The organism is Polyangium sorediatum (assembly GCF_029946465.1).
Classification (GTDB): domain Bacteria; phylum Myxococcota_A; class Polyangia; order Polyangiales; family Polyangiaceae; genus Polyangium; species Polyangium fumosum.
The window spans coordinates 57672-105895 of sequence record NZ_JARZHI010000036.1 but is presented as its reverse complement, the minus strand read 5'-3'; the positions used below and the strand labels follow the sequence as shown (position 1 = coordinate 105895).

Sequence of the window (48224 nt, the reverse complement as noted above, 5' to 3'; positions counted from 1 at the left end):
GGCCGCAGCGGGGACGGGCTTCGGCCCGGCGGCGGCGGCCGGCGCCACGGCGGGCGACGCGGCCGGCGCCACGGCGGGCGCGGCCCCCGGCTTCGAGGCGAGCTTCTCCACGAATGCGCCCACCTCTTCGGGCTTGGCGAGTTTGTCGGCCGGGACGCTCCGGAGCGCCTGGAGCAGGCTGTCGAGCGACGCGCGTTTCGCGGGATCTCGCTCCAGCGCCTTCGGGAGCGCTTCCTCCAGCGCGGCCGGAAGGCCCTCGATCATCACGGACGAGAGCTCCTGGATCGGCCCGGAGAGGACCTTCTGCACGACGGCCGCTTCCATCTTGGAGGCGAAGAGCCGCTGCTTGGCGATGATCTCCCACAGGATCACGGCGGCGGCGAACACGTCGCCCTTGGGATCGATCGTGCCCGTCGGCCCGCCGGGCGTCGCGGCGCTCATGGCCTTCACGCGCTCGGGCGGCGCGTACGCGAGCCGATCCTGCTTCATGATCCCGTGCGGACCGAGCTTCGCGAGGGCCCGCGCCCAGCCGAATCCTCCGACGCGCGTCACGCCGTCCTTGCCCACTTGCACGTGGAACGGGCTCAGCTCGCCGTGCGCGACAGGCTCGCTTTGCGCGTGTGCCGCCGCCAGACCTTCGAGCAATTCGAGCCCGATGCGCAGCGCGATCGGGAGCGGGATCCCGGCCGTCTTCGCGTTCGTGACCAGCGACGAGAGCGTCTCGCCTTCGAAGTGCTCGGCGACGACGAAGATCTCTCCGTCCCCGACGCCCGTCTCCACCATCGGCACCACGTTCGCGTGCGTGAGGAGCTTGCCGTTCTTCGCGTCACGCAGGAACGCCTCTGCGACTTCCGGCTTCTTCGTCACGTGCTTGTGAAGGCGCAACACGACGTAGCTCTTCGTGCTTCCTTCGGTTTGGGCGAGCCAGGTGGACGCCACGCCACTGCCGGACATCTCCCGCGTCAACTCGTATTTCCCGAGCTTCGAAGCCGATCCAGTGGCAGTCTGAGGTTCGAGCGCCATTGCGGTCGCATGCTATCAGGTTCGTAGAAGTCGGATCCAGCAAGCTTTTCAGGTTGCACGGCCGACGCCCCTCGCGCGCCACGCAGCTCGAAACGCGCTGATCGCAGTAGCGAGGCACACGTTCAGCACTGGGCTCGCAAGTGACCATGTCGCCGGAGACGTTCCCCTCGCGTCCGCGCCTCGCCGATCACGCTGTCGTCAGGCGACATCGCGTGGGCGAGGAAGACTTCTGGGTGCTGCACGACCAGCGCTCGGGCCTCGCGTATCGCCTCGGCGCGCGCGAGTGGGGATTGCTCGCGCAGGCCGACGGATCTCGTGATCTCGAAGGCATCGTGGCCGCAGCGTCGCGCGCGTCCGCGTTCGCGAAGGTCGAGACGCTACGCGCGTTCCTCGGCGCTCTTCACGCGGCCGGCCTGCTCGCCGAAGGCGTCGCGCCGCTGCCCGAGCCGAAGGCCCGCGGCGCTTCTCGACCGCTCGATCCGCTGCCTGCTTTCTCCCTCGCGTGCGACGGCCGTGGGAGTTGCTGCCGTCTCTACGCCTCCGTGATCTTCCGGCCTGTCGAGGAGGCCTACGCCCGCGCGCTCTTGCCGCGCGTGCTCGACGCCGGGGATCATCCCGAACGCGCGTTCACGCCCCTGCACGGCTCCTCCGCCTGCGGCGCGACCTCCGTGCCGATCGTCGACGGCCGTTGCGCCTACCTCGACGGCGGCGGCCTCTGCCGCCTGCACGCGGCGCAAGGCGCGCACGTAAAGCCGCTCGGGTGCCAGATGTTCCCCGCGCTCTTCGTCGACGATGGCGAGGCCGTACGTGTCGCGCCCGCCGTCGAGTGCGCCTGCGTGCTGGCGAGCGCGCTCGATCCCCGTCCGGAGGGCGCCTCGCTCGTGCCCGAGGGCGCGCGTAGCTCCGCGGAACTCGACGAGGGCATCCTGATCGTCGAGCTCCCGGAGACGGTGCTCCTCACGCCGGGCAAGCACGCCACCCGCGCCGATCTCGTTCGTTTCATGCGCGCCGTCGCCGAGGCTCCTGCGCCGGTCGACACGGCATGCGCGCTTGCGTCCCTCGCGACCTCCGTCGAGATATCGAGCCTCGATCCCGCCGCCGCGACGCGCGCCCTCGCCGCGCCCGCGCCCCTCGATGCCGAGCGCTTCCGCCCCTTCTTCGCCGCGCTCGCCCATCGCGCCTCCCGCCGCGCCCGTATCGACGCGACCTTCCGCGCCGAGCGAGATCTCGCGCGCCATGCCGTTCGCTGGATCGAATCCACGTCCCGCGCGCTCGCCGAGGACCCGACCCTCGCCGCGCCGGCCACGCCCACGCGCGCCCACGCCGAGGCCTTTTATCTGCGCGCGGGCGCGCATGCCTACCAGCTCGTCTCCAGCGATCTTCCCCTCGCGCACGCGCTCCGCGATCGCGCCGCGCGGCTCCTCCTCGCGCGCGCCTTGCCGCTCGTGATCACGCCGGACGAAGCGCGCGACGAGCCTGCGCTCGCGCATCCGCTCGCCCTCGTCGAGGCGACGCTCCGGGGCCACGGCCTCGATGCGTACGCCCACGACGTGCCGGGCGCGGTGGAACGCGGCGATCGCGTGCACGCAGACGCTTCGACGTCATAACGATTCGAGGAGGATCGAGCCCATGACGATCGCGAGGGGGGACCGCGGTGTGCTCGTCGAGCGCCTGCTTTCCATCATGGATCAGAAGAACCACTGGGCCTGGCCGAAGCTCACGAAGCCGGGCCTCTCGCGCGCCGCGCTTGCCGCGCACTTCCGCCACGAATACCGGACCTACGTGCGCGACTTTCCGGTGCTGCTCGCGCGTGTCCTCGGCCAGGGACCGCCCGACGACGTGCGCATCGCGCTCGCCGAAAACCTCTACGAAGAGCAGACCGGAAAGCAGAGCCTCGGCGTCCCGCACCCGGCCTTGTTCCTGGAGATGATCGATGGGCTCGGCATCGAGCGCGCCTCGATCGAAGATCCCTCGATCCCCCTCGAACCCGAGGCCCTCACCTACCGCGCGATGCTCGACCGTGTCAGCGCGAGCGCGCCCTGGCAGATCGGCGCCGCGGTCCTCACCGTCTTCGTCGAGGGCAGCGTGAACGAGCGCGCCGAGCTCGAAGGTACACGGAAACTCCCGCCGATCGACGAGGTCATCCGGTCGCACCCGATGGTCCTGCACTACGGCTGTCCCCCCGAGCGCATGCGCCTCACCCGCGCCCACCGCGCCGTCGAGGGAGGCCATCGCCGCGACGCGTGGAACATGCTCCTCGCGCACGTCCCGCCGCAGAGCGACCTCGCCTCCTCGATCGTCGACGCGATGAACGAGGCCCTCACGCTCTGGCGCGCGTATCGCTCGGCCGTCGCGCGGCACCTCGTCTGACCCTCACCGCCCGGTCCCTGGCCTCGCCTCGTGCTGCGCCGCCTCGCGCGCGCGTCCCGCGGCGACCTTCACCGCATCCCCGACGGTCGCGCGGAGCAGGAGCGCCGCCCTGAGCCGCGCCGCTTCCAGCGACGGGAGCGACGCCACGGCGAAGAGCACGAGCGTCGCCGCGATCGTGATCCCCGCGATGCGCCCGTGCACGCCGCGCGCAGGCGGCCGCATCGACGAGCCTCGGGTCCGCGTGAACCCTGTCGAGGACGGGTGCGCGCCCATGAAGTCGGCGAACGCCTCCTCCAGCGCGAGTCGCAGCGATCGCGCGTCCGGATACCGCCGCCGCCGATCCTTCTCCAGGCACTTCGCCACGAGCCGCCGCGCACCCTCCGGGACCCAGCCCGGCAGCGGGCCCGGCTCTTCCGTGAGCACCGCGTCGATCACCACGTCCACGTCCGTCCCTTCGAACGGCGCCCGCCCCGCGAGCGCCTCGTACAGGACCGCCCCGAGCGCCCACAGATCCGCGCGCCCGTCCACGTCCTCCTCGCCGCGCGCCTGCTCCGGGCTCATGTACTGCGGCGTCCCGAGGCCCGGCGGCGTCCCCTCGTGCGCCGGCTCGTTCGGCTCGCTCGACCGGGGGAGCGTCGGGACGAACGGGGAGGGCAGGGCATGCGCGCTCGTGGCCCGCGAGCTGCACCCGAAGTCGAGGAGCTTCGGCACGCGCCCTTCGCCTGGTACGTCCGCGAGGAAGATGTTTTCCGGCTTCACGTCCCGATGCACGATCCCCTGCGCGTGGATCGCCTCGAGCCCGCGACAAACCTCGATCGTGATCGACAGCGCCTCGGCGACGGGCAGCGGCTCGCGCGGGCGCAACCGCTCGGCGAGCGTCTGGCCGCGGAGCAGCTCCATCACCAGGAAGCGCCGCCGCGGCTCCACCTCCCCGGCGTCGAGGACACCCACGACGTTCGGATGGGAGACCTGCGCGGCGATGTGCGCCTCGCGCACGAAGCAGGGAGCGCTGGTGCCGTTGCTCTCGGGGGGTGAGAGCTTGAGCGCCACGTCTCGCCCGATCCGTTCGTCGCGCGCCCACCACACGGTCCCCATCCCGCCCGCTCCGATCGCCCGGATCAGCCGGTACCGGTCCCCCAACAGCTCGCCCGCTCGGGCCATGCTCCCCCTCCGAAGAGAGTGCACGGTTGCAGGAAACGCGCCTCCCCGTTTTCCCGGGGAGAAGCGCGGGTTCTAGGGGGGCAAACCGCGGAGGACGTGCGTCGCGAGCGACGCGCCGAGCTCCCGGTAGCCCCGTTGCGTCAGGTGCACGCCGTCGCCTGCCGCGCGCGCGGGCGACTCTGCGGCCCACGCCCGGATCGAGCCGTCGCCGCCCATGACGGCGTACGTGTCCCAGAAGCTGCACCCCGCTTGCCGCGCGCCCTCGCGGATCGCGTCACGAACGAGCGGCGTGCGTGCGCGCGCGTCGGCGCGATCCGTCGGCGCGAGCGCGAGGCAGTCCGTGTCGGGCGCGAAGCGGCGGATCCGCTCCACGAGCCGCACGAGCCGCTGCGTGTACTTCACCGGATCCACGGCTACGTCGCCCGCCTCGTTCGTCCCGTACTCCAGCACCACGAGCGAAGGCTTGCGCCGGGCGAGCTCGGCCCCGAAGCTCGCTTCATCCCAGGCGAGCGGCGTCCCGAAGCGCGCCCCGTTGATCCCCAGCGTATCGAGCACCACGCCCGGTCGATCGGCCGGATCCGTCTCGATCACCACCCCGCAGAGCTCGGGGTTCCCGCGCGTGGGCACCACCTGCAACGTCTCGCGCCCTTCGCTCACGAGCGTCAGGTGCCGGAGCTCGCCCGGCGGCTCGGTCGCGGTCGTGCGGATCTTCTGCTTCGGCCCGGCGCCGAGCGAGACCTCGAACTCGTCGCCGGGCGAGCGCAGCCGGTAACACACGTCCCACGACAGCCGGCTCGACAGCCCTTCGTCCGTCACGTTCACCCGCGCCCAGCCGCTGCCGGCTGCGCCCGTCGTCATGACACCCCCGAGCCCGAACACGCCGTCGCCCGTTCGTGACGATGCGGCCGGCACCTTCGGCCGGATCGTCCACTTGTCCTCGGTCGAGAGTTTCACGCCGTCGTGCCTGTATTGCTTCCAGCCGACGTGCACGAACCCCGGCCCGGCCTTGCCGAACCGCTTCTGCAGCGCGTCGCGCAGCGCCCCGGTCCAGAAGTCCGCCTGCCCGTGCGAATCGCCGAGCCAGACGATCCGCACGTGCGCCTTGCGACCGCCCCGCGCGAGCTCCCGCAAAGCCGCCTGGAACCGCGCAAGCTCGGGCTCACCCGCCGGGAGCGCGGGCGCCGGGGCTGCCGACGTGACCGCTTCCGGCATCGCCGTCTCGATCGGCGCGGCCGCGCTCGCCGACGCGGGAGGCGCGGGAGCTTCGACCGACGCGGACGCGGACGCGACGGGACGCGACGGGACCGGCCCGGCGTCGGCCGGCTGCCGATGTTCCCCGCCGCAGGCCGCGGCGACGAGCGTGAACAGAGCTCCTGCCCAGAGACCTTCAGGAGAACGGATCGTACACCTCCGCTTCGCCCCCCGGCGACGACGACGGCGGCCGCGGCGCCCGTCGCGCGCTGACGTGCTCGGCCACCTCGCGCACGAGCTCCTCGGCGTACCCTTCGAACGGCGCGCACGTGATCCCCGTCCCCGCGAGCGCGCTCGTCGCGGCGCGCGCGTCGTACCGCACGCTCCGCGCGATCTGCTCCAGGAACGCCTTCGGGCTGCGCACGAAGCGCTCGATCCCCGGCGTGCGCAGGAGCATCGCCGCCGCGCTCGCCGGCACCTGCCGCAGCGAGCTGCCCCGCGCCGCGCGTGCGAGCACTTCGAAAAACCGCCGCGCCGAGATCGGATGCGGATCCACGAGGTGGAACGTCTTGCCGCGCGCGCGCGGCATCCGCCCGAGCGCGCACGCCGCGCGAACCACGTACTCCATCGACACCACGTGCACCGGCGCGTCGCCTCGTTGCGGCAGCGGCAGCGGGATCTCGGCCGGCGTCGTCAGCGCGAGCAGCGCCGCGAGGTGCAGCGCGTCGAGCCGATCGCCCGGCGCCGACGCCCCGACCACCGCGCCGGGCCGCACGATCACCGTCGGCACGCCCTTCGCGCGCCGGACCAGCGCCTCGGCCCGCATCCGTGCTCGCGCGGCCTCGTCGTGGAACTCCTGCCCCGCTTCCAGATCCTCCTCGTACACGACGCCCGTCCGGTCCCCCGACACGGCCGCCGTCGAGTGCACGACCAACGCTTCGAGCGCGCTCGCGGCCCGCGCGAGCTCCAGGATCTCCGCCGTCGTCGCCACGTTCGCCCGCGCGGCCGTGGCCTCGTCCATCCCGACCCACGCCGCGTGCGCCGCGTGGTGGATCCGATCGACCTCCGACGCGAGCTGCCGGTACTCCGCGCCCGAGAGCCCGAGGTCCATCGCCGCCGGATCGCCTTCGAGCACGCTCGTCCGCGCCGCGGCCTCCTCGCCGAGCGCGACGAGCGCCCGATCGGCCTCGGCCTTCTCCGCGGCGTGCACGACCACGTACACGAACGCGCGTGGGTTCGTGGAGAGCACGTGCTCGGTGATCCGCTGCGCGTAGAGCGAAGGGAACCCGTTGATCAGCACGACCTCGTCGTGACCGGGGCGGGGCACGCACCGAGCTTACCGCATGCGAACCACGTCGACCGGGGTGAAACGGGAGGGCGATTCGTACTAGCCTGGCGACGTACGATGAGCGCCTACGCCTCGCCCCTCCGCGGACGTCCTCGACGTGCCGTGACTCGTTTCGCCCGCGGGCTCCTCTTCGCCGTCGCCCTGGCGCTCCCCGTGACCCTCGCGGGTTGCAAGGGGGAGCAGCCTCCGCCGCCGCAGAAGGTCGCGCCCCTCGAGCCGATCCCTGCGCCGGCCGGCCACCTCGCCGACGTCTTCGTCCCGAACCCCGACGAAGCCTGGGCCAAGGCCCGCGCGGCCGTGGGCGGACCTGCGCTCTTTCTCCCCTCGAACGCGAGCAACCTCGCGGTCACGTTCCTCGGCCTGCCGCTCGCCGTCTCGGCCGAGATCGACGGCAACCTCCCGCTCGTCGGCGCCCTCGTCGAGCGCCCCGGCGGAGGCCGCCCGCGCACGGCGATGGGCATCCACGTGCGCGACGCGGGCAAGGTCGAGGGCTTGCTCGTGAAGGGCGAGAACGCGCGCTTCCAGATCCGCGTCGACGAGAAGACCTCCATCACCCTCCTCGAACCCAAGGACGGCGGCGCGCGCGCAGTCGCGATCGGCCTGCTCGGCAACTACCTCCTCTTCGCGCAGGACGTGGCGGATCTGCTCGAGGTCGGCCCGTACGTCGTGCGCACCTTGCCCACGGCGAAGATGCCGAAGGCCGACGTCGCCTTCGAGCTGCCGCGCGAGGCGCTCGGCGGCCCGATCGAAAAGGGCCTGCGATCGAGCTGGGAGAGCCTTCGTCCCCGCCCGCGCCCCAGCACCCCCACCGCGGACGGCGCCAAAGCGCCCACGCCGGTCCCGAGCCCTCTGAATGGGCTCATGGACGCGCTCCTCGGCATCCTCGTCGAGCTCGACCACGCGCGCGTCACCCTCGATTTCGACGACCACGCGGCGCACCTGCGCCTCCTCGGCACGCCGCGCGAGGGCTCCACGGGCGCCGCGAACCTCGCCGCGATGAGCGTCGGGGATCCGCGCCGCCTGCTCGAATTGCCCGCCGACACCGACATCGCGATCTACCTGCAAGACAGCGCGAGTTCGCGCACGGCCGACGCCAAGAAGTATGCGGACGCCCTCGCGGGCGCGATCGGCAAAGACATCCCGGAGGACGACCGCGCCGCGCTCTCCGCCGCGCTCGTCGCCCTCGCCGAGGGCCGCGGCGATTCATTCACGGCCGGCGCCTCGCTCCTCTCCACCGGCCCTGCCATCTACGCGCGCAGCGACGTCGCCGACGAAGGCAAGCTCGACGAGGCCCTCAATAACCTCCTCGGCCTCGCCAAACGAAAGAGCTTTGCCACGTGGCTCGGCCAGAACGAGATGGAGGTCAGCACGGGCAAGACCGTCCTCGAAAACCTCCCGGGCGACATTCGCCGCATCCGCCTGACGCGCGCCCCGGGCAAGGACGACAAGGGGAAGAACGACGAGAAGGCGAACAAGGACCGGAAAGACAAACCCGGCAAGGACGGCGACAAGCCTGGCGCCTCCCTGGAGGGCGTGCCGAACCACATCGACGTTCTCTACACGCTCGGCAAGGACGGCCTCGTCCTCGCGGCCGGCTACGACGCGAAAGCCTCGTTCCGGGCCATCCTCGACGCGCCGGGCAAGGAAAACCTCACCGGCCGCGCCGAGGCGAAGACCGCCGTCGTAGCCGTCGGCGACAAGACGGCATTCGTCGCCTTCGTGGATCCCTTGCGCCTCCTGAACCGCCGCGCGGGCAAGGCAGACCTCGGCCCGAGCGCGCCCGTCGTCTTCGCCCTCGGCAAGGGCGGGGAAGGGGTCGGGGCAAACGATCCGTGGATGCGCCTCGACATCGCGAACCTCGCCATTCAAGAACTCGTCAAGCGCCGCGGCGCGCTCTAGCCCCGAGGGGGACGCCTCGCGCTGGGGCTTTGCCCCAGGCCCCACCCGGGGCTGTCCGCCCCGGGACCCGGACCAGCCAGGGGCTGGACCCAGGCTCGATGAACTGCGCTCCGCGCAGTTCATCGAACAGGCCCGGTCAAGACCGGCAACGACCCTGCCAACCGAGACAGCCGCGCTGCTGGTTCGGCTGGCAACCTGGGTTCTTCGTCGGCCTGTTTGAAAAACTGCGCGGAGCGCAGTTTTTCAACCCTGGGTCCAGCGCCTCGCTGGTCCGGGGTCGAGGGGGCGGACAGCCCCCCGCGGGGTCCGGGGCAGCGCCCCGGCGCAACGGCCCAAGGAGAGACCGCGGCGTCAGCGCGGCGTCAGCGCGGCGTCCCGCTCCTTCGCGTTCCGCACGCAGCGAAACCCGAGCCCTGGCACCTTGTACGAGACGATCGCCCCGCCACGGAACGCCGCGAGGATTCCGCGTCCGCTCCGGTTCCAGCCGCCGCCGCGCACCACGTAGTTCCCGATGTTCGACCGCACGTGCACGGGATCGACCTCGTCCTTGCCCGAATAGGGCACGTAACTGTCGATCACCCATTCCCACACGTTCCCGGCGAGGTCGTGGATCGGCCCGTCGGGCCAGATTTTATCCCCTTTGGGGTGCGCTCCTACCTTCGAGGGCCCGCCGCCGTGGCAGCCGCTGTCGCCGCCTGGCGAGATCAGGATCGCCTGCGTGAAATCGGTGTGCTCGCACGTCGGTTCCTCCTCGCCCCAGGGCCACGAGCGGCCGTCGCCCCCCGTCGCCGCCCACTCCCATTGCGCCTCGGTCGGCAGCCGCTTGTCGTACTGCTCGCAATAGTATTTCGACATCGGATAATCGACCAGGTTCACCGGGTAGTCCGGCTTGTCGGGGTACGTGATCCACCGATCCGTCCGCTGCGGCGCCTTGCAGCCCTTCTCCTCGACGCATTTCTTCATGGCGCCTGCCGTCACCTCGGTCTGGTCCATGCAGAACGGCTTCGTCAGGACCACCTTGTGTGGCAGGTCCGCGCGCCCCTTGCCGTGATAGCCCGATTTGCGGTTGCCGAATCCGTAGGCCGACAGGTTCTTGCCCATCGTGAACCCCGCGGGCCCCGTCGCGGGCACGTACACCTCGCCCTTGGGACACGCCGGCGCGCATGCGCCTGCCTCGCAACGCTCGATGTCGAGGCACGTCTTCACGGCCTCCGGCGCGCGCCCCGTCCCGGCGCAACGCACCACGCTTTCGCCCTCGCAGGCGAGCGCCCCCTCCGCCTTCCCCGCGCAGGGCCCCTTCTCCTCGGGCGTGGCTGCTGCCGTCGCCGTCGTGGACGCGTCTGGTACATCGCCGCCGTCGATCGCTGGGGGCCCCGCGCCCGCGTCGTCCTTTCCGTTCCCGTCGCTCGGCTGCTGGGCGCAACCGGCGAGGGCGGCGAGGGCAGGGAGCCAAAGGCGCATGCGGGGACGAATCACGCGGCGGAAGGTACCCCCTCGCCCCGCGCGATCGCAAACGTTCCGCGCCCGCAGTCACTCCCCTGCTCCCCGAGGTGATTCCCCCCCTCCGGAACGTCGATCCCCGTATCCGACTTCACATTCCCCCCCTCCCCGGAGGTGATCCCCCTGCTCCCGGAAGTGATCCCCCTGCTCCGGAACGTGATCCCCCGTGTCCGGTCTTACACCCCCCTGCTCCCGGGACGTGATCCCCCGGGGGGATCGTTCTCCGGAGCGGGGGGAGCCCTTGTTCGAGCGGGGGAATCCTGGTTTCCGCGCCCTGGGACCTCGGTCGTGGCGCCGGCGACCCTCGATCTTGGGTCCTGGCACACATCACGGGCCCGGGCAATCGTCGGGGCAGGAGGCGGGCGTCTCGGTTCCGATGCAGGCGCCGTCGCCGCAGACGCTGCTGCCGAAGCACGACCCTTCGTGGCAGACCAGGATCGCGAGCGTGCAATCGAACGTCATCCACGACCCTCCGTCGGCCGCGCAGACCATCGCCACGTTCCCCTTGCACATCTTCGTGTTCGGCTCGCAGACGGGCTCGCAATCCTCGGGGCAGGACGCAAACGTCTCGCCGTCGCTGCACGCCCCGTCGCCGCACGGCTCGCTCGGCAAACACGCCCCGTCGCCGCACGGCTCGCTCGGCAAACACGCCCCCTCGGCGCAGACGAGGCCCTCGGTCGCGCAATCGACGCTCTCCCGCGATTGCCCGTCGGCCGCGCACGTCTCCGCGACCGTGCCCTTGCAGGTCTTGCTGCTCGGCGTGCAGAGCGTCGGGCAGCTCGGCGCACACCCGTCCAGATCGCCGCGCGCGTCGTTGCCGCAGCCCACCCCGAGGACCACCAGCGCCGCCAAGACGACCGCCCCGAGACGGCCCACCCCGCCCCGTCCGCGTGGCCCCCGGCTCACACGTCGTTTCTCGGACACACGTCGGAGAACATGCAATCGCCGCATTGGGGAGCCTTGGCCGTGCATGTGTACCTCCCGTGCAGCACCATCGCCGGGCCGAACTTCGTCCAGCGCGCCTCGGGCACCATGTTCATGAGATCCCGCTCGATCGCCTCGGGTTTTGCCTGCGTCGTGAGCCCCATCCGCTGGCTCACGCGCGCCACGTGCGTGTCCACGATGATGCCCGAGGGAATGTCCCACGCATTGTTCAGCACCACGTTCGCCGTCTTCCGCGCGACCCCGCGCAGCGCCGTGAGCTCTGCCATCGTCTGTGGCACTTCGCCCCCATGCCGCTCGCAGAGCGCGCGGCACGTCTCCTGAACGGCCTTCGCCTTTTGCCGATAAGCGCCCGTCGGCTGCAAGATTTGCTCGAGCTCCTCCGTGTTCGCCTCGGCATAGTCCTTCGCCGTGCGGTATTTCGGGAAGAGCGTCTTCGTCACCTTGTTCACGCGCACGTCGGTGCATTGCGCGGCGAGGATCGTGGCGATGAGCAGCTCCAGCGGCGTCGTCCAATCAAGCTCGTAACGAGCGTCCGGGAACTTCGTCTGCAGCCGCTCGATCACCGTCGACATCGAGACCATGCGAATGCCCTCCTCCCGTCCTCCGTGAGGACGAACCCGAGCCTACCCCAATCGAACGACCCTGGCGAGACCCGAGTCTCACGGCTCGGTCATTGCTTGTCCGACAATCGCGCGAGCGCCAGGAACACCGGCACCGTGAGCACGCGGATCCCATAGGCCCGCGCCTTCTGGCTCTTCGCCGTGAGCGAATGCGGATCGTCGATCACCAGCACGTCGAGCTTTTTCGTGACGGACCCCTGCACGCGGAGCCCCGCCGCCACCGCCCGCGCTTCGAGCGCGGCCTTCGACGGCTCGCCGTCCCCGGAAAAACAGATCGACGTCCCCGGCCGGAGCGGCCGCGTCGAGCCCGGCGAAGGCGCCGCCGCTCCGCTCCGCGCCGCCACGAGCGCCTGATCGGCCGAATCCGCGGGCAAACCGAGGAGCCGCGCGACCCGCGCGAGATCCGAGGCCCCGAGCCCCCCGCCGAGGTCCCCCGCGAGCGCCGCCCGCGCGACGCCCGTCAAATAAGCCCGATGCGCCGCGACGATATCCCCACGCAAGAGCCCCGCGCCCTCCACGTGCCGCCGCGCGACGTCCGCCTTTTCCTCGGTGACGCGCCGATCTTCGAGGATCTCGTCGAGCACCGCAAAGTATCCCTCGACGCTCCCGTTTGAGGTCCCCTCGGGCAAACCCGCCGCCATCAACCCGAGCGGCGACGGCTCCGCCGAGGCCTGCGCCTCGCCCCGCGCGGCGATCCGTGACGGACCTTCGATCACCGGCCACACCACACCCGCCGCGATCGCGAGCTCCCTCTCGTACGACGTGCGCCAGAAGCCCGTTTTGTTCAGCCCCGCGAACACCCCCGCGGCCGCGCGCGCGTCGTCGAGCGCTCGGTGCTCGTGCCCGCCGTCGACGCCGAGCGCCTTGCAGCACGACGAGAGCCGATACTCCCCGAGGCCCGGCAAGACCCGCATCGAGAGCTCGCGCGTGCACAGCCGCGGCGCGTCGGGTAACACGAGCCCGAGCCGACCAAGCTCCTCGGCGAGGAACGCGAGATCGAATCTCACGTTGTGCCCCACGAGCACCGCGCCTTCGAGGTACCGCACGACCTCGGAGAGCACCTCCGAAAACCGCGGCGCGCCCGCAAGATCCTCCACGCCGAGCCCGTGAATGTGCGTCGCGCCCGGATTCCGCTCGGGGTTCACCAGCGTCGACAGCTCCCCGAGCACCCGGCCTTCCGCGTCCGTGCGCACGACGGCGACCTCGACGATCCGATCCGTCTTCCATCGCAGCCCGGTCGTCTCGACGTCCACCACTGCGAATCCATGGGGAAATGAGGCTCGTCGTTCGGCACTATCCATCGCGATCCGGGCGACCCTAGCACCTCCGCGCGGGCGAGGATAGCGCCAGGAATGGCTCACCTTTCCGGGTTCCGCCCCGCGGACCTCCATGATATTCGCTGTCCAATCAGGGACATGCGGACCTCGCCCCTCCTCGCTGCCGCGCTCCTCGCCGCGCCCCTCGCCGCCGTGGGGTGCTCTTCCTGCGGGAAAAGCACCTCGGGCCCCGCGCCTGAGGCGACGTCCTCCGCGGCGCCCGGTCCGGCCGATTCCGCCGCCGCGCCGCCCCCGAAGGCGAAGACGCCCGCGGCGAGCCGGCAAGGCAACGTCGTCGCGCGGAGCCCCGCGGAAGACATCCTCTACGTCGCCGACGAGGACGGCAGCGCCCTCCACCTCGTCGAGCTTCCGTTTGACAAGGAAAAACCCGCGCGGACCGTGCCGCTCCCGGGCCGGCCCGCGCAGATCGTGGCGCGGGACGGCGAGGTGCTCGTCACGATCCGCGATCCGGGCCTGCTCCTCGTGATGCGGCCCGATCCCGCGGCGGGCCTCGTGGAATCGGCGCGGATCGCCTTGCCCGCCGACGCCTGGGGCCTCGCGATCACGAAAGACGAAAAGACCGCGCTCGTCTCGTCCGCGTGGACGCGCAAGGTCTCCGGCGTCGACCTCACCACGAAAAAGGTCCGCTTCACCGTCGACGTCGCCCGCGAGCCGCGCGGCATCGCCATTCTCGGCGACGGCGCGCGCGCCTACGTAAGCCACCTCGTCGGCGCCCGCCTCACGCGGATCGACGGAATCGGCAGCGACAAACCCACCGTCAAACGCGTCAGCCTCCCCGCCGCGCCGCTCCGCCTTCCGTACGAAACCACACGCGCCGAGGACGCCTCCCTCGGATATGCCCTCACGTTCTCCCCCGACGAACGCAGGCTTTACGTCGCGCGCCACGCCTTCGGCGCCACGGGCGTCGAGGCCTGGTATGGCATGCCCACGGTGGACGTCTTGCTCCCGCGCGACGATGCGCCGCTCGCGCCCCGACGCAAGCAGCCCCCGGTCTTCGGGGCGCACATCAACGCGATCCCGGTCGAGGACCCGACCCTCGACCTCCCGCCCGGCGACATCGTCCAGCCACGCGCCATGGTGGTTCGCGCGACGACGCGCACCCTGCTCGTCCTCGGCGAGGGCAGCCTCACGGTGTCCGAGCTCGACGCGACGTCGATCGACCCCGCGGCGATGGTCCGGAAAAAACACCCCCTGCACGACGGGGAGGCGACCGGCGGCGGCCCCGCGTGCGCCGCGCCGAGTGGCCTCGCGCTCTCCTCCGACGAGCGCAAAGCCTACGTCTTTTGCCGCTCCACGAATGTGCTCGCCGTCCTCACGTTCCCCGACCCCAAGGCCGACGTGAAATTCAGCGTCGTCCGCATCCCGCTCGGCAAGGGTCCCGGCGACACCCTCGTCGCCGAGGGACGCCGTCTCTTTTACGACGCCCAGGACCCCCTCGTGAGCGGCGGGCTCGGTTGCGCGGGTTGCCACCCCGAGGGCCGCGACGACGGGTTTACGTGGAGTGAGTTCGCCCCCGTGGAGGAAGGGGGGAACGCTACGTTCGCCGCGACGGGCGGCACCATCACCCTGAGTGCGGCCCGCCAAACGCCCATGCTCGCCGGCCGTGTCGCCGCGCAGGGCCCGTACGGCTGGCACGGCGAGAGCGAGACCCTCGTCGATCGCATCTTCGCGGGGTTCGCCCTGCACCGCTGGGACGAGCGGCACGTCGTCGACAAGCAGACCGCGCGCCCGCGGGCGCTCGCGATCGCCGCCTTCCTCCGCAGCGGCCTCGTCCCTCCGCCGCGCGAAAAGACCGAGCCTTCGGACGTGGAGAAGCGCGGCAAGGCCGTCTTCGAGAGCGCCGAGACTGGCTGCAAATCGTGCCATGCCGGGGCCGAGTTCACCGACCGGGTCCCCATGCCGCTGCCCCGCATGACGGTCCGCACGGGCTACAACGACGAAAAGGACAACAACAAGTACAAGACGCCTTCGCTCCTTTTCGTCGGCGGCACGGCCCCGTATTTCCACGACGGCAGCTTCGCCACGCTCGAAGAGCTCATCGACAAGAACGACGACCGCATGGGCAAGACGAACCAGCTCTCCGCCGAGGACAAGGCCGCCCTCGTGGCCTATTTGAGGACGTTATGAAGCGCCGCTCGCTCCTCTCTGCCTTCGCCGCGATCACGCTCCTTTCGAGCGTCGCCTCGCCCGAGGACGTGCCTGACGCTGCGTTGCCCGAGGCCGGCGCCGCCACCGCCACGGACGACGCGGGCGCGGACGCGGCCGCGACGCCGCCCGCGGAGTCGCTCCCGTTCCTCGGCCCCGTACCGACCGAAAAATCGAAGCCGCCCACGGTCGCCGAGTGGAGCGCCGCCAAGAACCTCGAAGCGCCCATCAGCTCGACCGCCTGCACCCTGCGCCGGGTGCGGGAATGGCTCCGCTTCCGCTGCGAGGTCCTGAACTCGAACAGCATCGACCTCGTCACGGGCAATTCGAACGACGTCTTTTTCTCCGTAAAACAAGGCGGCGGCGAATGCACCCATGTTCCCGACGAGGGCGAGGTCTGCTGGGACGCCCTCGAGACCGTCTTCCCGCTCCGCCGCGGCGATCGGCGCTTCTTCCAGATCACGCAGCGGACCGGCGGGGGGTATTACATGCCGGGCAGCGGGCCGATGGTTCGGACCTACGTCGTTCTCTCCGAAATGTGGGTCGAGGACGAACCCGGCCCGATCGTCACGGTCTCTACCTGGTGAGCACGTTCATGCGCTCGTTTTGCGCCACGCTCTTCGTCGGGCTTCTCGCCCTCGCGGGCTGCTCGTCCTCGGGCGCCGGGGATTCCACGCCCGTCGTCCTGGAGGGCCCGCCCCCGTTCCCCGTCAAACCTCGGACCGAATGGCCCACGCGGGCCTGGCCCACAGCGGATCCCGCGTCCGTGGGCATCGACCCGACCGCGCTGAAGAAGCTCGACGACTACCTCTTCGCGCGCCACGGCGACGACGTCGATCGCAAAGGACAACGCACGAATGCGTTCGTCCTGGTGAAAGACGGCAAGCTCGTCTTCGAGCATTACGCCCGCGGCACCACGGCCGAGACATCGCTGCTCACGTGGTCGGTGTCGAAGAGCTTCGTGAACACGCTGATCGGCATCGCTGCCTTGGAAGGGCGCTTCAAGGTCGACGACCCCGCGAGCAAATATTATTCGGCGCTCGGTCCGGACAAACAGAACGTCCGGCTCACCGATCTGCTCCGCATGAGCTCGGGGATCGACTGGAACGAGACCTACGAGGCGTCGCCGATCTTCTCCTCGGTCATGGCCATGCTCTACACGCGCGGCCAGGACGACATGCCTCGTTTCGTCGCCGGGCACGGCCTCGCCCATGCCCCGGGCACGCACTGGAGTTATTCGAGCGGCGACACGAACCTCCTGCTCGCGGCCTTGCGCGCCACGATGTCGGATGCGGAGTACGCCTCGTACCCGTGGAAGGCGCTCTTCGAGCCCCTCGGCATGACGAGCGCCCGCTTCGAGCGTGACGGCGCTGGCAACTTCGTCGGCTCCTCGTACCTCTACGCGAACGCCCGCGACCTCGCGAAATGGGGACTGCTCTACCTCGCCGACGGCGTATGGGACGGCAAGCGCCTCCTGCCGGAGGGCTGGGTCGCCTACACGCTCACGATGGCCCCCGCGTACTCCACGACCGACGTCCCTCCGCCGTTATGGGAGGACAACCCCGGCGCCCAGGTCTACCTGAACGTCGGGGATCCCAAGCGGAACATCCCGCGCCCCTGGCCCGCCGCGCCGCCCGACACCTTCGCGGCCCTCGGCCACTGGGGCAAATCGATCTTCGTGATCCCCTCGCTCGACCTCATCGCCGTGCGCATGGGCGACGATCGCGAGTACGGCTGCTCCGCCCACGTGCAAAAGAACTGCGTGCCCGATCGCGAAAAAGCCTTCACGAAGGGGTATTACCTCGAGCTGCTCTCCGGGCTGGTGAAGCGATGAAGCGGGGGAAGCGCATCCTGAAGATCGTGGGCCTGGGCCTCGGCGTGATCCTCGGCCTCGTCGCGCTTTTCGTCGCCTGGAACTGGAAGGCCCTCTCCGCGTTCCCGTCGCTGCCGGCGGGGTACGAGGCGAAAGAGCTCTGCTCCTGCCTCTTCGTCGAAGGCCGCCCGCAGCCGGATTGCGAGGGGTTCATCCGCCAGACCGTCGTTCCGATCGACGGCCGCGCCTTCGACATGGAGGGCAAGGCGGTCACCGTCACGGCGCTCTGGAACACGCGCCGCGCGCATTACGTCTCGGAGCGGTTCGGCTGCGTGATCGACGGGGCAGGCCGCTGAGGAAGACCTGACGTCAGGGGCCGCCCGGCTTCATTTGCCCTTGGGCGTGGCCGGCGGCGTCGCCTTCGCCCCGCACCCGAGCCGCATGGCGAACGATTTCGTCCCCGCCGTGTACACAACCCAGATCGTATTCGCGTCCGCCGCCGCTGCGTGCAATTCGAGCACCTGCCCCGGATAGGCCGCCACCTCTTGCGCTTCGATCGCCCCGCTCCCGCCGAGCGTCGCGATCTCCAGCACCTGCGGCGAGCCAGGCTCCTTCGCCTCGGGCCGCGCGTACACCACGATGGTCTCCCCGCACGCCGGCGCCGCCGCCACGGGCGCGACATCCATCCCGTTCGGGTACTCGAGCGTCTTGATCTTCGCCTTCCCGTTCCAGTCGACGAGAATGTCATGGAGGGCGAACCCTTTGTCCGTGGCGAGCGGCAAGAGCCCCGCCGCGGAGTTGCCCGCGCGGGCCCCCACGAGCTCCGGGTACCCCTCGGGCGGGCCGCCCACGAACGCCACGTCGTCGGCCGCGAGCGCCGTCGTCTTTTCGCGAACCTCGAAGCGCCGCGCGTGCACCGGCGTCATCGCCGACCGCGCGTCGAGCCACATCGCGATCACCTGCCCCTCGCCGACCGGCACGAGCGAAATCGACGTCGCCCCCGATCCCTCGGGCGACAGATCCAGCACGCCGCCCCCTTCGACCCACAAGCGCCCGTGCCGCTCCGTATTCCGTGCATTCGGCGCCGCCAGGTACGCCACGGCGTCACGCCCGCCCGTGCGCAGCGCCGAAGGACTCGTCCCCGGCACCGCGTCGTTCGCCACGACCTCCGGCGCGCCGAGTTTTCCCTCGGCGTCGAGCGCGCTCCGCACGAGCCCCGATCCTTCGACCCAGTACGTGTGCATCACGCCCGAGGCATCTTCGGCAACGGCTACCTTCCCGCGTGGCCATTTCCGCGCGCGCTCCGGCTCGCTCGGCCCGGGCGCGGGGCCGTCGGGCCCGAACAGGGTCACCTGCGCCGCATTGCCCGAGAGCCGCCAAACGATGCCCTTCGAGAAGACCGTCGCCGCTCCGCCCACCGCGATCGGCTTCTCCGGCCCGTCGATGAGGAACCGCGCGCCGGTCCTCGGCTTGCGCTTGTCCGTCGTGCCTCCGCCCGCGAGCGCGGCGGATCCCGCGGGCCCCGCGGATCCCGCGGGCGCGGCCGACCCCGCGGGCGCGTCGTCCGCGTCCGGATTCGCGCTCGGCGTCGCGAGCGGCTCGGCGCTCGCCGAAGGCGGCGCCTGCGACAACGGTTTGTCCTTCTTCGGGGGAGGGCGCCGGCATCCCGCGCCCGCGAGCACGAGGGCCACGGACGTGAATCCCACGAGCGCCCTCTGCGCCAAACCCATTCTTGCCCTCCGGGGTGCGCGCTCGCGCTTCAAGGACAGACCTGCTCCGACGGCACCATCTCGCTGCGGAGCCAGGCCGTCGCGCAGGCCGTGGGGTCATACCCGCCCACCGATTTGATGATGTCGAGCAGGTCCTGGAAATGCGCCGCCTTCCCCTTGTGTTTCAGGAAAAACGCCTTGAGCGACGGGTCGAGCTTCGCCTTGCCGATCTTCGCCTCCAGCGCGCGGAAGAAAAACGCGCCTTTCATGTAGGCGATGTCCCCGAAGAGCTGATCCTTCAGGAGATCGACCACGCCGCAGCCCTCGGGCCAGGCGATCTTCGGCGCGGATCCGGCCATCGCCGTGTTCAGGCGTGTCGTGTAATGGGACCAGACCTTCGTGCCCTCGTCCGCGCCCATCACCTCCGTGATCGCCCGCGCTTCGAGGTAACTCACCGTGCCCTCGGAGAGCACGAAATCCTCCCAGCACGCCGGCCGCACGCCGTCGCCGAACCACCCGTGCGCCGCCTCGTGCGCCTGGATCCACGGGTCGCCCATGGCGATCGTCGAGACGTGCCAGAGCGGGTGGTGCTCCATGCCCCCGTAGGCGCCCGGCCCCCAGTCCACCGCAATGGCGCCCGCCTCGCCGCCGAACGGATATCCGCCGAGCATCGTCTCGTAAAAGTTCATCACGTCGACCAGCACGGCCGTTCCTTTTTGCGCGTCCGTCCCGCCGCCTGGCAGGTAATAGGCCACGAGGTTCGTCCCCTGGAACGTCTTGCCCACGTCGAGCTTCGTGTAGCTCCCCGTCGCCCAGGCGATCTGGTAGGACGGCGCGTCGATGCCGATCGCGGGCGGATGCAACGTGGTCATGCCTTGGGGCGTGCCCGTGACCGTGAGTTCGAACGTCGTCCCGTCCGCCGGGTCCGAATGGCACGGGAAGAGATTGCCGCAGAAGTAAGGCCAGACGAGCGTCGAGCCTTTCGCCATGAGCCCCTCGAACTGCGCTTGCTCCTTGAACGTGTAATCGACCGTGATCTGCGCGGAGCCCAGGGACTTGGGCACGCCGACGTCGAGCTGGCCCTGCGCGAACGTCCATTTCAGCGGACCTTCGGCGCGCGACACGCTCTGGATTTCGAGCCCCGCCGCCTCGAACGACGCGCCCGTGTCCTCCAGCGAGCCCGCGAGATCGAGCACCGCGGTCCCGGTCATCGTCGACAGATCCACGGTGAGCGCCGTCCTCTGGATGTTCCGGTCAAGGTTGGCCGACGGCTCGGGGGGCGGCTCGATCGGCGTCCCCGTGCTGTTCGACGTGTTCCCTTCGCCTTCGTCCTTGGCGCAGCCGAGGGCCGCGAGGGCCACAAACCCGATCCCGACGAGCCTCGCGTGTCGACCGATCCGCATGTGTTGCCTCCGTGCGAGCATGGGATGATCCACGCCACGAGGAGAGCGGTCAAGGCCGCGAGCATCAGGAATTTTCCGCTGCCTCTGCGAGCGTTCTTTCCGGGCGGTGCCCCTTTACGACCGGCACGGGCCCATGCTCTACTCTCGCACCACGTGCCGGAGCGTGAGCGATGAGCGAGATCTTCACCTTCTTGTCCACCGCCTTCCCCCCGACGGCGCAGGTCACGGCTTTCAAGGGGCGGGAGGCCATTTCGCGGACCTATGAATTCGACATCGCGTTGAAGCTCACGGGGCTCGACGTCGACGTCGCCGCCGCGGTCGGAGCCCGCGGCACGCTGAACATCGATCGGGGCCTCGGCGCGCCGCCGTTCGTCTTCCACGGCATCCTCGCGTCCGTCGAGCTCGTGAACGATTACGGCGCGTACGGACTTTATCTCGCGCGGCTCGTCCCGACGTACTGGCAGCTCACGTTGACGCGCCACAGCCGCATCTTCACGGACGCGAGCATCCCCGACATCATCGAGGCCCTCCTGAAAGAGGGCGGGCTTGGCGCGAACGATTACCGAATCTCGCTCTGGAACGACTACACGAAGCTCGAGCACGTCTGCCAGTATCGCGAGAGCAACTACGATTTCATTGCTCGGCTCGCCGAGCGCGAGGGCATCTACTTCTACTTCGAGCAGGGCGAGGATCGCGAGGTCCTGGTCTTCACGGACACGCGCGCGGCGCACAAAAAACTCGCGCCGAAGCCGGTGAAGTATTTCCCGGCGCCGCCCGGCGACGTCTCGGCGGGCGAGTCGATCCGCTCGTTCCGGTGTCGCTCGAACGCGCTGCCCGGCCGCGTGAAGGTGACGGACTACAACTACCTGAAGCCGAGCCTGGAGGTCAAAGGCAGCGCCGAGCTCTCGGGCAAGGGCGATATCGTGCTTTACGGCGAGAACGTGAGGACGCCGGGGGAGGGCACGCGGTACGCCTCGATTCGCGCCGAGGAGATCGCGGCGCGGCAGACGGTGTACACGGGCACAGGCCCGCAGTTTTATCTGCGGCCGGGGTACGTGTTCCTGCTCGAAGAGCACCCGCGGATCGCGTTCAATAGCGAGTACCTCACGATCGAGATCGAGCATCTCGGCAATCAATCGGCGAGCGGCGAGGACATGAAGATGCTCTTCGGCGAGGAGGCGCCCACGAAGGAGACGTACCTCGCCACGGTGCACGCGATTCCGCACGCGACGCAGTTCCGCGCCGAGCGCAAGACGCCCTGGCCGCGCATCGACGGCGTCGTCGACGGCGTCGTCGACGGCACGGCGGCGAGCCCGTATGCGCAGATCGACGGGCACGGCCGTTACAAGGTGAACATCTTCTTCGACGAGGGCGACGCGATCGACGGCTCGCGCTCGACGTGGGTGCGTATGCTCCAGCCGCACGGCGGTACCGTCGAAGGGCAGCATTTTCCGCTGCGCAAGGGCACCGAGGTCCACCTCGTCTTCCTCGGCGGCGATCCGGATCGACCCGTGATCGCGGGCGCCGCGCACAACGCCGAGACGCCGAGCGTGGTGACGCAGAACAATTACACGAAGAACCTGATCCGGACGGGGTCGAACAACTACATCGAGATGGAGGATCTCCTCGGCTCGACGCACGTGCACATCTATGCGCCGAAGCTCAACTCCTCGCTCCACCTCGGCGCCGGCGCCTACAACTTCGATCTACGCACCGACGGCAGCGGCCATATCTACACGGGGGTGAACCTCGACGTCGACGTGATGGCGAACAAGACCGAGGACGTCCACGGCACCATCACCGAGACGTACGAAGGTCCGTTCACGACGACGGTCACGAACCCCGTCACGCAGACCTACCATGCGACGCTCGACGAGACGGTCGAGGGCGCGGTCACGGTCCGTTACAACGACATCCTCGACCTTCAGGTCACGAGCGCGACGACGCAGGTCTACAAGGCCCTCGTCGATTTGAACGTGCACGGGACGAACACCGAGCGCTTCCACAGCACCTACGACGAGACGGTGCACGGGAAGATGACGGGGATCTACCTCGGCACGCGGTTCCAGGGCGTGACGGGCGAGGACAAGCTCTTCGTCGACGGCAACCAGGACATCCACGTCACCGGGTCTTCGGTGGAGAAGATCGACGGCACCTACGACCTCACGGTCAAGGGCGACATGACCACGTCGATCAACGGCAATCAGAAGATTTCGACGCAGGGCCCGGTCGAGTGGTTCAAGGCGGCCGAGTTCTCGGGCTTCACGCATGGGGCCACGTTCTCGGGCCACCTCGGGTTCTCGCTCGGCTGGTTTGCCGGCGGGCAGGTTTCGCTCTTCGGCGGCATCAAAGTCGACATCACGGCGGCCGTCGCGCTCGCGCTCACGCTCGGGCCCTCGATCTCGATCACGCCGCTCGCGATGGACATGAAGGCGACGAACTTGAATGCGCTCGGCCTCAAGCTCCAGGCGATCGGCAACAAGCTGGAGGCCAAGGGCCTCAGCCTCGGCGTCGCTGGCTTGCACGTCAACACCTGAGCAGAGCGTTTTCTAGCGAGATCCTCGCGCGTGAAGATCCTGAAGCCTCTCCGGCTCTCCTTCGTGCACCGCACCTTCGAGCACAAGCGGCGGTGCCTCTTCGTGCCCACGGTCATGGCGCTCTTCCCGTTCGATTCGCCGAAATCGATCGGGACCGAGGTCGACCTCTGGAAGATGGCGGGCAAGGAGCTTGGCCGGTTTGGCGTGCTCGACCATTGCATGTGGAAGCCCCGGGGCGAGCTGCTCGTCACGGGGCATTGTTACCCGCCGGGCAAAAAAGAGGCGCCCTACGCGCACGTAAAAGTCTCGCTCGGGCCGATCGACAAGACGCTGTACATCATCGGCGACCGCACCTGGGGCCTCATGGGCCCGAGTGATCCGGCCCCGTTCACGAAGATGCCCATCGACTGGGCACACGCGTTCGGCGGCGAGAAATACCCGCAGAACCCGGTCGGCAAGGGCCTCGCGCCGATCAAGACCGAATCCGGCTCCACGACCCACCCGCTGCCGAACGTCGAGGATCCGCGGCACGTCGTGAAATCGAAGGGAGACCGCCCCGAGCCTGCGGGCCTCGGGCCCTTCGATCTCACCTGGCCCCATCATTTCGCGAAGATGGGGACGTACGACAAGAAATGGCTGGAGGAGCAGTTCCCCGGCTTCGCGCTCGACATCGATTTCGGGGTCTTCAACGTCGCGCCGCAGGATCAACGCCTCGAAGGGTACTTCCGGGGCGACGAGGCATTCCGGATCGAGAACATGCACCCGGACGAGAGCGTGATCACGTCGCAGCTCCCCGGCGTGGTGGCGCGTTGTTTCTTGCAGCTCTCGCCGGAGAAGGGCGACGATCTCGTCGAGGTCCCGTTGCACCTCGAAACGGTGCAGCTCTTCCCGCACCTCGGGCGTGGCATCGTGATGTTCCGGGGCCTGCACGAGATCGAGGAGCCCGACGCCTCCGACGTGCGGGTCGCCATGGCGGCGCTCGAAGACCTCGGCGACGAGCCCAAGCCGCGCGCCCATTACGAGCAAGTCTTCGCGCAGCGGATGGATCGCAAGAACGCGCACCTGCACATCCTGCGCGACCCCGACCTCATGCCGCGCAGCCTCGCCACGGCCCCGAAAGCCGCGCCGATCCTCGCGGACGAGTATGACCAGGCCATCGAGCAGGAGATGCTCGTCCTGAAGAACGCGCGGCGTAAGGCGCAGGCCGAGCTCGACCGCGGGCGCGAGCGCGCGATTGCGATGGGCGCGGACCCGGAGACGCTGCCGCGACAAACCATCCCGCCCGAGGAAGAGGTGCCGAGCCTCGACGACCTGCCGGCCTACGTCGATCGGATGAACACCGAGGCGGACAAGCAAAAGGCCGAGGCCGAGAAGAAGCAGGCGGAGGCCGAGCAGAAGGTCCGCGCGATGTGCGCGGCGCAGGGCCTCGATTACGACGAGATCATCAAGAAGGCGCGGCGCGAGAAGACGGGCCCGCCCAAGTTCAGCGCCGAGAAGGAAATCGAGAAGCTGCGCGACATGGCGGAGCTTTCGAAGAACGCGGGCGTCGAGCTCCCGGGCGTGGCCGAGAAGCTCGCGGATCCCGGGCTTCTCGATCAATTGCGCAAGGCCGAGGAGCAGGTCCACACGGCCTACCGGATCGCGGCGCATCACGCCGAGGCGCCGGCGCCGATGGAGCCGGAGGAGAGCGAGCGGGCGCGGGCCGACATCCGGCGCGCTTATGCGACGGGCGACAAGCTCGCGCGGCGTGATTTTTCGGGCGCGGATCTTTCGGACATCGATCTCTCGGGCGCGGATCTCGAAGAGGTGTACCTCGAAGGCGCAAACCTGACGGGCGCGAACCTGACGGGCGCGAAGCTCGATCGCGCGGTGCTCGCGCGGGCAAACCTCACGAATGCGCGCCTCGCGCTCTCCTCGCTGCGCGAGGCGAACCTCGGGCGCGCGAGGCTCGAAGGCGCCGATTTCGAGGGCGCGGATCTCTCGGGGGCGACGCTGCACGAGACCGACGCGGCGGGCGCGAAGCTCCACGGCGTCCTGCTCGACGGCGCGCTCCTGATCGAGCTGCGGCTCGAAGGCGCGGATCTCTCGGGCGCGCACGGCGAAAAGCTCTTTTTCGTCAAGTGTCACCTCCAGGGCGTCCGCTGGGCGGGCGCGAAGCTCGGGAAATCGAGCTTCATCGAGTCGAATCTGGTAGATGCCGATTTCACGGGCGCGGATCTCACGTCGTGCACGTTCGTCGGCGTCACGGCCGATGGGGCGCGGTTCGACGGCGCGACGCTCGAAAACGTGCGCGTCGTGCACGGCTCGACGATGGAGCGGACGAGCTTCAAGGGCGCGAAGCTCCCGGGCTCGAACCTGCGCGGGGCGAGGCTGCAATCGTCCGATTTCACGGAGGCGACGATCTCGAAGAGCGACCTCTCCGAGGCGGATCTGCGCGGGGCGAGCCTCGCGCGCGTGATCGCGGTGGATTCACGGTTCGTCGGGACGGACCTCCGCAACGCGCAGTGCGTCTCGGCGAACCTCATGCTCGGCATCCTGCACAAAGCGCGCCTCGCGGGCGCCGATTTCACGGGCGCGAACCTCTTCGCGGCGGATCTGCTCCGCGCCGTCGGAGATGACGAGACGCGGTTCGATCAGGCGAACCTGAAGCGCGTCGTGCACCAGAGGTCGGCCCGATGAACCGCGAAGAGCTCGTCACGCTCGTGAAGAATGGCGAGATCGTCAGCGAGATCGATCTCTCCGGCCTCGATCTCGCAGGCGCCGATCTCTCGGGCGGCATTTTCGAGAAGGTCGCACTCAAGGGCGCGAACCTCGCGGGCGCGCGGCTCAAGGAGAGCGTGCTTTGCGGCTGTGATCTCTCCGAGGCGAACCTCGAAGGGGCAAACCTGCACCACGCTTCCGTCCTCGAATCGAAGCTCACCGGCGCGAATTTGAAGAAGCTCTATGCGCCGATCGCACGGTTCGTCGATTCGAACCTTGCGGGCGCGGATCTCTCGGGGTCGAACCTGCTCACGGTGTTTTTCGTGGAGTGTGATCTCTCGGGCGCCTCGCTCGCCGAGGTCACCTTCGATCGCGGCGCGCTCGTCGACGCGAAGGTCGACGGCATCGATCTGCGGGGGAGCCTCGTCAAGCAATCGGTCATCGCAAAGACGGATTTGCGAAAGGCCCTGATCACGAAGACCCGATTCGAGATCGCGGTGCTGCACGAATCGGTGCTCGCGGGGATGGATCTCTCGGGGATGGATCTCGGCTGCACGCAGTTCGTGGACGCGGACCTTTCGGGCGCGGATCTCTCGGGGGCGAACCTCGAACAGTGCAATTTCAAGGGCGCGGATCTGCGCGGCGCGAAGCTCGAAAAGGCGCGGGCGCCGAAGGCCATGTTCGCGGCGGCGAAGCTCGAAGGGGCGATTCTCTCGGGCGCGATGCTCCGCGAGACGCTCTTCGTGGAGGCGCTGGCGACGGGCGCGAATTTCGAGAAGGCGGACCTCGAGCTTTCGGTGTTCGTCCGCGCCACGTGCGTGGGCGCGCGCTTCGGCGGGGCCACGCTCTCGTATGCGGATTTCTCGAATGCGGACATCTCGCGTGCCGATTTCGCGGGCGCGAACATGCTGCGGACGCGGCTCCATCGCGTGAAGGACGACGACGCGACGTTCGGGCTCGCCCGGAAGATCGCGCTCGGCGACGACGCGGAGCTCGCCGAGGCGGAAGGGTTCTTGCCGGCCTCGTGATCGAGGCGGGTGTTCGAGGCGTGGAGCTTATGGAGACGGCACGGAGGACGACATGAACGGCAATCTCGCGAGAAAGCTCGATGAGCTCGAGGCATACCAGGTCATGGGCACGGTCGTGCACGCCGAGCCCGGGCTCTTCATCGTCCGCACGGGCCGCGGCGACATGCGGGCGCGGCGCGCGACGAGTTGCCTCGTCGAGCCGCGCATCGACGATTTCGTCCTCGTGGCCGGCGCCCCGAGCGGCGCGGCGTGGGTCCTCGCCGTGCTTACGCGTGAGGAGGGCGCGGGCGCGTCGCTCGTTTGTGACGGCGACCTCGAAATCAAGGTGCCGGAGGGCCGCGTGCGCGTGGCCTCGAAGGAGGGCATCGACCTCGTCTCGCAAAAGGATGTCTCGGTCCTCGCCGACGGCGTGCGCGTGCACGCGGCGACCGGCAGCGTGGTGATGGACAGCCTCTCGTACCTCGGCGGGCTCGTGCGGAGCGAGATTGGCAAACTGCGCCACGAGGGCGGCATCGTCGAGCGCGTCGTCGAGCGCGTGAGTGAGCGCGTGAAGCGCTCGTTCCGCAAGGTGGAAGAGGTCGACCAGGTCAAGGCCGAGCGAATCGATTATTCTGCGAAGCAGGTCATGAGCCTTCGCGCGGAGAACGCCATCGTCACCGCCGAGGAGCTCGTGAAGATGGACGGCGAGCAGATTCATCTCGGGTAAGCGAACACCGGGGCAGGGAGGAGGCGCGACATGTTCGGGAATTCGCAATTGGGCGGTGTGAACCTCGGGTTTCCGGACGTGTGCCTCACGCCCATGCCGGTTCCGGTGCCGATCCCGTATCCGAACGTGTCCTTCGGCCCGCTCGGCTTCCCGCCTTCGTTCAATGTCCTCTGGATGTGCACGCCGGCGCATCACCTCCTGACGACGCCGCTCATTTCGATCGGTGATACGCCGGGCATCGCGATGGGCGTGGCCTCGGGCATGATCATGTCGCCGACGCGTCCCATCACCGGGGCCTTCACCGTGCTCGTCAATGGCATCCCGGCGACGCGCATGACGAGCTTCAACATCCAGAACAACACGAACTGTCCCGGCCTCGCGATCGTGCCCGCGCAGGTCAAGGTGCTCCTGCTCGCGCCCTAGGGCCGCTGGCTTTTCATCACCTGGTTCGTCTTGGAGATCCGCTCGTTTTGCCCATTCCCTGCAGCGGCCTTCGTCTGGGAGGCCGCGCCGGGGGTGCATTCGCTCACGATCCTCGTCAAAGCCACGTTCCTGCTCGTGCACGGGGCCGAGGCGACGGTCGCGCCGGCGCAGGACGAGCCGTCGGGGGATGTGACCTGGGACAACGAGCCGGGCGCGTCCTTGCGCTTCGCCACTGATTTCGCGCCGCTCAAGCCACGCACGGACGTGCTCGTCGTCGGGCATGCGTTCGCGCCGAAAGGCGCGCCCGTCACGGAGCTGTCCTGTCGCATCGAAATGGGCGATTTCGCGAAGGGACTGCGCCTCGTCGGGGATCGGCGATTCACGCCCGGGCCCGAGGGCCTCGCAGCGGGGCCCGCGGCCGCGTTCACGCGAATGCCGCTGCGGTATGAGCGCGCGGCGCGCGGGGAGGGGAACCCGGTCGGGATCGATCTCGCGGCGACGCCGGCGCGCGACGCGATGGCCGTGGCGAACGTGGTCGCATCCACGGGACAAACCCCGGGGCTCGGTCCGCTCGCGCCGGGATGGCCGCAGCGGCGGCGGCTCGTGACCGACGAGGGACATCGGTGGGCGACGGCCGCGCGCGGCGAGGAGCCAGGCCCGGCGCCCGAGGGGTTCGATTTCGGGGTTTTCCAGGCCGCGCCGCCGGAGCAGCAGATCCCGCTTTTGCGGCCCGGCGCGACGCTCGTGCTCGAACATCTGCATCCGACGCTGGAGCGCGTTGAAACACGTTTGCCCGCGGCGCGGCCGCAGGCCTTCCGGATCGATCCCAAGACGGGCCGGGTCAGCGAGATCGCGCTGCGTTGTGATACGCTCACGATCGACACGGATCGGGGGCGTTTGTCGCTCGTGTTCCGCGGCCTGACGGACGTGCCTGCGAAGGCGCCGATCGCCGTGGGGACGCTCGTCGTCGCGAGCCATCCGCAAGGCTTGCGGGTCCGACCTGCCGATATCGAGAAGGTCGTGCGGCAAGGCGGATCGCTCGAAGACGTCGCGGGCGCGCCGGAGAAACATCCGCTCGAAATGAGGCACGATACGCGGCCGATCGGGCAGGTGCGATCGGGCGGCACCACGAGCGGCTCCGCGTCGGCGAAGGCCCCGGCCTTGCCCTTCCGACCCGCGGCGCCCGGCGCGTCTGCGCCTGCTGCGCCGGCCGCGCCCGCTGCGCCTCCGCGCCCCGCGCTGCCTTTCGGCAGCAGCACGGTGCACGTGGGGGCGCCCGCGGTGGTCATTCGTCCCGCCACACCGTTCGAGCGGACGAGCGTGCCGCCCCCGCCGCCGGCGCCTGTCCCTGCCAAACCCGAGGAAGAGCTCGACATCGAGCCAGATCCGCCGACGCCGGCGCGGCCGTCGGCGCCGCCGCCGTCCGGGCGGGTCCTCCCGTTTGGCAGTGTGACGCTCGGGCCTTCGACCGCGCCCCCGAAGGTTTCTCCGGCCACACCCTTTCCCGCGGCGTCGCCGCGCCCGCAGACCGAGGAGGCGCCGCGGGTGTTGCCGAGCGCGGGATTGCCCTTCGTGAAGGCGGAGGCCGCGCCGCCGTCCTCGCGTGCGCCTGCGTCCGTGCCGCCGCCCGCGCGCATTCCTGCGCCTGCGTCCGTGCCGCCGCCCGCGCCTGCGTCCGTGCCCGCGAGCGCCGTGCCCGTTCCTTTTTCGCCGAAGGACGCCGTCAAACCCGCGCTCGTCACGCTGCCGACGATTCCCCTCGAACCCAAGCCGCCCGAGCCCGAGCAAGGCGAGCCCGCATTGCCGGGCTCTGCGCTGCTCTTGCCACTCCCGCTCGAGAAGTATGCGTCGGTCGCGGCGGAAATCGCCGGGCCCACCGTGGACGTGGGCGTGACGCTCCGCCGGCACGGGCTCGACGAGGAGAAATGGGCGCGCATCCAGGCCGAGAGCACGGCCATCATCGCGGAAGACGCCGGGCGCGCGGATGGCGCGCTGCTCGAAGCCTTCGATCGGATCTATGTCGCGCGCATGGAAGCGCTCGGCCGGAAGGTCGACGTGCGGGGGCACGCGCGCCTCTCGGTCGCGGTGGCGCACGGGAAGCTGTCGCGGTGCCTGGAAGAGCTTGCCCTCGGGCGGGCCGATCTCCTGCCGCTGCGGCGCTCGCTCGGGCGGAGGGCGGCGAAGGATCCGGCATTTGCGGCGGAGCTGCGCGCTGCCACGGAGGCCGAGCGCGCGACGTCGCCGCCGCCCGAGGTGGGGCTCTTCAAGCCTCCGCGGCGGAAGCGGGGTTCGTGAGCGGCGACGGTCCGCGGACCGCGGCGCCGCTCTTCTGGTGCGAGGCCGGCCTCGTCGCGCGGGTCGCGCTGGATCGCGTGCTCGTGCGCGAGCCGGGCGGGCAGATTCACGTGCACGGCATTGCGCCGTCGTGGATCGCGGCGGCGCTGGATCCGACGGGGGATCTCGTGCTCGCGGACGGCGAGCGGGTGCTCCACGCCGACGGGCGTGTGGCCTTGCTCGATGAGCGCGCGCATCTCGGGGCGCCGGATGTGCTCGTGTTCGACCGTCGCGCGATGCGCCTCGCGGCGGCCTTCGACGACGTGATCGCCTTTGCAGCGTGGGAGACGCTCCGGGGCCGCAGAATGCGCGACGATCTTTGGTTGCCGGAGGAGCACCTCTGCCATACGGTCGCGCTCGCCGACGCGGCGTATGCCGTCGCGTATCGCACGCGGCCTTATGCGTCGGAGTATGGCTCCGCGGGGTGGCATCAGCGCGGATTCGAGATTCGACCGTTTGACGAGGCGAACAAGCAGCTTGGCCGAGGTGAGTGCTGGCCGACCGATTTCGATGATCGGGGGACCGTGTCGATTGCGATCGACAGTACGGCCGCGTGGTACGTCTCCGTCCGGCCGGACGGCGAGGGAGATTGCGTGGAGCTGGCCACGGACACGTCTCGCAGCTTCAGCGGCGCCCTGTGCCTCGGACCCGGGAGCGTGGACGTGGCGCGGGACGGGACTTTCGCCTGGATCACGGGCGAGGCCGTCCTGGTGCGCTGGGACGAGGAGGAGCAGGCGGAGTTCGCCGTGACGAACCCGCAATCCGTCGCGTTATCGCCGGACGGGGCGGAGGTCGCGTGGCTCGACGCGGCGGACGAGCTTCATGTGAGGCGGGTGCGGTAGGCGCGGATCGGGGCGCGAAGGCGCGCGCGGCGGGCCTCAGGGCTTCGCCGGCGTGGTTTTCATGTCGACGCGGCTCCGGACGATCCGCGGCGGCGTGCTGTCGACGTCGAGCCGCGAGAGGACGAGGTACTGCAACGACGGCCGCTCCGCGCGCGCGAGGAGGAGTTTGCCGAGGAAGTCCCGCAGGGCGGGCTTCGCGCCGAGATCCAGGGCCTCGACCGACTTCCACGCGGCAACCGCGCCCTTCACGCACGGCTCCTTCGCGCCTGCGGGGATCGGCTCGCAGACGAGCACGACACAGTTCATCCCGAGCCCGAGGCACGTCCGGTGGATCGTGGCGTCGTCGGTCGTGTCGCCGGCGGAGGAGACGAGCGGAATCGTGGTCTTCGTGTCGACCTTGCCGCGCGATGGGTAGAGCAACCCGACGGGGTTGTGCGCGCCGTGGCTCTCCAGCCAGGCGAATGGCTCCGTCGCGCTCGCGATCGTGTTCGGGGCCCCGGAGGCGAGGCCGAGCAGCATCGGGCTCGACACGACATTCCGCGCTCGTAGCAAATCGGCTGGATGGCTCTTCCTGTTGGTCGCGCTCGGCGGGGGCGGAATGTGGATGCCACCGACGACGGGCGCTTCCCCTGCGTGATCGTCGTCCTCGTCCCCGTCGCTCGGGCCCACGTTCGACAGGATCTCCATCGAGACGTCGACGCCGATCTCCGCGAGGTCGCCCGCGTGGCTTTCGGCCTTGGCGCCTGCGCTCATCGCCTCTTCGACGAGGCCGCCGCCCTCGGGGCCGTGCATGGGGGGCAGCGGCCCTCTCGCGCCCGCGCGCATGCCGTCATCGGCGAGCGAGCCGAGCTTTCCGCCGCCGCGAAGGCCGTCATCGGCGAGCGAGCCCGCGCGGCCGAGCCCTCGCGCAGCGTCGTCGCCGAGCATCGCGCCTTTCGCGCCGACCCTCGCGCAATCATCGCCGGCCCGCGCGACGAACATGCCGATTGCCGCGATCACGGCCGCGAATCCCCCCATCTTCTTGCCGCTGCTGCCCTCGTCCTCTCCGCTCACGAAGACCTCCGCGCCTTGGTTCGGCCGCGATGATACCGAGGGGCCTGCCGCAGGCAATCCCCCCGGGCAACTCCTTGCAAACGCGACGGTTCTGGGTACCCTCCGCCGCCACCATGGCCGTCATCACCGTCCTCGGCGCCGGCATGATGGGCAGCGCGTTTTGCGTGCCGCTCGTCGATCGCGGGCACGACGTGCGTCTCGTCGGCACGCACCTCGACGCCGCGATCATCGAGAGCCTGCGTGCCCGCGCGTTTCACCCGACGCTGAAGCTCGATCTGCCCGCTTCGATCCGTCCGTTTTTCGCGGCCGAGCTCGAAGAGGCCGTCCGCGGCGCGGACATCCTCGCGTTTGGCGTGAGCTCGGCGGGCATTCGCTGGGCCACGAAGACGATCACGACCCACGCGCGGCCCGGCGTGCCGCTCGTGATGATCACGAAGGGGCTCGAGCTTGACGGCGAGGCCGGCCGGCTCCTGGTGCTCCCCGACGTGGTGCGCCGTGGTTTGCCCGAGGAGGTGCGGGCGAGCGTGTCGCCGGCGGCCGTCGCGGGGCCGTGCATCGCGGGGGAGCTCGCGCGGCGCGTGCCGACGTCCGTCGTGGTGACGGGGAGGGACGGCGAGGCGCTCGACAAGCTCGGGAGCGCACTGCGCGGACCGTATTATCACGTTTTCCCGTGCGCAGACGTGATCGGCGCGGAGGTGTGCGCGGCGCTCAAGAATGCGTACGCGATGGGCGTCGCGCTCGGCGCGGGCCTGCACGAGAAGAACGGCGGCGCGCCCGGGAGCGTGGCGATGCACAACTGGGAGAGCGCCGTGTTCGCGCAGGCCATTCGCGAGATGATGCGGATCATCACGATGCTGGGTGGTGATCCGATGACGGCCACGGGGCTTCCCGGCGTGGGGGATCTCGACGTCACGATGAACGGCGGCCGCACGGGTCGGTTTGGCCGGCTGCTCGGGCTCGGGATCGGCGCGCGTGAGGCTGTCGCGCGGATGGAAGGCGCGACGCTCGAATGCCTGGAGATCCTCGACGTGATGCGCCGGGCCTTGCCCGCGTACGAGGCCCGGGGTGAGCTCGGCCCCGGGGAATTGCCGCTCCTGCGAAAGCTGATTGCCATCGCGCTCGACGACGCGCCGGTGGAGATGCCGTTCGATTCGTTTTTCGGGGCATGACGATGGAGGCGGGGGACGACGCGCTTTTCCTGGGGATCGATTGCAGCACGACGGCGTGCAAGGCCATCGCGTGGGACCGGGAGGGCCGCGCCGTCGCGGAGGGCCGCGCGCCGATCCCGCTCTCGAACCCGGCGCCGGACGCGTGGGAGCAGGACGCGCGGACCTGGTGGGAGGCCCTCGCCCTTGCGACACGCGAAGCGGCCCAGGCGCTCGGGGACCGGGGCGCGCAGCGGATCCGGGCGATCACGATCACGCACCAGAGGGAGACGTTCGTCCTGACAGACGAGCACGGCGAGCCGTTGCATCCCGCGCTCGTGTGGATGGACGCGCGCTGCCGGGCGGAGGTCGCGGCGCTCGCGGCGAAGGTGGGGGAGGCGCGCTTGCACGAGATCTCGGGCAAATTCCCCTGCACCACGCCCTCGCTCTACAAGCTGCTCCACCTGCGCAACCGGATCGCGCCGCACCTCGCCTCGCGTCCCGTGCGGATGCTCGATGTGCACGCCTTTCTCGCCCACCGGCTCACGGGTCGGCTGGTCACGTCCGTGGCGAGCGCGGATCCCACGGGCCTCGTGGACATGGCGGCGCGGGGTTTTTCCGCGGATATCCTCGCATGGGCAGGTTTGTCCGCGTCGGAGGTGCCCGCGCTCGCCGAGCCGGGCGAGCGGATCGGCGAGGTGAGCGGCGCGGTCGCCGCGGACCTGGGGATCGAAGCGGGGATCCCGGTCTTCGCGGGCGCCGGGGATGGGCAAGCGGCGGCGCTCGGCGCGGGCGTCGTCGGGCCGGGCGTGATGTATCTGAACCTCGGCACGGCTATCGTGTCGGGGGTCATTTCGCGGGAGTACCGCACGGATCGGGCCTTTCGGACGATGATGGCGGCGACGCCGGGCGCGTTCTTGTACGAGACCGACCTGAAAGGCGGGACGTTCACGCTCACGTGGCTCGCGCGTTTGCTCGGCGCGGACGCAGATGCGGCGTCGTCGACGCTGGCCGCGCTCGAACGGGAAGCGGAGGGCCTCCCGCCGGGCGCGGACGGGCTCGTACTCGTGCCGTATTTCCACGGCGTCATGAATCCCTACTGGGACGACGCGGCCACGGGCCTCCTGCTCGGGTTCTCCGGCGGGCAAGGGCCGGCGCACCTCTATCGGGCGATCCTCGAAGGCATCGCGCTCGAACAGCGATTGCACACGGACGGCGTGGAGCGGGCGTCAGGGCCGATCACGGAGCTCCGCGTGATGGGCGGCGGCTCGCGCAGCGCGCTCTGGTGCCAGATCCTGGCGGATGTCCTCGACAAACCCATCGTGCGGGCAGGGACGAGCGAGGCGACGTCGCTCGGCGCAGGGATCCTGGCGGCGGCGGGGGTGGGGGCGTTTGCAGGGATCGAGGAGGCGGCCGCGGCGATGACGTCGCGCGGCGAGGTCTTCGTCCCCGGGGAGCGGCGAGCGGTATACGAGCGGCTTTACCGCGAGGTGTACGTGGGGCTGTATCCCGCGCTTTCAGGGGCGATGGGGCGGCTCGCGCAGATCCGGGAGAGCGCGCGGTAGCTCACCCGTCCCACGCGACACGAAAACTCGTGAACGCGTACGGATACGTCCGTCGGTACCAGTTGCGGAAGCTCGGGCGGAGGAGCTTTTTGTCGGTGGCCCACGAGGCGCCGAACACGACGTCATGCTCGGCGTCGAAGAAATCCGCGGAATAACCGGGATACGTCCGGGCGTACGGGGCGAACCCGGGCAAGGGTGAGAAAGGCGTGCTCGTCCATTCCCAGCCATTGCCGACGAGCTCCTCCACACCCCACGCATTCGCCCCGGCCGGATGCGCGCCCGTGGGTGAGGGGAAAAAACGGGCGAAATCGAAATTGCCGTGGCAGGGCGCAGGCGCGGCGTCGCCCCAGGGATAACGCCTGCGGGCGCCGTCCGGCGTCGTGTAGGCGGCGCGGCAGAGCTCGGCTTCCGTGGGCAGCCGGCCGCCGTGGTGCGCGCAATAGGCCCGCGCCTGCTCGCCCGAGACCTGCACGGGCCACCCTCTCGCGACCTCGAAAGGCACGGGTCCGAACACCGTCTTGACGAACAGGCGAGCGCCTCTAGGAATCCATGAGCGGGGCAGGAGCGACGGGGGATCACCGTTCGCGCGGAGGAACACGAGCCAATCGAGGTTTCGCACGGGCAGAGAATCCAGGGAGAAGGCGCCGACGGAGACGTGGGCCCTGCCAAACTCGTTGTCCCAGCCGAAGGGGATCTCGTCCCAGGCGGCCCCGACGACGGCGTCGCCCGCGGGGATGCGGACACGCTCGGCGGCGCGGCCTTCGCCGGATGCGGGCGGAGCCATGCGCGTGGGGCGCGGGATCAGGCTCGGGCGGCACTCCGCGAACATGTAGAGCAGCGTCTCCTGGTGCATGAGCTCGTGCTCGACGACGAGGTGCAGGATGCGCTCGTTCGCGCAGAGCGGGTCGTCCGCGCGGCCGAGGACCTCGCCGATCCGCGCGCGGACGGCGCGGCGCGCCTCGTCGCGATAGGCGAGCACGGCGGAGACGGGCGGCCACTTCGAGAGGCTCGCCTGGCACGCGCTCGGCTCGTCCTTGGGATCGATGCCCCGTTCGAAGAGGACGTCGAACGCCTCGTCGAGGCGCCCCGCCCCGAGCACGCCCCGGCCTATCTGGTTCCAGGCGAACGCCGGCAGGTGGCCGAGGTAGAACAGGAAGGGGTGGCGCAGGCCGATCGGCCGTTCGAGCAGGGCCCCCCGAGGGAGCAGGCTGAACAGGAGGTCCGTGCGCTGGTAGGTCGTGTCGAGTTTTTCTTTCCAGAACGATTCGAGGGGCAGGGTCACGAACGACGCCTCCGGACGAGGGCGAGGGCGAAGAGGTCGGCCGGGTCGGTGTACCAGCGGTCGATCGTGAGGCCGGCCTCGCCGGCAGAAGCCTCGAGCGAGGCGCGCGTGAATTTGCAGGAGAGCTCGGTGCGGATCTCGGCGCCCTTGTCGAAGGCGAGCCGGAGGCCGAGCGCGTCGAGGCGGACCTCGTTCTTGCGCGTCGCGACGAGGCGCATTTCGATCCAGGCGTTTTTCCGATCGTAGAACGCGCGGTGCCGGAAGGCCGACGTATCGAAATTCCCCGCGAACCGCCGGTTGAGGACAGAGAGCACGTTCAGGTTGAAGGCCGCCGTGACGCCCTCGGGGTCGTCGTACGCGGCTTCGAGCCGGGCCGGATCCTTGACGAGATCCACGCCGAGCAGCAGCGCGTCCGCGTCATCCATGCGCTGCGCGAGGTCGCCGAGGAACGAGCGGCGCTCGTCCGGGTGTAGGTTGCCCACGGTGCCGGCGAAAAACACGACGAGCCGCCCGCCCGCGGGGCCGAGGCGCCCGAGGTCGGTCATGAAATTGCCGACGACGCCGCGGAACACGAACTCCGGGTAATCGGCGGAGAGCCGATCGATCGACTGGAGCAAGAAGAGCTCGTTGATGTCGAGCATGGTGCAGGTGACGGAAGGACCGTCCGCCCGCAGGGCATCGAGCAGGATCCGGATTTTCCGGCCCGCGCCGCTGCCGAGCTCGACGAGATGACGCGGCCGAGCGTGCGCGACGATATCGGCGGCGGCGCGCTCCAGGATCGAGATCTCCGTGCGGGTCTGGTAATACACGGAGAGCCCGGTGATGCGCTCGAAGAGCTCGCTCCCGGTGTCGTCGTAGAGGTAACGCGCCGGGATTTCCGGGAGCTCCTGGAGCAGGCTCGCGCGGAGCGCCGCGCCCTCGTCGATGAGGCGCGTGGAGGAGCGGGGCGCGAGGTCTTCGGGCGCGTCCTTCCTGACAGGCGATCCGTCCATTCGCGAAACCCTCCAGCGCCCGCGGGCGGGCCCCGAGCGCCGGGCGTGATGCGCCGTTTGCTCAGGACACCAGCGTCGAAGCGGGCGCAGCGGGGGGATGCGAAAGCCATTCCTCGGCGCGAGCGAGGAGGGCCACGTGGGTCGGAATGCGTTCGAGGAAGGTTTGGCGAAGGAGCCGATCCGGGATTCGGGTCGCCCGCGCGAAAAGATCGGAGCGCGCCGCGAGGACGGCCGCGCGCGCCTCCTCGGCCCGGCCGAGGGCGCGGAGCGCATCCACGCGCGTGAGGACGAGGTGCTCGTGACCAAAATGGTACATGCCGCGCCGCGTGCTCTCGGTGATCGCCGGCTCGGCGAGCGCGAGGGCCTCGGCCGGGCGGCCCTCGGCGAGCGCGAGGGCGGCCAAGATGCCCGCGAGCGACGCGCGCGCGAAGGGTAGGTTTTGCACGAGCGGCTGCAGGGCGAGCGCGCGGGACCGAGCCGCCGCGAGGAAGCCCGCGGCGAGCGCCGCCTCCGCGAGCAGGAGCGAAGCGTTGAGGGCGACGGTGCGTTCGCCGCGCGCCTCGGCCTCCCGGTGGATGTCCGTGCAGGGCTCGAGCGCGTCGGCCGGGCGGCCCCGGAGCACGAGGACGCGGCCGAGGTACGTGCGCGACGCGAGCGCCATCATGCTGCCCGGCTCGGCGCCTTGCATGGCGCGCGTGAGGGCGGCCTCGGCCTGCTCGAAGGCGCCGAGGTAGCAGCAATCGAGGCCGACGTGCATCTGCACATAAGGGCCATACCGCCGATCGCCCGCGGCCTCGAAATGGGCGAGGGCCTCGCGGTCGAGGGCGAGCGCGGCCGCGAAGTCGCGGGGGACGTAGCGCAGCCAGAACGCGCGGGTCATTTTCACCCAGCCGGCCACCGAGGGCTCGTGGTCGAGGAAGGGGGTCGTGACCTCTTCGAGGCGCGCGAGGTGTGCCTCGGCGAGCTCGCGCTGGGCCCCGACCAGGTAGGGCATGATCGCCACGCTGTAGGCCCAGGCGAACGCGGGGATCGCGGCGCGCTCGGGGTTCACGCGGGCGAGGTCGCGGACGAACGCGGCGCGGGCCTCGGGTTGGTTCGCGAGCAGGGGGCTCGTGATGGCGCTGCCGAGCGCGCGCAAATGGCTCGTCGTGCCCGGCGTGGCGAGGGCGAGCGTGGCCTCGGCCGAGGCGAAGGCCCGGGCCCAATCCCCGTTCCAGGCCCAGGCGTCGGTCTGGGTCGCCCGGAGCGCGGCCGCCCGGTCGCCCGCGGCGCCGAGGGCGAGGCCACGCTCGGCGAGGGCGAGCGCGGCTTCGTCGTCGCCCGCCCCGAGCGCATGCTGCGCGGCGCGCTCGTAATGGGGGATCGCCCGCGCCCCGTCGCCGCCGCGCTCGAAATGCTCGGCGAGGATCTTCGGGTCCCATTCGCCGTGGGCTTCGAGCCAGTCGCCGGCGAGCCTGTGGCCGAGGGCGCGATCGCGATCGGTGAGCATCGCATACGCGCCCTCGCGCAGGAGCATGTGCCGGAACGCGAGCGCCTCCTCGCCGGCGAGACGGCTGTCCCGCCGCGCGACGAGGATCTCGCGCTCGACGAGCGAGGCGAGCACGGCCGAGAGCTCGTCCTCGTCCGGCGCGTCCTCGCCGAGCAGGGCCGGAATGCCGCCCCGAAAAAAGGAGTCGCCGAAGACGCTCGCCGCCCTTAGGACACGCCGCGCCGGTGGATCGAGCGCGTCGAGGCGCGCCTCGATCATGCCGAGCACGGTCTCGGGCAAGACGCCGCCGCGCCCCTCGGCGACGGCGCGCACGAGCTCTTCCAGATAAAAGGGATTACCTGCGGCGCGCTCGACGAGCGCGTCGACGAGCGCGGAAGGTGTCTCCTCGCCGAGGGCGTGGCGGGTGAGGCGGGCGCTCGCCTTGCGCGGCAGCTCCGCGAGCCGCACCTCGTGCGCGCGATCTCCGAAGAGGCGCGGGAACGACGTGAGGGCCTCGGGGCGCGCGGCGGCGAGGACGAGGAAGGGGCGAGGGCCGAGCTCGCGCATGGCCGCGTCGAGCAGGCGCAGCGAGACGGCGTCCCCCCATTGCACGTCCTCGAGCGCGAGGACGACGGGGTGCTTGCGTGTCATCGCCGCGAGCAGATCCACGACGGCCCCGCGCACGTGATCCTTCATGAGCGCCGGGCTCTGGCGCGCGGCGCGCAGGCGCGGGCTCGCCTCGTCGGACAAAGGCAGGCCGATGAGCTCGGCGACGAGCTCGGTGACACGCTCGGCGTCCGCGGCGGGGAGGTATTGGCCGACGAACGCGGCGAGCCGCGCGCGGCCCTCGAAGGGCGCCCCCGAGAGCGCGCCGAGCAGCGTGGAGCCGAGGAGCGAATAGGGAGAGCCCTGGCCGAGCAGATCGCCGTGCCCGCGGGCCACGAGCACGTCCGGTCGATCTTGTCGGAGGCGCGTGACGAGCTCCGCGAGCAGGCGTGATTTGCCGGCGCCCGCCGCGCCGACGAGGAGCACGGCCGAGGGGCTCTCCTCCTCGATCGCCGCGTCGACGAGATCACGCACCATGCGCAGCTCGCGGTCGCGGCCGACGAAGGGGCTCGGCCTGCCGAGCAGCGTGCGCGCGGCCTCGCCGGAGGCGCGCTCCGCGACGAGGCGGTGGCCCTCGGGCAAGCTCGTGACGTCGAAGCGCGCGTCGAGCAGGGCGCGCGTGACGTCGTCGATGCGAATGCCGAGGACCTCCCCCGTCTCCCGTTCGAGCAGCCTCGCGACCCGATCGACGACCTCGCCGACGGGCAGGCGCGCGGAGGCTTCGGCGCGGCCCGTCGCGAGCGCGATCGCCGCGTCGGGGAGGATCGCGCGGAGCCGCAAGGCCGCGCGGGCCGCGCGCGCGGCGCGATCCGTGGGCTCTCCGGCGCCGAGCAGCGTGACCACGAGCGCGCCGTTGCGCAGCTCGTCGACACGCGCGCCGAGCGGCGCGACCTCGTACCGCACCGCCGCCACGACGTCGGCGTGCGAGCGTTGCGTCGAGACCTGCACGTCGAGCGCGCCGCTCATGGGGTCGCGGTGGAGGGCCAGGATCGAGACGAACCGCGCCTCCACGTCGGTCAGGCCCATCGCCGCGGGCTCGTCTGCGATCGTCGGGACCTCGCCCGTCTCCTCGGTGCCGAGCGCCTCGATCGCGGCGAGCTCGGCTTCGAGGGCCGGGCCGTTCGCCGGGCGTGACGCGGGGTGTTTCGCGAGCAGCCGCGCCATCAGCGCGTCGAGCCGCGGGGGCAGATCGGGCCTCGCTTCGGCGAGGCGCGGGGCCTCTTCGAGCAGGAGCTTGGCGAAGAGGCCCATGAGGTTCTCGGCCTGGAAGGGCGGGCGGCCCGTGAGGCACTCGTAGAGCACGGCGCCGAGCGAGAAGACGTCCGCGCGCGCGTCGATCGGCGTGCCGTCGCCGCTCGCCTGCTCGGGGGCCATGTACCCCGGCGTCCCCAGGATCATCCCGGACCGCGTGAGCTTGCGCGACGTGTGGCCGAGCTGCGCGAGGCCAAAATCCACGAGCTTCACGCCCTCGATCGCGCGGCCTTCGAGCACGAGGTTCGTCGGCTTGACGTCCCGATGCACGATGCCTCGCGCGTGCGCCGCGCCGAGGCCCGCCGCCACGCGGCGCGCGACGAGCAGGCTCTCCGCCAGCGTGAGCGGCCCGCGCGCGAGCCGCGCGGCGAGGTCCTCGCCTTCGAGCCACTCCATCACGAGGTAGGGAAACCCCGCCTCGGAGAGCCCGTGCGTCACGTACCGGACGACGTGCGGATGCGAGAGCTCGGCGAGCGCGCGGGCCTCGATGTCGAAGCGGCGTGTCGCGTCCGCGGCGGGCTGGTGGATGACCTTGAGCGCGACCGGCAGGCCCGTCGCGCGGTCGTGCGCGCGGTAGACCGCGCCCATGCCGCCTGCGCCGGCGCGGCGCTCGATCACGAAGCGGCCGGCGACGACCTCGCCGCGGTTCATGAACGCGCGCCGCCTTGCTTCCGCGCGAGGGCGAGCGCGGCGTCTCCCTCGCTGCCCGCGTGCGCCGTGGGGCGCACGCCCGAGCCCGCCAGCCAGCGCTCGGCGAGCGCTTGACCTCGCCGGAGATCCGCCTCCGTCGACGTCGCCAGGAACGCCTCGCGCAGCATGGGCTGGCTGAACGCGTACTCCGTGTCGTTCGGGGCGCTGCTCGTCCGCCGCTTCGTGATGATCTCCCGCTTCGCGAGATCGCAGAGCATCGAGCGCACCTGCGTGACGTCCGTATCGCCGCCGAGCAGCGTGACGACCGCGCCCTCCCAGAACGTGACGCCGACGAAGGCCGCCGCGCGGAGCAAGCGCCGCGCGGCAGGGACGAGCTCGGCGATCGCGGGCCCGTGCACGGCGAGCAGCGCCTCCGGCGTCACGCCCTCTGCGCCACGCGCGAGCTCCTGCAAAAAGAGCGGATGGCCCTCGGACCGCTGCGCGAGCGCCGCGAGGGCTTCGTCGTCCATGTCGGGCCCGAGCGCGCGCCGCAAGAACTCGCGCGCGGCCCGCTGCGAGAGCGTCCCCAGGCGGATCTCCTGCACGCTCCGGCGCGCGAAGAGCCCCGGCGCGCGGTCCCGCACCTCGGGCCGCGCGAGCGCGAGCACGCCAATGGGCCGGTCCGAGAGCTCGCCGAGCGCCTGATCCACGAGCGCGAGCGAGGCCGCGTCCGCCCACTGCACCTCGTCGAGCACGAGCAAGAGCGGCCCCGCCTCTGCGCGCGCCCGGAGGACGTCGAGCGCCCGATCCTCGAAGCGAACCGCGGCGCCCGCGTCGGGCGAGGTCGCGAGGGCCCGGATCGCCGGCTCGATCATCCCGAACTCGGCGCTGCTGCTGCCGGGTCGCGCGAAGCCGACCACGAGGTCCGGGCGGCTCGCCTGGAGCGCGCGCACCACCTCCTGCGCGAGGCGTGTCTTGCCGAGCCCCGCCGGCGCGACCACGAGCGCGGCCGACGCGCGTGGCTCGTCGAGCCCTTCTTCGAGCAGATCGAGCACCACCGCGAGCTCGCCCTTGCGGCCCGTGAACACGCAGGGCTGCCCGAGCAGCGGGCACGGCTTGCCGAGATCGTCCCGCTCGCGGCGGAGACGCCCGTCGTCGGCGGGGCCTTCGATCTCGAACCGCGCGGGCAAGAGGGCCTGCGTCCGATCGTCGATCCGCACCCCGAACGCGGGCGCGCGGCTCGCGCGCTTCAGCAGATCGAGCGCGCGCTCGACCACCTCGGGGGCCGGCAAATCCCGCCTCGCATCGGAGCGGCCCGTCACGAGCGAGACCCGGAACCCAAGCAGGAGATCGGCGATCTCCAGGGCGCACCGCGCCGCGCGCACCGGCCCGTCCGCGGACCCGTCGAGCGAGAGCAAGAGCGTGCCCGAAGCAAGCTCCGCGGGCGAGGCGCCGTGCCGCCGCGCGATGACCCGCACGTCGTCCCAGGACGAACGAGGGAGCTGCGTGCGCAAGGTCGGGCTCGACGGCCGGATCGCGGCCTCCACGGCAGGCGCGGCGACGATCGCGCAGACGAGGCGATGCTCGCGATCGCTGATCCCCTCGGGCAAGGCCGGCACGACGGAGATCCTTTCACCTCCAACGGCGTCGATGCCTTCGAGGGCGCGCAGCACCTCGGCCCCGTCGGCGGGCCTCGCCTCGGCCACGCGCGAGAGCATCCGCGCGACGAGCGTGTCGAGCGCCCGCGGCACCTCCGGCTGGATCGAACGGACGCGCGGCGCGTCTTCGAGCAGGAGCCGCGCGAGGATCGCCATGACACCTTCGCCCTCGAACGCGGGTTTGCCCGTCAAGCACTCGAAGAGCAGCGCGCCGAGGGAGAACACGTCCGCGCGTGCATGGACACGTCCCCGCAAGCCCTGGGCCTGTTCGGGCGCCATGTACCCAGGCGTGCCAAGAACGCTGCCGGTGCGGGTCAGCCGCGCGCCGTTCGAGGCGGCCTGGGCGAGGCCAAAATCGAGGACCTTGGCGGCCTCGGGCACACCCCCGACGAGGAAGACGTTGCTCGGCTTGACGTCGCGATGGACGATCCCGCGCGCGTGGGCCGCGGCGAGGGCCGAGGCGACGCGGATCCCGAGGCCCACGGCCTCGGCCTGCGTGAGGTGCCCTTCGACGAGGCGTGACGCGAGGCTCCTGCCTTCCAGCCATTCCATGACGAGCCAAGGCGCGCCTGCGGGGTCGGCCCCGTGCGCGACGTAACGCACGATATGGGGATGGCCGAGCTCGGCGAGGATCTTGGCCTCGTGATCGAAGCGGCGGATGGCCTCGGCGTCGTGCTGGGCGAGGACCTTGATGGCCACGGGCGCGCGCGTGGCGCGGTCGTGGCCGCGGAACACCGAGCCCATGCCCCCCGTGCCGGCGATACGCTCGAGGACGAAACGACCGCCGACCACGTCTCCAGGCTGCACGGCGAGAGGATGCCGACGCTGCGCGGGATAGGCAAGCGGCTCCGCGACCACCCTCGTCCGAGCCCCCGATCTCGGCGGAGCCTCACGCCCGAGCCTCGCCCGAGGTCCCGACCTCGCCGGAGCCTCGCGCCCGAGCCTCGCCCGAGGTCCCGACCTCGGCGGAGGCTCACGTGCGAGCCTTCACGAAGGTCCCGATCTTGGTGGACCTTCGCCCGCGGGCCTGGGCGGAGGTCTCGACCTCGGCGGAGCCTCAGCCTTCGCCGGCGGCGGGCTCCGGCTTTTTTGCCCGCGCGGCGGCAGCTTGCTCGCGCATCGCTTGCAGATCGTCGAGGTAGCCGAAGACACGCGCCTCCAGGTCCCTCGGCAGGGCCGGATCCGCCTCGATCTCGTCGACGAGCGCGGCGCGGAACCTCGAGAGCAAGCCGAGCGTCACCGCGCGCACCTTGATGGCGGGTGCGCTCAGGCCATCGTTGCCGACGAGGGAGCGGTTGTGCAGGAGCTTGTCGAGGCCCTCGCCGGCCTCGACGAACGAGCTGGCCCAATCGTACAAGGTCGCGCCGACGGGGAAGGGGACGCGGATCGATTGCAGCTCGGCATTGCGGGTATCGAGCGCGTGGCGTTTGCGGGAGGCGGCGGCGGCCTCGTCTGCGTACGAGGCGCGGAGCGTGGAGAGCCTCGGCACGAAGGCGTCACGGACCGCTTGCGCCGCTTCTTTCAGGGCCGCGGGGGCCGTGGGCAGGCGCAGGAGGGCCTCGGTGAGGTAATAGATCGCCTCGCCATACCCGTCGTGCTCGTCGTCTTTGTCGCCGAGCTGCTGCGCGAGGGGACGGCCGCCGCGCATGGCCTCGGGCAGCGCCTCGATCTGGGCCTGCTGCTTGGCGAGCATCTTCGCGTAGACGATTCCGGTGCCGGAGAGCAGGAGGTCGTCCTTGCGCTCCGTCGAGAGGTTGCGGAGGACGAGGAGAAGGTCCCCTAGATTGAGGTGGCGCATACGGGGGAAGGGGACACCTGGTGCGGGGGGGATGTCAAGGTGAACGTGGGGGGAAGCCTCACGACCGAGCGGCAACCCTCGGGACGAGTCTTTGCCCGAGCTCGTCGAGGAACGCCGCGAGGCCATTTCTGGCCCCGACCTTCCGTAGGTGCTCGATGTCCGTGTCCTGGAAGCCCGAGGCCTCGCGTTCTGCGTCGTCCGTGAGGCACGAAAGGACACGCTTGGGGCTCTTCTTGGCCGTGTCGTTCGTCGCATCGAGCTCGGCCGATCGAAGGGTGGGATCGAATCCGAGCTCTTTCCGCAGCTTCGCGAGCGCCTGCTGCTCTTCCTTGTTCTGCGCCTTGAAGGCGGCGATCACCCAGCATTCTCGCATCGTGTGGGCCACGCCGAGGACCACTTCGAAAGGCCAATCGCCGTCCTTCCGAGCTTGCTCCAGGCCTCGCATGCGCTCCGCGGGCTTGCCATCGCTGTCGCGCACGAGGAGCACGGCCGCCGGTTGCGGGTCCTCGGCGACGAAACACCGAAGCGCGAGCACCGCCGTTCGTGCGTCCTCGATGGCGGACTCTCCGCCGAAACGCCCGTGCCGCGGAGGCACCCGACGTTGCCTCGAAGCGCGATCCACATCCCTCCAGGCGAGGAACGGTGTCCCGGCGTCGAGCCCGCGGAAGGCGCGTAGGCCGTCCAGATCCTCCGCCTGCGCGGGGAGACCGTGGACGAGGACCCGATCGACGATCTCCGGAACGGTCCGCGCATCCGATGGCCCCTCGACGACCAGCCCGAGGAGGTGGGGGCTTGCGTTCATGGCCGATCCGTCGCGTCGTTGGCCCGCTTCGTCACCCAGTCCTCTCCGACGAAACTCCACAACTCCCCGGTGCGCGTCGTGCTCTTCCAACGCTCGAAATCCGGGTGCTCCGTCAGCGGCGCGCAGGCCGTCGAGCCGTCGGGCCGGAGGGCCGTGACGAGGACCTCCTCGGGCTCGAAATGGTCGAGCAGGTAGGGGGAGTGGCTGGTGGCGATGATCTGAAGCTCGGGATCCATCGCGAGCACCTTGCGGAGCTGGGCGACGAGCTCGCCTTGGGCGCGCGGGTGCAGGGCCTTGTCGATGTCGTCGAGCAGGAGGAGACGGGGACGTGGCTCCGTGTAGAGGGCGGTCAGGAGGCCGATGACGAGCAAGGTTCCCTCGCTCGCGAGGGGCGCGGGGACGTCGGGCGCGCCCTTGAAGTCAAGGACGAGTTGCTGGCCCCAGTAGGGGCGCTCCGTGGTGTGCGTGATGGGTTTGTCGTCAATGCGGATCTCTTGCTGCTCGTGCCGGGCGACCTTGGCCCTCCGGGTACGAATGCGCTCCAGCGTCGGGACGACCTGATGAGCGGCGTCCTGGATCGACTGGAAGGACTCAGGCGCGCGTCCCGCGAGATCTGCCAGAACGCTCGCGAGTCCCTCACCATCGATGCCCAGACGAGGCATCTCCTCATCGCTGTACGACGGTGCCGCGAGCCTCTCCACGTCCAGCCGCAGCTTACGTGCGGAGCCTAGCTCCCGCGCAAGCTGCGCCACCTCGCGTTTCTGGGGCCCCCGTGGTGTTGGAACTGTTGATCGAGCTGGCACCGGTGCGGTCTTCGGTTTCGGGCCTGACACATCCCGTGCCCCCTCGCGCGTTTCGGAGGTCTGCTCCTCTACGTCGCCCCACTGCCGGACCACCATCGCGCTCCATTCCTGTGGAGTGCTGGCACTTAGCTTCTCGGCGCGCTTCACAACAATCTTGACGCCCGCTTCCACTCCCCGGAAACGTCCGGAAAGTGAGAGTTCCATTGGTTCCTTCGCGTCACGCGTAATGAGGTTCAGCGGGCTGAATACCCCCTTCAGGATTAATCCCAACGCCCTCTGCGTCGTCTGCGCGAGGTAGTGGAGCCCATCCAGGATGCTCGTCTTGCCCGAGCCGTTCGGCCCGACGATCACCATGAACCGCCCGAGCGCGATCTCCGTCTTGCGCAGGGACTTGAAGTTGGTGAAGGAGACGCGTTCGATCATGGGTGGCCGTCCTCGCGGACCGAGTTCTACACGACCCCTCGCCCGCGGCCCACTCCCGAGCCACACCCCCGGCACGGACGTCCAGGCCGAGCCAGGGTAAACTCGCCCCATGCCTGCGCCCCTCACCTTCCGCCCCCTCACCGAGGCCGACTTCCCCATGCTGCACACCTGGCTCGCGCGGCCCCACGTCGCCGCATGGTGGCAGCCCACGCCGACCCTCGACGAGCTTCGCGACGAGTACCTCCCGTGCCTCGCCGACGCGGGCACCTTGCCGCTCGATGCCCCGGCCGGCCTCATCCCGTACCTCGCGTGCGAGGACGGCCAGCCGTTCGGCTTCATCCAGGCGTATCGTGTCATGGCGGCCCAGGCCGACGGCTGGTGGCTTACCGAGACCGACCCGTGCGCGCTCGGCATCGACCAATCCATCGGCGACCCCGATCGAATCGGCAAAGGCCTCGGCACCCGCATGATTCGCGCGTTTCTGGATTTTCTCTTCGCCGATCCCCGCGTGACCAAGGTGCAGACCGATCCCGACCCGACGAATGCGCGCGCCGTGGCTTGTTATCGAAAGGCGGGTTTTCGTGACGTGGCGGTGGTCGAGACGCCGGACGGGACAGCGCTGCTCATGACCGTCCACCGCTCCGCCTGAATTCCCTCAATCGTTCGATCTCTTGTCGCGTAGATTCACGCGCGGGCCTCCGCGCGCGCGTCGTTCCGCATCGATCCACGCGAGCGCCTCGCGCTCGTCCACGAGGAAGGCGAACGGGACGTGGGTCTCGTGGCGCCAGAACAGGCGCACGGCCTTGAGGGCCAGCGTGGCGAGGACGCGCTGCGGGAAGCCGCCGCCGATGAGGACGATCCCGCGCAGGTGCGCGCGGGCGTCTCGCTCCGAGAGGAGGCGCCGGGCCTCCGGCGCGATGCCGTCGAGGTGCGTGAGGTCGACGAGCCAGAAGATCGGGCCCCGCTCGGCGTGGCGCTCGATCACGTCGAGCGCGGTCGCGAACTCGTCGCGGGAAATCGGGCCCACGGCGCGGGTGTGGAGCAGATCGGGCGCCTCGAATCGGTGGAGGTGCGCGCCGACGCGCTCCCAGGTATCGTCCATGCGGATCCTCCACCTTCCTCTTTGCCGGGACGAGCGCAAGTCCCACGAGGACAAGGCCCGAACATGAGCCGATCCGCTTATGCGTATGCCCGTCATCTCGCGCCCATCTTCATCGGGCTTTCCACGCTGAGCCCAAAACCCGCGCCGTGGCTCCTCGCCAGCGCTGCGCTCCTCATCACCTTCGTTCCCCCCGACCTCCGCCGCGTCGCCGCGGCCTATCGGGCGAACGAGCCCATGGACCGAGGCGCTGTCTATCGCTCCCTCGGCTTCGCAGCCGCGGCCCTCGTGCTCGGCGGCGTGGGCTTCTCGTTGAAGAGCCCGGCGTCGGATTTCGCCACGCCCACGGCTGCGCTTGGCGCGCTCATGCTCCTCGCCACCATGGTGGGTCTCGGCAGCCCTTCGTTCGCGGAGGCGCTCGCGGCGGCCACGCCCACGCCGGAAGAACGGGCGCTCCTGCGCGACACGGGTGTTTCGGTCAGCCCGTACGGAAGCGTCGAGCGGGAGCGGGCTGCCAGGGACGTGGAGGTGCGAGGGGAAGGGGCGCTCGCCATGTACGCGGTGATGCTGATCCTCGAATCGTCTGCCGCGCTCTTCGCAGGAATGGTGTTCGTG

The 48224-nt window shown here is 70.3% G+C and carries 37 protein-coding genes (1 of these 37 only partly in view); 18 read left to right on the top strand and 19 right to left on the bottom strand.

The window, feature by feature from the left end; all coding sequences use genetic code 11:
• Window positions 1-1023: serine/threonine protein kinase (locus QHF89_RS31335; protein ID WP_284721155.1), on the bottom strand; the 1023-nt coding region annotated here is incomplete at its 3' end.
• A gap of 146 nt (window positions 1024-1169) precedes the next feature.
• On the opposite strand from QHF89_RS31335, the gene QHF89_RS31330 reads away from it, so the two are divergent.
• Window positions 1170-2630 (top strand): YkgJ family cysteine cluster protein, encoded by a 1461-nt coding sequence (locus QHF89_RS31330; RefSeq protein WP_136971252.1) that lies wholly within the window; start codon window positions 1170-1172, stop codon window positions 2628-2630.
• Window positions 2631-2652: 22 nt separating this feature from the next.
• Entirely contained in the window at window positions 2653-3393 is a 741-nt protein-coding gene (locus QHF89_RS31325; protein ID WP_136971251.1) for an iron-containing redox enzyme family protein, read from the top strand.
• A gap of 3 nt (window positions 3394-3396) precedes the next feature.
• Here QHF89_RS31325 and QHF89_RS31320 read toward each other — a convergent pair whose 3' ends face one another.
• From QHF89_RS31320 to QHF89_RS31310, 3 genes are all read right to left on the bottom strand, one after another.
• Window positions 3397-4554: a serine/threonine-protein kinase gene (locus QHF89_RS31320; protein ID WP_136971250.1), complete on the bottom strand. Its 1158-nt coding sequence runs from the start codon at window positions 4552-4554 to the stop codon at window positions 3397-3399.
• A 72-nt stretch (window positions 4555-4626) separates the two neighbouring features.
• Window positions 4627-5766, bottom strand: a complete 1140-nt coding sequence (locus QHF89_RS31315) for a GDSL-type esterase/lipase family protein (protein WP_136971249.1) — start codon at window positions 5764-5766, stop codon at window positions 4627-4629.
• Window positions 5767-5941: 175 nt separating this feature from the next.
• Window positions 5942-7072 carry an SDR family oxidoreductase gene (locus tag QHF89_RS31310; RefSeq protein ID WP_136971248.1) on the bottom strand — a complete coding sequence of 377 codons (1131 nt, stop codon included), beginning with the start codon at window positions 7070-7072 and terminating at the stop codon, window positions 5942-5944.
• Between the two features lie 123 nt (window positions 7073-7195).
• Here QHF89_RS31310 and QHF89_RS31305 point away from each other — a divergent pair, with 123 nt between their 5' ends.
• Window positions 7196-8992, top strand: coding sequence for a hypothetical protein (locus QHF89_RS31305; protein WP_136971247.1), 1797 nt, complete (start codon window positions 7196-7198; stop codon window positions 8990-8992).
• A gap of 351 nt (window positions 8993-9343) precedes the next feature.
• On the opposite strand, the gene QHF89_RS31300 is transcribed toward QHF89_RS31305, so the two are convergent.
• The 4 genes from QHF89_RS31300 to QHF89_RS31285 all read right to left on the bottom strand — a co-directional run bounded on the left by QHF89_RS31300 (window position 9344) and on the right by QHF89_RS31285 (window position 13310).
• Window positions 9344-10453, bottom strand: a complete 1110-nt coding sequence (locus tag QHF89_RS31300) for a formylglycine-generating enzyme family protein (protein ID WP_136971246.1) — start codon at window positions 10451-10453, stop codon at window positions 9344-9346.
• 366 nt (window positions 10454-10819) lie between these two features.
• Window positions 10820-11368, bottom strand: a complete 549-nt coding sequence (locus QHF89_RS31295; protein WP_136971245.1) for a hypothetical protein — start codon at window positions 11366-11368, stop codon at window positions 10820-10822.
• Window positions 11369-11394: 26 nt separating this feature from the next.
• Complete coding sequence (gene nth, locus QHF89_RS31290) at window positions 11395-12018, bottom strand: endonuclease III (RefSeq protein WP_136971244.1); 624 nt, start codon at window positions 12016-12018, stop codon at window positions 11395-11397.
• 89 nt (window positions 12019-12107) lie between these two features.
• Window positions 12108-13310 (bottom strand): exonuclease domain-containing protein, encoded by a 1203-nt coding sequence (locus QHF89_RS31285; protein ID WP_284721154.1) that lies wholly within the window; start codon window positions 13308-13310, stop codon window positions 12108-12110.
• A gap of 162 nt (window positions 13311-13472) precedes the next feature.
• Between QHF89_RS31285 and QHF89_RS31280 the strand changes: the two genes are divergently transcribed.
• The 4 genes from QHF89_RS31280 to QHF89_RS31265 are packed head-to-tail and all read left to right on the top strand — an operon-like array spanning window position 13473 to window position 17708.
• Window positions 13473-15521, top strand: a complete 2049-nt coding sequence (locus QHF89_RS31280) for a c-type cytochrome (RefSeq protein WP_136971242.1) — start codon at window positions 13473-13475, stop codon at window positions 15519-15521.
• Window positions 15518-16126, top strand: a complete 609-nt coding sequence (locus tag QHF89_RS31275; RefSeq protein WP_284721153.1) for a hypothetical protein — start codon at window positions 15518-15520, stop codon at window positions 16124-16126. The genes QHF89_RS31280 and QHF89_RS31275 overlap by 4 nt, the downstream gene beginning before the upstream one ends.
• 8 nt (window positions 16127-16134) lie before the next feature.
• Window positions 16135-17373 (top strand): serine hydrolase domain-containing protein, encoded by a 1239-nt coding sequence (locus tag QHF89_RS31270; protein WP_284721152.1) that lies wholly within the window; start codon window positions 16135-16137, stop codon window positions 17371-17373.
• Window positions 17370-17708: a hypothetical protein gene (locus QHF89_RS31265; RefSeq protein ID WP_136971240.1), complete on the top strand. Its 339-nt coding sequence runs from the start codon at window positions 17370-17372 to the stop codon at window positions 17706-17708. Before QHF89_RS31270 ends, QHF89_RS31265 begins: the two co-directional genes overlap by 4 nt.
• A 30-nt stretch (window positions 17709-17738) precedes the next feature.
• Here the strand turns inward: QHF89_RS31265 and QHF89_RS31260 are convergent, their stop codons facing one another.
• Both QHF89_RS31260 and QHF89_RS31255 read right to left on the bottom strand, forming a co-directional pair.
• On the bottom strand, window positions 17739-19058 hold the full coding sequence (locus QHF89_RS31260; protein WP_284721151.1) for a hypothetical protein: 1320 nt from the start codon (window positions 19056-19058) through the stop codon (window positions 17739-17741).
• A 53-nt stretch (window positions 19059-19111) separates the two neighbouring features.
• Window positions 19112-20464 carry a M1 family metallopeptidase gene (locus QHF89_RS31255; protein ID WP_284721150.1) on the bottom strand — a complete coding sequence of 451 codons (1353 nt, stop codon included), beginning with the start codon at window positions 20462-20464 and terminating at the stop codon, window positions 19112-19114.
• 170 nt (window positions 20465-20634) lie between these two features.
• Between QHF89_RS31255 and QHF89_RS31250 the strand changes: the two genes are divergently transcribed.
• The 7 genes from QHF89_RS31250 to QHF89_RS31220 all read left to right on the top strand — a co-directional run bounded on the left by QHF89_RS31250 (window position 20635) and on the right by QHF89_RS31220 (window position 31034).
• A complete protein-coding gene (locus tag QHF89_RS31250; protein WP_136971237.1) occupies window positions 20635-23001 on the top strand; it encodes a type VI secretion system Vgr family protein in 2367 nt (788 codons plus the stop codon).
• Between the two features lie 30 nt (window positions 23002-23031).
• Window positions 23032-25680 (top strand): DUF2169 domain-containing protein, encoded by a 2649-nt coding sequence (locus QHF89_RS31245; protein WP_136971236.1) that lies wholly within the window; start codon window positions 23032-23034, stop codon window positions 25678-25680.
• Entirely contained in the window at window positions 25677-26729 is a 1053-nt protein-coding gene (locus QHF89_RS31240; RefSeq protein ID WP_136971235.1) for a pentapeptide repeat-containing protein, read from the top strand. The genes QHF89_RS31245 and QHF89_RS31240 overlap by 4 nt, the downstream gene beginning before the upstream one ends.
• A 52-nt stretch (window positions 26730-26781) precedes the next feature.
• Window positions 26782-27435 (top strand): DUF3540 domain-containing protein, encoded by a 654-nt coding sequence (locus QHF89_RS31235; protein WP_136933575.1) that lies wholly within the window; start codon window positions 26782-26784, stop codon window positions 27433-27435.
• 30 nt (window positions 27436-27465) lie between these two features.
• Window positions 27466-27858 carry a DUF4150 domain-containing protein gene (locus tag QHF89_RS31230; RefSeq protein ID WP_136971234.1) on the top strand — a complete coding sequence of 131 codons (393 nt, stop codon included), beginning with the start codon at window positions 27466-27468 and terminating at the stop codon, window positions 27856-27858.
• A gap of 93 nt (window positions 27859-27951) precedes the next feature.
• Window positions 27952-30153 carry a DUF2169 family type VI secretion system accessory protein gene (locus tag QHF89_RS31225; protein ID WP_284721149.1) on the top strand — a complete coding sequence of 734 codons (2202 nt, stop codon included), beginning with the start codon at window positions 27952-27954 and terminating at the stop codon, window positions 30151-30153.
• Entirely contained in the window at window positions 30150-31034 is an 885-nt protein-coding gene (locus QHF89_RS31220; RefSeq protein ID WP_136971232.1) for a hypothetical protein, read from the top strand. Before QHF89_RS31225 ends, QHF89_RS31220 begins: the two co-directional genes overlap by 4 nt.
• Before the next feature lie 36 nt (window positions 31035-31070).
• Here the strand turns inward: QHF89_RS31220 and QHF89_RS31215 are convergent, their stop codons facing one another.
• Window positions 31071-32087, bottom strand: coding sequence for a hypothetical protein (locus tag QHF89_RS31215; protein WP_284721148.1), 1017 nt, complete (start codon window positions 32085-32087; stop codon window positions 31071-31073).
• Between the two features lie 113 nt (window positions 32088-32200).
• Here QHF89_RS31215 and QHF89_RS31210 point away from each other — a divergent pair, with 113 nt between their 5' ends.
• Together QHF89_RS31210 and QHF89_RS31205 are read left to right on the top strand one after the other, a co-directional pair.
• Window positions 32201-33256, top strand: a complete 1056-nt coding sequence (locus QHF89_RS31210) for an NAD(P)H-dependent glycerol-3-phosphate dehydrogenase (protein ID WP_284721147.1) — start codon at window positions 32201-32203, stop codon at window positions 33254-33256.
• Window positions 33253-34797 (top strand): xylulokinase, encoded by a 1545-nt coding sequence (locus QHF89_RS31205; protein ID WP_136971229.1) that lies wholly within the window; start codon window positions 33253-33255, stop codon window positions 34795-34797. Before QHF89_RS31210 ends, QHF89_RS31205 begins: the two co-directional genes overlap by 4 nt.
• 1 nt (window position 34798) lies before the next feature.
• Here the strand turns inward: QHF89_RS31205 and QHF89_RS31200 are convergent, their stop codons facing one another.
• The 7 genes from QHF89_RS31200 to QHF89_RS31170 form a co-directional block, all read right to left on the bottom strand.
• Window positions 34799-36079, bottom strand: coding sequence for an SUMF1/EgtB/PvdO family nonheme iron enzyme (locus QHF89_RS31200; RefSeq protein ID WP_136971228.1), 1281 nt, complete (start codon window positions 36077-36079; stop codon window positions 34799-34801).
• Window positions 36076-37071, bottom strand: a complete 996-nt coding sequence (egtD, locus tag QHF89_RS31195) for an L-histidine N(alpha)-methyltransferase (RefSeq protein ID WP_284721146.1) — start codon at window positions 37069-37071, stop codon at window positions 36076-36078. The genes QHF89_RS31200 and egtD overlap by 4 nt, the downstream gene beginning before the upstream one ends.
• 61 nt (window positions 37072-37132) lie before the next feature.
• Window positions 37133-41047, bottom strand: coding sequence for a serine/threonine-protein kinase (locus QHF89_RS31190; protein WP_136971226.1), 3915 nt, complete (start codon window positions 41045-41047; stop codon window positions 37133-37135).
• Window positions 41044-43491, bottom strand: a complete 2448-nt coding sequence (locus QHF89_RS31185) for a serine/threonine-protein kinase (RefSeq protein ID WP_136971225.1) — start codon at window positions 43489-43491, stop codon at window positions 41044-41046. The genes QHF89_RS31190 and QHF89_RS31185 overlap by 4 nt, the downstream gene beginning before the upstream one ends.
• 250 nt (window positions 43492-43741) lie before the next feature.
• Window positions 43742-44482: a hypothetical protein gene (locus tag QHF89_RS31180; RefSeq protein ID WP_136971224.1), complete on the bottom strand. Its 741-nt coding sequence runs from the start codon at window positions 44480-44482 to the stop codon at window positions 43742-43744.
• Between the two features lie 58 nt (window positions 44483-44540).
• The gene (locus QHF89_RS31175) at window positions 44541-45284 is read right to left on the bottom strand and encodes a hypothetical protein (protein ID WP_136971223.1); all 744 of its coding nucleotides are present in this window, start codon (window positions 45282-45284) and stop codon (window positions 44541-44543) included.
• A complete protein-coding gene (locus tag QHF89_RS31170) occupies window positions 45281-46510 on the bottom strand; it encodes an AAA family ATPase (protein WP_284721145.1) in 1230 nt (409 codons plus the stop codon). The genes QHF89_RS31175 and QHF89_RS31170 overlap by 4 nt, the downstream gene beginning before the upstream one ends.
• A gap of 109 nt (window positions 46511-46619) precedes the next feature.
• Between QHF89_RS31170 and QHF89_RS31165 the strand changes: the two genes are divergently transcribed.
• Entirely contained in the window at window positions 46620-47159 is a 540-nt protein-coding gene (locus QHF89_RS31165; RefSeq protein ID WP_136971221.1) for a GNAT family N-acetyltransferase, read from the top strand.
• A gap of 6 nt (window positions 47160-47165) precedes the next feature.
• Here the strand turns inward: QHF89_RS31165 and QHF89_RS31160 are convergent, their stop codons facing one another.
• On the bottom strand, window positions 47166-47612 hold the full coding sequence (locus tag QHF89_RS31160) for a SpoIIAA family protein (protein ID WP_136971220.1): 447 nt from the start codon (window positions 47610-47612) through the stop codon (window positions 47166-47168).
• Window positions 47613-47675: 63 nt separating this feature from the next.
• On the opposite strand from QHF89_RS31160, the gene QHF89_RS31155 reads away from it, so the two are divergent.
• A protein-coding gene (locus QHF89_RS31155) for a hypothetical protein (protein ID WP_136971219.1) crosses the window boundary here: on the top strand, window positions 47676-48224 show its 5' portion. Its footprint extends 336 nt past the window's final position; only the first 549 of its 885 coding nucleotides appear in the window; it begins with the start codon at window positions 47676-47678; its stop codon lies off the right edge, out of view.

Excerpts from the sequence above, each read along its gene's own strand:
- QHF89_RS31235 (WP_136933575.1), top strand. The coding sequence starts at position 26,782 with ATGAACGGCAATCTCGCGAGAAAGCTCGATGAGCTCGAGGCATACCAG.
- QHF89_RS31275 (WP_284721153.1), top strand. The coding sequence starts at position 15,518 with ATGAAGCGCCGCTCGCTCCTCTCTGCCTTCGCCGCGATCACGCTCCTT.
- QHF89_RS31240 (WP_136971235.1), top strand. The coding sequence starts at position 25,677 with ATGAACCGCGAAGAGCTCGTCACGCTCGTGAAGAATGGCGAGATCGTC.
- nth (WP_136971244.1), bottom strand. The coding sequence starts at position 12,018 with ATGGTCTCGATGTCGACGGTGATCGAGCGGCTGCAGACGAAGTTCCCG.
- QHF89_RS31210 (WP_284721147.1), top strand. The coding sequence starts at position 32,201 with ATGGCCGTCATCACCGTCCTCGGCGCCGGCATGATGGGCAGCGCGTTT.
- QHF89_RS31270 (WP_284721152.1), top strand. The coding sequence starts at position 16,135 with ATGCGCTCGTTTTGCGCCACGCTCTTCGTCGGGCTTCTCGCCCTCGCG.
- egtD (WP_284721146.1), bottom strand. The coding sequence starts at position 37,071 with ATGGACGGATCGCCTGTCAGGAAGGACGCGCCCGAAGACCTCGCGCCC.
- QHF89_RS31170 (WP_284721145.1), bottom strand. The coding sequence starts at position 46,510 with ATGATCGAACGCGTCTCCTTCACCAACTTCAAGTCCCTGCGCAAGACG.
- QHF89_RS31250 (WP_136971237.1), top strand. The coding sequence starts at position 20,635 with ATGAGCGAGATCTTCACCTTCTTGTCCACCGCCTTCCCCCCGACGGCG.
- QHF89_RS31315 (WP_136971249.1), bottom strand. The coding sequence starts at position 5,766 with ATGCCGGAAGCGGTCACGTCGGCAGCCCCGGCGCCCGCGCTCCCGGCG.
- QHF89_RS31205 (WP_136971229.1), top strand. The coding sequence starts at position 33,253 with ATGACGATGGAGGCGGGGGACGACGCGCTTTTCCTGGGGATCGATTGC.
- QHF89_RS31165 (WP_136971221.1), top strand. The coding sequence starts at position 46,620 with ATGCCTGCGCCCCTCACCTTCCGCCCCCTCACCGAGGCCGACTTCCCC.
- QHF89_RS31180 (WP_136971224.1), bottom strand. The coding sequence starts at position 44,482 with ATGCGCCACCTCAATCTAGGGGACCTTCTCCTCGTCCTCCGCAACCTC.
- QHF89_RS31190 (WP_136971226.1), bottom strand. The coding sequence starts at position 41,047 with ATGAACCGCGGCGAGGTCGTCGCCGGCCGCTTCGTGATCGAGCGCCGC.
- QHF89_RS31265 (WP_136971240.1), top strand. The coding sequence starts at position 17,370 with ATGAAGCGGGGGAAGCGCATCCTGAAGATCGTGGGCCTGGGCCTCGGC.
- QHF89_RS31280 (WP_136971242.1), top strand. The coding sequence starts at position 13,473 with ATGCGGACCTCGCCCCTCCTCGCTGCCGCGCTCCTCGCCGCGCCCCTC.
- QHF89_RS31255 (WP_284721150.1), bottom strand. The coding sequence starts at position 20,464 with ATGCGGATCGGTCGACACGCGAGGCTCGTCGGGATCGGGTTTGTGGCC.
- QHF89_RS31175 (WP_136971223.1), bottom strand. The coding sequence starts at position 45,284 with ATGAACGCAAGCCCCCACCTCCTCGGGCTGGTCGTCGAGGGGCCATCG.
- QHF89_RS31230 (WP_136971234.1), top strand. The coding sequence starts at position 27,466 with ATGTTCGGGAATTCGCAATTGGGCGGTGTGAACCTCGGGTTTCCGGAC.
- QHF89_RS31300 (WP_136971246.1), bottom strand. The coding sequence starts at position 10,453 with ATGCGCCTTTGGCTCCCTGCCCTCGCCGCCCTCGCCGGTTGCGCCCAG.
- QHF89_RS31320 (WP_136971250.1), bottom strand. The coding sequence starts at position 4,554 with ATGGCCCGAGCGGGCGAGCTGTTGGGGGACCGGTACCGGCTGATCCGG.
- QHF89_RS31325 (WP_136971251.1), top strand. The coding sequence starts at position 2,653 with ATGACGATCGCGAGGGGGGACCGCGGTGTGCTCGTCGAGCGCCTGCTT.
- QHF89_RS31160 (WP_136971220.1), bottom strand. The coding sequence starts at position 47,612 with ATGGACGATACCTGGGAGCGCGTCGGCGCGCACCTCCACCGATTCGAG.
- QHF89_RS31330 (WP_136971252.1), top strand. The coding sequence starts at position 1,170 with ATGTCGCCGGAGACGTTCCCCTCGCGTCCGCGCCTCGCCGATCACGCT.